Annotated in this window: 43 protein-coding genes and 2 rRNA genes (1 of these 45 only partly in view); 12 read left to right on the forward strand and 33 right to left on the reverse strand. The window is 37.8% G+C overall.

Annotation, left to right across the window (positions count from 1 at the left end):
* The 6 genes from AAHI99_RS03890 to AAHI99_RS03915 form a co-directional block, all read right to left on the reverse strand.
* Window positions 1–201, reverse strand: the 5' end (the start) of a protein-coding gene (locus AAHI99_RS03890) for an HBL/NHE enterotoxin family protein (RefSeq protein ID WP_342227000.1). Its footprint begins 714 nt before the window's first position; 201 of the gene's 915 nt are visible here — the first part of the coding sequence; its start codon is at window positions 199–201; its stop codon lies beyond the left edge, outside the window.
* A 228-nt stretch (window positions 202–429) separates the two neighbouring features.
* Window positions 430–2,172: a hypothetical protein gene (locus AAHI99_RS03895; protein WP_342227001.1), complete on the reverse strand. Its 1,743-nt coding sequence runs from the start codon at window positions 2,170–2,172 to the stop codon at window positions 430–432.
* A 159-nt stretch (window positions 2,173–2,331) separates the two neighbouring features.
* Window positions 2,332–2,931 carry a Holliday junction branch migration protein RuvA gene (gene ruvA / locus AAHI99_RS03900; RefSeq protein WP_342227002.1) on the reverse strand — a complete coding sequence of 200 codons (600 nt, stop codon included), beginning with the start codon at window positions 2,929–2,931 and terminating at the stop codon, window positions 2,332–2,334.
* On the reverse strand, window positions 2,928–3,476 hold the full coding sequence (gene ruvC / locus AAHI99_RS03905) for a crossover junction endodeoxyribonuclease RuvC (RefSeq protein WP_342227003.1): 549 nt from the start codon (window positions 3,474–3,476) through the stop codon (window positions 2,928–2,930). The genes ruvA and ruvC overlap by 4 nt, the downstream gene beginning before the upstream one ends.
* Window positions 3,476–4,192, reverse strand: coding sequence for a YebC/PmpR family DNA-binding transcriptional regulator (locus AAHI99_RS03910; RefSeq protein WP_342227004.1), 717 nt, complete (start codon window positions 4,190–4,192; stop codon window positions 3,476–3,478). The genes ruvC and AAHI99_RS03910 overlap by 1 nt, the downstream gene beginning before the upstream one ends.
* Before the next feature lie 49 nt (window positions 4,193–4,241).
* Complete coding sequence (locus AAHI99_RS03915) at window positions 4,242–5,066, reverse strand: hypothetical protein (protein WP_342227005.1); 825 nt, start codon at window positions 5,064–5,066, stop codon at window positions 4,242–4,244.
* Between the two features lie 518 nt (window positions 5,067–5,584).
* On the opposite strand from AAHI99_RS03915, the gene AAHI99_RS03920 reads away from it, so the two are divergent.
* On the forward strand, window positions 5,585–6,790 hold the full coding sequence (locus AAHI99_RS03920) for a hypothetical protein (protein ID WP_342227006.1): 1,206 nt from the start codon (window positions 5,585–5,587) through the stop codon (window positions 6,788–6,790).
* Entirely contained in the window at window positions 6,768–7,076 is a 309-nt protein-coding gene (locus AAHI99_RS03925) for a hypothetical protein (protein WP_342227007.1), read from the forward strand. Before AAHI99_RS03920 ends, AAHI99_RS03925 begins: the two co-directional genes overlap by 23 nt.
* Before the next feature lie 84 nt (window positions 7,077–7,160).
* On the opposite strand, the gene aspS is transcribed toward AAHI99_RS03925, so the two are convergent.
* From aspS to AAHI99_RS03945, 5 genes are all read right to left on the reverse strand, one after another.
* Entirely contained in the window at window positions 7,161–8,933 is a 1,773-nt protein-coding gene (gene aspS / locus AAHI99_RS03930) for an aspartate--tRNA ligase (protein ID WP_342227008.1), read from the reverse strand.
* A 136-nt stretch (window positions 8,934–9,069) separates the two neighbouring features.
* A complete protein-coding gene (locus tag AAHI99_RS03935; RefSeq protein WP_342227009.1) occupies window positions 9,070–9,423 on the reverse strand; it encodes a zinc ribbon domain-containing protein in 354 nt (117 codons plus the stop codon).
* A 508-nt stretch (window positions 9,424–9,931) separates the two neighbouring features.
* Window positions 9,932–12,595 carry a hypothetical protein gene (locus AAHI99_RS03940; RefSeq protein ID WP_342227010.1) on the reverse strand — a complete coding sequence of 888 codons (2,664 nt, stop codon included), beginning with the start codon at window positions 12,593–12,595 and terminating at the stop codon, window positions 9,932–9,934.
* 346 nt (window positions 12,596–12,941) lie between these two features.
* A complete protein-coding gene (locus AAHI99_RS07605) occupies window positions 12,942–13,043 on the reverse strand; it encodes an FmdB family zinc ribbon protein (protein ID WP_425288733.1) in 102 nt (33 codons plus the stop codon).
* A 177-nt stretch (window positions 13,044–13,220) separates the two neighbouring features.
* Window positions 13,221–13,742: a hypothetical protein gene (locus AAHI99_RS03945; RefSeq protein WP_342227011.1), complete on the reverse strand. Its 522-nt coding sequence runs from the start codon at window positions 13,740–13,742 to the stop codon at window positions 13,221–13,223.
* A 241-nt stretch (window positions 13,743–13,983) separates the two neighbouring features.
* Here AAHI99_RS03945 and AAHI99_RS03950 point away from each other — a divergent pair, with 241 nt between their 5' ends.
* The 5 genes from AAHI99_RS03950 (at window position 13,984) to rpmG (ending at window position 17,651) form a co-directional block, all read left to right on the forward strand.
* Entirely contained in the window at window positions 13,984–15,690 is a 1,707-nt protein-coding gene (locus tag AAHI99_RS03950; RefSeq protein WP_342227012.1) for a proline--tRNA ligase, read from the forward strand.
* An 86-nt stretch (window positions 15,691–15,776) separates the two neighbouring features.
* Window positions 15,777–16,226: an EVE domain-containing protein gene (locus AAHI99_RS03955; protein WP_342227013.1), complete on the forward strand. Its 450-nt coding sequence runs from the start codon at window positions 15,777–15,779 to the stop codon at window positions 16,224–16,226.
* Window positions 16,227–16,492: 266 nt separating this feature from the next.
* Complete coding sequence (gene radC / locus AAHI99_RS03960; RefSeq protein ID WP_342227014.1) at window positions 16,493–17,167, forward strand: RadC family protein; 675 nt, start codon at window positions 16,493–16,495, stop codon at window positions 17,165–17,167.
* Window positions 17,168–17,243: 76 nt separating this feature from the next.
* Window positions 17,244–17,480 carry a 50S ribosomal protein L28 gene (gene rpmB / locus AAHI99_RS03965; protein ID WP_339049489.1) on the forward strand — a complete coding sequence of 79 codons (237 nt, stop codon included), beginning with the start codon at window positions 17,244–17,246 and terminating at the stop codon, window positions 17,478–17,480.
* A gap of 18 nt (window positions 17,481–17,498) precedes the next feature.
* A complete protein-coding gene (rpmG, locus tag AAHI99_RS03970) occupies window positions 17,499–17,651 on the forward strand; it encodes a 50S ribosomal protein L33 (RefSeq protein ID WP_339049490.1) in 153 nt (50 codons plus the stop codon).
* An 84-nt stretch (window positions 17,652–17,735) separates the two neighbouring features.
* Here rpmG and lysS read toward each other — a convergent pair whose 3' ends face one another.
* The 9 genes from lysS to AAHI99_RS04015 all read right to left on the reverse strand — a co-directional run bounded on the left by lysS (window position 17,736) and on the right by AAHI99_RS04015 (window position 28,366).
* Window positions 17,736–19,250 (reverse strand): lysine--tRNA ligase, encoded by a 1,515-nt coding sequence (gene lysS, locus AAHI99_RS03975; RefSeq protein WP_342227015.1) that lies wholly within the window; start codon window positions 19,248–19,250, stop codon window positions 17,736–17,738.
* Between the two features lie 72 nt (window positions 19,251–19,322).
* A protein-coding gene (gene prfB, locus AAHI99_RS03980) for a peptide chain release factor 2 (protein WP_342227016.1) occupies window positions 19,323–20,421 on the reverse strand; the annotation gives its coding sequence in 2 pieces (ribosomal slippage) (window positions 19,323–20,345 and window positions 20,347–20,421; 1,098 coding nt in all).
* 42 nt (window positions 20,422–20,463) lie between these two features.
* Window positions 20,464–21,645, reverse strand: a complete 1,182-nt coding sequence (locus AAHI99_RS03985) for a DesA family fatty acid desaturase (RefSeq protein WP_342228352.1) — start codon at window positions 21,643–21,645, stop codon at window positions 20,464–20,466.
* A gap of 187 nt (window positions 21,646–21,832) precedes the next feature.
* Window positions 21,833–22,405 carry a BON domain-containing protein gene (locus AAHI99_RS03990; protein ID WP_342227017.1) on the reverse strand — a complete coding sequence of 191 codons (573 nt, stop codon included), beginning with the start codon at window positions 22,403–22,405 and terminating at the stop codon, window positions 21,833–21,835.
* A gap of 14 nt (window positions 22,406–22,419) precedes the next feature.
* Window positions 22,420–23,880: an NADH-quinone oxidoreductase subunit NuoN gene (nuoN, locus tag AAHI99_RS03995; protein ID WP_342227018.1), complete on the reverse strand. Its 1,461-nt coding sequence runs from the start codon at window positions 23,878–23,880 to the stop codon at window positions 22,420–22,422.
* On the reverse strand, window positions 23,877–25,412 hold the full coding sequence (locus tag AAHI99_RS04000; protein WP_342227019.1) for an NADH-quinone oxidoreductase subunit M: 1,536 nt from the start codon (window positions 25,410–25,412) through the stop codon (window positions 23,877–23,879). The genes nuoN and AAHI99_RS04000 overlap by 4 nt, the downstream gene beginning before the upstream one ends.
* A 135-nt stretch (window positions 25,413–25,547) precedes the next feature.
* Complete coding sequence (nuoL, locus tag AAHI99_RS04005; RefSeq protein ID WP_342227020.1) at window positions 25,548–27,464, reverse strand: NADH-quinone oxidoreductase subunit L; 1,917 nt, start codon at window positions 27,462–27,464, stop codon at window positions 25,548–25,550.
* 6 nt (window positions 27,465–27,470) lie between these two features.
* A complete protein-coding gene (nuoK, locus tag AAHI99_RS04010; RefSeq protein WP_342227021.1) occupies window positions 27,471–27,776 on the reverse strand; it encodes an NADH-quinone oxidoreductase subunit NuoK in 306 nt (101 codons plus the stop codon).
* The gene (locus AAHI99_RS04015; RefSeq protein ID WP_342227022.1) at window positions 27,773–28,366 is read right to left on the reverse strand and encodes an NADH-quinone oxidoreductase subunit J; all 594 of its coding nucleotides are present in this window, start codon (window positions 28,364–28,366) and stop codon (window positions 27,773–27,775) included. The genes nuoK and AAHI99_RS04015 overlap by 4 nt, the downstream gene beginning before the upstream one ends.
* A gap of 437 nt (window positions 28,367–28,803) precedes the next feature.
* On the opposite strand from AAHI99_RS04015, the gene AAHI99_RS04020 reads away from it, so the two are divergent.
* Window positions 28,804–31,512, forward strand: coding sequence for a hypothetical protein (locus tag AAHI99_RS04020; protein WP_342227023.1), 2,709 nt, complete (start codon window positions 28,804–28,806; stop codon window positions 31,510–31,512).
* A 24-nt stretch (window positions 31,513–31,536) separates the two neighbouring features.
* Here the strand turns inward: AAHI99_RS04020 and nuoI are convergent, their stop codons facing one another.
* From nuoI to AAHI99_RS04070, 10 genes are all read right to left on the reverse strand, one after another.
* Complete coding sequence (gene nuoI, locus AAHI99_RS04025; RefSeq protein ID WP_342227024.1) at window positions 31,537–32,034, reverse strand: NADH-quinone oxidoreductase subunit NuoI; 498 nt, start codon at window positions 32,032–32,034, stop codon at window positions 31,537–31,539.
* The gene (gene nuoH, locus AAHI99_RS04030) at window positions 32,031–33,059 is read right to left on the reverse strand and encodes an NADH-quinone oxidoreductase subunit NuoH (RefSeq protein WP_342227025.1); all 1,029 of its coding nucleotides are present in this window, start codon (window positions 33,057–33,059) and stop codon (window positions 32,031–32,033) included. Before nuoH ends, nuoI begins: the two co-directional genes overlap by 4 nt.
* Window positions 33,049–35,436, reverse strand: a complete 2,388-nt coding sequence (nuoG, locus tag AAHI99_RS04035) for an NADH-quinone oxidoreductase subunit NuoG (RefSeq protein WP_342227026.1) — start codon at window positions 35,434–35,436, stop codon at window positions 33,049–33,051. The genes nuoH and nuoG overlap by 11 nt, the downstream gene beginning before the upstream one ends.
* A 153-nt stretch (window positions 35,437–35,589) precedes the next feature.
* Window positions 35,590–36,870: an NADH-quinone oxidoreductase subunit NuoF gene (gene nuoF / locus AAHI99_RS04040; protein WP_342227027.1), complete on the reverse strand. Its 1,281-nt coding sequence runs from the start codon at window positions 36,868–36,870 to the stop codon at window positions 35,590–35,592.
* Entirely contained in the window at window positions 36,860–37,369 is a 510-nt protein-coding gene (nuoE, locus tag AAHI99_RS04045) for an NADH-quinone oxidoreductase subunit NuoE (protein ID WP_342227028.1), read from the reverse strand. The genes nuoF and nuoE overlap by 11 nt, the downstream gene beginning before the upstream one ends.
* The gene (locus tag AAHI99_RS04050; protein WP_342227029.1) at window positions 37,366–38,619 is read right to left on the reverse strand and encodes an NADH-quinone oxidoreductase subunit D; all 1,254 of its coding nucleotides are present in this window, start codon (window positions 38,617–38,619) and stop codon (window positions 37,366–37,368) included. Before AAHI99_RS04050 ends, nuoE begins: the two co-directional genes overlap by 4 nt.
* 7 nt (window positions 38,620–38,626) lie before the next feature.
* The gene (locus AAHI99_RS04055; protein ID WP_342227030.1) at window positions 38,627–39,319 is read right to left on the reverse strand and encodes an NADH-quinone oxidoreductase subunit C; all 693 of its coding nucleotides are present in this window, start codon (window positions 39,317–39,319) and stop codon (window positions 38,627–38,629) included.
* Between the two features lie 3 nt (window positions 39,320–39,322).
* Window positions 39,323–39,805: a NuoB/complex I 20 kDa subunit family protein gene (locus tag AAHI99_RS04060; RefSeq protein ID WP_425288703.1), complete on the reverse strand. Its 483-nt coding sequence runs from the start codon at window positions 39,803–39,805 to the stop codon at window positions 39,323–39,325.
* Window positions 39,796–40,152, reverse strand: a complete 357-nt coding sequence (locus AAHI99_RS04065; protein ID WP_339049511.1) for an NADH-quinone oxidoreductase subunit A — start codon at window positions 40,150–40,152, stop codon at window positions 39,796–39,798. Before AAHI99_RS04065 ends, AAHI99_RS04060 begins: the two co-directional genes overlap by 10 nt.
* Window positions 40,153–40,300: 148 nt before the next feature.
* Window positions 40,301–41,398: an MFS transporter gene (locus tag AAHI99_RS04070; RefSeq protein WP_342227031.1), complete on the reverse strand. Its 1,098-nt coding sequence runs from the start codon at window positions 41,396–41,398 to the stop codon at window positions 40,301–40,303.
* A 341-nt stretch (window positions 41,399–41,739) separates the two neighbouring features.
* Between AAHI99_RS04070 and AAHI99_RS04075 the strand changes: the two genes are divergently transcribed.
* Together AAHI99_RS04075 and AAHI99_RS04080 are read left to right on the forward strand one after the other, a co-directional pair.
* Window positions 41,740–42,405, forward strand: a complete 666-nt coding sequence (locus tag AAHI99_RS04075; RefSeq protein WP_342227032.1) for a hypothetical protein — start codon at window positions 41,740–41,742, stop codon at window positions 42,403–42,405.
* A gap of 106 nt (window positions 42,406–42,511) precedes the next feature.
* Window positions 42,512–43,249, forward strand: a complete 738-nt coding sequence (locus AAHI99_RS04080; RefSeq protein WP_342227033.1) for a gamma-glutamylcyclotransferase family protein — start codon at window positions 42,512–42,514, stop codon at window positions 43,247–43,249.
* A gap of 33 nt (window positions 43,250–43,282) precedes the next feature.
* On the opposite strand, the gene AAHI99_RS04085 is transcribed toward AAHI99_RS04080, so the two are convergent.
* Window positions 43,283–44,377 carry a D-alanine--D-alanine ligase family protein gene (locus AAHI99_RS04085; protein WP_342227034.1) on the reverse strand — a complete coding sequence of 365 codons (1,095 nt, stop codon included), beginning with the start codon at window positions 44,375–44,377 and terminating at the stop codon, window positions 43,283–43,285.
* A gap of 246 nt (window positions 44,378–44,623) precedes the next feature.
* Between AAHI99_RS04085 and AAHI99_RS04090 the strand changes: the two genes are divergently transcribed.
* Window positions 44,624–44,920, forward strand: a complete 297-nt coding sequence (locus AAHI99_RS04090) for a hypothetical protein (RefSeq protein ID WP_342227035.1) — start codon at window positions 44,624–44,626, stop codon at window positions 44,918–44,920.
* 190 nt (window positions 44,921–45,110) lie between these two features.
* Complete coding sequence (locus AAHI99_RS04095) at window positions 45,111–51,863, forward strand: hypothetical protein (RefSeq protein WP_342227036.1); 6,753 nt, start codon at window positions 45,111–45,113, stop codon at window positions 51,861–51,863.
* Window positions 51,864–51,920: 57 nt separating this feature from the next.
* Here AAHI99_RS04095 and rrf read toward each other — a convergent pair.
* Window positions 51,921–52,036: ribosomal RNA gene (gene rrf, locus AAHI99_RS04100) — 5S ribosomal RNA — on the reverse strand.
* Between the two features lie 320 nt (window positions 52,037–52,356).
* Window positions 52,357–55,437, reverse strand: a 23S ribosomal RNA gene (locus AAHI99_RS04105).
* Between the last annotated feature and the right edge of the window lie 350 nt (window positions 55,438–55,787).

Consider the following 55,787-nt stretch of genomic DNA (forward strand, 5'->3'; position numbering starts at 1 on the left):
ATAGCTTTTAACTTTATCTACTAGTGGTTGAATAATAACTTCTGCTTCTCCACCTTTTGAATTTGTTATCCTAGCAAGTTGTAAGATATTTTCATGAGTAATGAATACAGATGCTTTCGTTTGAATATTTTGTCTCGCTAATTTTTCATAAATTTTTGGATGGTTTTGATGCACTTTTAATTCTTTACAATCACATGACATTGTTCATTCCCTAATAAGTTTGAATCCCGAAATAACTTAAAAACTCTCAAATTAATAGTTTTTTTATCATTTATCCAATAGCAATTTTAATCAAATAAATTATATCTACAACTACATAATACGATGTAAAATCAAGTTATAAATACACGGGATAAGAACTTCGTGTTTGTTTTAGATCATTAAACTAAAAAACTAATAACTGTTTCAGTATTAGAAAATTTGTTAAGATCAAAGGCGCAGGCTTTCTTGTGTATACATAGCACTTTTGTCTAACAATGCTGTTTCTTGTTTTGGAAAAAATTTTGTAGAATGAAGAATTTGTCTACAATATTCTTTATAGCCCGATGAGACTGAGATTTGTTTTTGGAAGCGGCTTAAATCTTTCAATTTTATGTATTGTCCATTATCCACCAGGTCAATAAATCTAGGATCTGCTTTATTGTTATAGAGACTACCAAATTCATCAAACATTCGATCGGTAATTTTAGTTTTAATTTTATCCCAAATAACATCAACACATTTATCTTGTTTAATTTGATCGATTAATTGTGTAAATCTACATAGAGCTTCAACAGTGTGAGGCTTTGTTAAGCCTGATAAATAATCTACTGCCACTTCATGAACAACGACAGGCAACTTAAGTGATGCGATGGCAGGTGTTATGTGAAGAACCCTAACATCAGGATGAACGCCTTCTAATTTTTCTATTAGTTTGTTAAAAGTTCCTCCTGCACAAATGGGTTTATCAGGAATACCATTATCCAAGCCCGTCTCTGATAGATTATAACCACGTTGAATTTCATATAATCCTTCAACAAATTGTTCTCTGGCGTCTAATAAAGAGCCCACTCGCTGCCCAGCATCATGCATCGCTAAAAAAACTAATGCGACTAGTTGTTGAGTAGTTAGTCCTGAGTCGGGATCAGTAAAACTGTGATTAGCAATACTGCGAATACAGCGTTTAGCCGCTTTGTTTTTTTCTGAATTATCCGCTAATTGATCAACATAATCACGGATCATTTGTTGGGTATTTTCCAAACGATCCCTTTCTATCATTTGACCATAACGATTAAATAATTTTTTTGCCGAATCAGATACACTTTGATGGACGCTAGCATAATGCGTGCTTTGATCTCCATTTATAGCGGGAGTGTTTTGATTCCTATTTAGCAGCCGATTTACATACTGCTCTATTTGCTGCTCTGGGTTTTCTCCATGGGAAAAGACTATTAATTGTTCAAACACAACTTGTGTTAACAAATGGCCGGGTATCCTCCCCCAAATAATTTGACAGGCATGGCTTGTATATAGGAAGTTATTCTCGGTACGTAACTGAAGTAATCGATCAAAGTTCTCTGAGGTTATAAGCCTACTTTGCCTAATTACAGACAATATAGAGAACAAGGTCCACAAGCTAGTGTTCGACTTTAATGAATCAAACTTCTCTTGTGTGAATGGCCATGAAATTGGGTTTTTAGCGAGTAGATTAAATATCAGGAAAAAATCACTGCTATGTTCTGCAACACCAATAGCATCTAAGTTTTTTTGGTTTAAAAGACCCGCACGATTAAGGAATTCGATACTACAAAGAAAATTTCTAGCAGGGCCGCGTATATGTTTTCTTACTAAATCAGAGGTGTTTTGTGTTACGAGTCCAATCTGGATAAAAAAATCCAGTATTTCAGTGACTGACTTAAAATATCTAGCACGCGCATTGGGAATAGCATTTTCAGGAAGGGAATCTCCCTTAATATTACGAACTAGTGCTTGGTAGACAACGTGAGATTCCTGATGTTTTTTGGGGAAATTTTCGTGAAAACACTGATAAATTTTAAAAATATTATTTTGATCGCCCGGCTCAAGTCTTCGTAGGGCTTTTATAGATGGATGATCGCCGAAAAGATACCTCAAAAATCCTTTGCGTTGGTCATAATTTTTTAAAGCGATTTGTATCTCGATTGGCAAAGGCATATACAACTCCAATTATTAAATATTGTTGTAGAGAGTTAATGCAACAAACTATCTATAGTTTTATGATATATTGAAAAACTTAGAAATATTAAGTGTTTCAAAGAAGAAAATCATTATCAAAAAGAAGAATGTAAATTGCTAATTTACGCTTCAACAAACTTAACCGACACTATTTAAAGCGTGTCGAATTAACGATTCTAAGGATAAAGTCGTGTCTTTAATCTGCAATACCGCCCGATTTGCTTCTTGAGCCTTGTAGCCTAAGGCAACTAACGCAGAAATTGCGTCCTGCTGGACATGTTGTAATGATCGAATAATATTTTTATCGAGCTCTATAGATTGGTTATGGGATAAACTTTTTAAACGATCACGCATTTCGATGATTAAGCGTTCAGCAGTTTTTTTTCCGATACCCGGAACTGCCTGTAAAGCACTCACATTTTGTTGTTCGACACAACGAATAAATTCTGAAGTTTCTATTTTTGATAAAATTCCTAGCGCAACTTTGGGTCCTACGCCATTTACTTTTAATAATTGTGTAAATAATGCTCGCTCATCGGCTGTGCTAAATCCATACAAAAAATGGCCGTCTTCACGCACAATAAACTGTGTATATAAAAAAACTTTTTCTCCACATTCCGGCAATTGATAAAAAGTGTGCATAGAAGCTTGCACTTCATAGGTAAACGCATCGGCCACTTCAACTAATAAATACGGTGGCTGTTTTTCAATCAGTATGCCGCGCAATCGATTGATCATCGTCTTCTTCCTCGGCGAAATCCTTGTTTAAGTCCTCGCTCTCCCGTTTGCCGCACTTGCGCATGGCAAATCGCAATCGCCAACGCATCGGCAGCATCCGCTTGTGGTGAGCGATCCAGATTTAATAACAAGCGTACCATATGTTGTACCTGTTGTTTACTCGCGGCCCCATAACCCACCACCGATTGTTTGACTTGTCGCGCAGAATACTCACTGACCATTAATTTAGCCATTGCTGCTGCCGTTAACGCAGCGCCTCTGGCTTGACCTAATTTTAGTGCAGCATTCGGGTTAATATGCATAAATACTTGTTCTATGGCCACTTCATTCGGTTTATATTGAGCAACGATACTTTGCAAACCGGTATATATTTTTTCCAGTCGTTCAGAAAAAGCAATACTTGCGATTTTAATACAACCGCTATCGAGATAGTTTAATTGTGAACCTGCAATTTGAATGACGCCATAACCGGTAATACACGAACCCGGATCAATACCTAAAATAATGACGTTTTTAGCTACATTATGGCTTTGGTGATTCAGCATTAAGCTTGATTGGTATAGACATTTTGCACATCGTCTAAATCTTCTAGCATATCAATTAAGTGTTCCAGTTTTTCTTGATCCTCAGTATTCAGATCAACTTTCGTACTCGCCAACCAAGTCACTTCGCTATTCGCCAAATTTAATTTTTTTTCTTGAAAAAGTTTAGTTAAGACGGTTAATTGACTTTCTTCAACCCAAATATCAATACTATTATCAGGATAAGTGATAGCGTCTTCGGCGCCTGCCTCTAAAGCAATCTCCAAAATACGCTCTTCTTCGGAACCGGGTGGGAAAGTAATCACCCCTTTTTTACTAAATAAATAAGCAACCGATCCTGTCGTGCCTAAATTACCGCCAGATTTGCTAAATGCGTGGCGTACTTCAGCGACGGTGCGATTGCGATTATCGGTTAAGGTATCAACTAAAACAGCAACGCCTTTAGGTCCATAACCTTCATAACGAATTTCTTCCATTTGCGCACCATCTAAACCGCCAGCACCGCGCTTGGTGGCACGGTCAATGGTATCTCGGGTCATATTAGCGGATAAACCTTTATCAACCGCCAAACGCAAACGTGGATTACTATTTAAATCAGCGCCTCCCATTCTAGCAGCCACTGTGATTTCGCGGATTAGTTTGGTAAATAATTTACCGCGTTTAGCATCTTGTTTATTTTTTCGATGCTGGATATTTGCCCATTTACTATGTCCTGCCATAACAACTCTCTTCTAATTATACATCTACTTAAACTATACCCATGCGCTATTATAAATTACCTTCACAAAAAATTTGATTATATTGGATCGCCGTCACTAAGGAGGTCATTGGTAATAGCCAAATTAAACCGATTCCTAAGGTCATCAACGCTAAAAGTCCAAATACTAAACTGGTTACAATAATCAAACCAACATTTTTAAAAAAATGTTTATTTACTGACTGAAAGGCCAAACTTAAACTTTCTTTCCAGGTTAGTTTTTGATCTAAGATCAGCAACACAGTCATATAGACGAGGACCGAAAAGTAAAAATATAGAAAGAAACAGATAAAAAAAATAAGTAATAAAAAAACACTGCCGAAACCTGATCCTAGGAAAGCAATCTGTTGCTTAAATAATGTGCTATGTAAAAGAATATTCGTGCCAGAGATGATAAAGCTATTAAATAGATAGAGTAATAATGCAATAATTAACAATGGCCGCCAAGCATGACGAAATGAAAAAACCATATTTGCATGAATAGCTTGATTACGTAAATGTTGTAAAGCCATATAGGCTAACGAAGCGGTTAATAAAAAACGTAACACTTCAACGATAGCAACCACAATAAATTTAAGCCCTAGCTTTAAGTTATACAAAAAGCCTGCATTATGCGCACTTGCCAATGACAATATAAACACGTCATATAAAGCTAATACTAAGCCTAATACTAGACAAGCCGCCGCCATCACCAGTATGAAGTAAAGAAAACCTAGCCAAAAAGCGGCTTTCATTCCTTTTACCCGATACCAAGCCTCCAAAAAGATCGCTTTAATTGGAATACGGTAATCACCGCTCATCGCTTTGCTAAAATTTGCCGTAGTAGAATCTGACATAGACTTAATGATTATCCAAAAAAATATGCTGATACTCAAGAACAAACAACAATGCTATCATTGGCATTAACCAAGTAAACCCACGACAGCATGCAATAAAACTGCAATGACTTACCTAAAATAAGCCACAAAGACACCAAAGCCAAATTTTAATACACAATCGGCTTTGCGTGGATTCAATCGACACAAATGTGCTCATATTATTATTAATGGCTTTAAAAGCGCAAGCTAAACTCGCTTTAAGTGTCTAATTTTGCACTAAAACGAGTAAACTCGCCATAATAGCAACTCTTGTTAAATAGTTTGTAAAACCATATGTAAAAAAATATAGGTATCTGACAATACCCTATACAAGTCAATAGAAATTGAAAAACTTTAGGACAATGTTGGTAAATGAAAAAAACCATCATTAATTATTTGTAACTTGCAGGTTTTTTGTGACATTATAGAATTAATTTTTCGCCTGATAACTTTACAATAATAACTTTTTGGGTAGGATTACCTATGAAAAAATTGATTTGTCACGTTCAAATGTACTTGAAACTCTTCCAAACATACCAAATGCTCAAAAAGTAGTTTTTCCTACAAAACAGTCAACTAGCACCCAAATATTTCAAAAATTTTATTACATCAACAAAATTTACTCACCTTATTTGGAACTTCCACCCAAGCATATAAAAATACTTTCGCTAAATAGATTTCCAATACCCAAAGATTTACACATTATATTTAGTGAGTATGTGAAAAATATTGAATCTCCTGATGTAAACCGGAGAATTTTAGCTCAAAGCTCTTTACGCGGCAAAGATTCGGAATATTTTATGGGGCAGGGTTCTGTTTATTCAAAACAGATAATTATTAATAGAAAGGCAATGAAGCAATTATTAAATAATCATCATGGAGTTAGTATTGTTATAGCTACTGAAAGAGGTGGCGCATCCGTTCTTGACTTACTTAAAAATCTGCGTTTTCAGTCAAGCTTATCAAAAAAGGACTCTGGGAAAATCTCATCAATAAAAATTTCTAAAGTTTCTCAAAAATCGATTGATGAACATGAAATGAAAGAAGCAGTGTATGAAATTAAGAAAAATCCATGGAGTAGCCTATTTACGAACGAAGGCGCTACTATAACAACAAAGCCGTTAATGCCAGAATATAGCAGAAAAGAACATATTCAGCGCTTAGAAGAAGCTATTATATTGGCAATAAAAAATGGGCATAAAACAATAGGCCTTGTCGATACCATGGTTTCAGGAATGTCCGCTCGTATCTTGATCAAGATCGCACGAAAAATCGGGTCATTATACCGCAATGTAAAATTTAATATTTTAATACATCAACACACTTTGGAAATAGATGAACCTTATGCTCACCCGAATGCTTATAGTCTCTACTCTAGCAAAAAAACTATTAAATTATCTGCAAATAATGATTTCCTTATAGAAAAAATTATTCCACAAAAAGCAATTATTGTTAATGAAAAAGAAAAAAGTAAAACAATATGTTTTGGAAAAATAACCTTTGCTAATGGCAATGAAAAAAATGAACATAACTATAATTCTATTATAGGAGAAGATGTCGGTTTTCAGCTAAGCTACGAAGGGCCTAATACGAGTAAGCCGTTTTTTGTTTTTGATCATAATCTGAATGTGGTTGTTTTAAAACCCTCTGGGGGGGGCAACAGCCCGAGAAGCTGTGCAAATGCTAGTAACTGGAGAACTTGATCACGGATTAAACGAATGTGGAATTTTGCTTGAAGATAATTCAAACTTAATTCAGTTAAAGGGTGAATCTTCTAAGAACTTTAAAAAAGTATCGCTTGAGAAGAATACATGCAATACACAAATGTGGAAAAGACCAGCGCAGACGCAGAGTGAACCTAGTGAAATAAAAATGAGCAAAAAGCAAAAAAAATCATTGAAAAAAGCTTATCCCAAGCAAGGACAAGAGCAAGAACTCAATTCTTATACCCAACAGGTGCATTCAATAAATAAACGCAACATTTTTTAGTGGCAATTTCAGCCAATAAGTGGCACACCCGCGTTGCTTTTACAACTGCGGATGGCAATTAGACATAATAGCGCCCTAGCGTTTTTATTTTTTACGAATCTGTAGTGATAACTCTTTCAATTGTTGATCAGAAACGGGACTTGGAGCGTGCGTTAGCGGACAACTCGCTGTCTGGGTTTTTGGAAAAGCGATGACATCCCGTATGGATTTTGCTCCGGTCATCAACATCATCAAGCGATCCAAACCAAATGCCAAGCCACCATGCGGTGGACAACCAAATTTAAGTGCTTCGAGTAAAAAACCAAATTTTTCTTTTTGTTCAGTTTCATTAATATTTAATAAATCAAACACCGCCGACTGCAAATGCGTATCATGAATACGTATTGAACCGCCTCCAATTTCACAGCCATTTAATACCATATCGTAAGCTCTTGATAAGCATGATCCAGGATTGGCTTGTAATTCAGCAGCATCATTGACTTTAGGTGCTGTAAAAGGGTGATGCAAGGCTTGCCAACGTTTTTCTTGCGCATCATATTCAAATAAGGGAAAGTCCACTATCCATAAAGGTGACCATTCATCCTTAACACACTTAAGGTCGTGACCCAATTTGACACGTAAAGCACCCAAGGATTCACTGACCATTTTTGCTGTGCCAGCACCAAAGAAAATAATATCGCCACTTTCTGCCCTGACACGTTGTAAAATGGCTTCGACTGTCGCCTCTGGAATAAATTTCAAGATCGGCGACTGCAGACCTTCCAGTCCCAATGCGCGATCGATCACTTTTATATAAGCCAAACCTTTAGCGCCAAAGATAGCAACGTATTGTGTATACTCTTCAATGGCTTTACGACTTAAATCCCCGCCTTTAGGAATACGCAATGCGGTTACTCGTCCTTGTGTATCATTCGCCGGCCCCGAAAAAACTTTAAATTCGATGTCTTTAACCAAATCAGCAATGTCAACTAATTCAAACGGAATACGTAAATCAGGTTTATCACTACCATAGCGTTGCATCGCTGTTGCATACGTCATGCGCCGAAAAGGATTGGGTAAATCCACATCCAATAATTCTTTGAATAAGTGACGAATCAATGCTTCATTGAGTGTTTGGATATCCTCTTCATTACAAAAAGACATTTCCATATCCAGCTGCGTAAATTCAGGTTGTCGATCGGCGCGTAGATCTTCGTCGCGAAAACAACGTACGATTTGGTAGTATCGATCAAATCCGGACATCATCAATAATTGCTTAAATAATTGTGGTGATTGCGGCAACGCATAAAATTCACCGGGATGAACGCGACTCGGTACCAAATAATCACGAGCCCCTTCAGGTGTCGCTTTCGTTAACATGGGTGTCTCTATATCGAAAAATCCTTTTTCATCAAAAAAACGCCGTATCAATTGCACGACGTGTGTCCGCAAGCGAAAACGTTCTTGGACTTCTGGTCGTCGTAAATCCAGATAGCGATAGCGTAAAGCAACTTCTTCACTCACCGGTGTATAGGCATCGATAGAAATCGGTAAGGGTGCTGAAGTATTTAAAATACTAAGTTGGGTCGCTTGTAATTCAACCGCTCCAGATTTTAAATGGGCATTCTCGGTGCCTTTCGGGCGCAAACAGACTTTTCCACTAATTTGCACCACATATTCATTACGTAATGTTTCTGCTTGCTTAAATAGATCCGCTTGTTCTGGATTAAAAACCACTTGCAAGAGTCCAGTGCGATCGCGACAATCGATGAAAATGATGCCGCCATGATCACGACGATGATGTACCCAGCCACAAACTTGCACGGTTTCATTAACTAAGTTTTGGCTTATTTGCTGGCTATAATGTGTTCTTTGCATAATATACTCTTCGCACTTAAATTTTTGTCTGTGTTGCTGCTCAATTCGCAATCCTCATGTATAGAAAATACACTCTGGTTGCTTCATTATCGCGGCGCCTTGCCAAAAACTCAATTGCTGTGAGGATATTTTTAAGTTAAGAGGATTTTTCACCCGATTTATCCGTTTTGTTAGTTTTTTCGACAGGTTTTTCGGCAACGGTGTCTTTGTTTTTCTTTTCAGTCGTGTTACTTTCTTTATTCGTTTCCGCAGGTTTACTCGCGTCCTCAGTTTTAGCTTTTTCTGAGTTTTCCACTTTTTTAGCCGGTGGATTTTTAAAGTCCGTGACATACCATCCACTGCCCTTTAAATGAAAAGCCGCTGCTGAAACCAATTTCTTCAGTGCAGGTTCTTTACAGACTGGACAATCGGTCAAAGGCTCTTCACTAAAGCTTTGTATCGTATCAAAAGTATGCCCGCAAGCCTTACACTGATATTCATAGATAGGCATAGTGTCCTCAATTATTTTTGCATTCATTCGGATATTGTGGTCAACCCGACAGCCAGTAAAAAATACTAGACTATTGTTTACGGTGTCGCGTCATTAATCGGCATTTTAATCCAGTGTTTACAGTTTGGCCAGCAGGATCACTTATCTTTTCTGGGTAGGTATCTAATTTGAACCCTTTTTTTAAAATTCTCAATTTTATTGAGATTCTTGTTGAGTAAGGCAGTATTATCGCTCAACTTTTCATGACAGATAAAATAGTTGTATTGGCGAAGCCTAGATTCTTTTAAATGCAATATGTCTATTGACATTGTGGGTCGTCACTTTTTTTAGCAATTGTTTTTTCTCAATTGCCATACGAGCTCCGGAAATTTTTATTTTAATTGTCCGTAATAAATTTAATAAACAATGCTAACCAAGTTATTCCTGCAAAGCTAGGGTTTATTAGCAAAAGAAAACATTCCTTCGTTTTCTTTTTTTAAAATTTTTAGGAGCAAATTTTAAGTATAATTTATTTCAACTTAACTTCAATAGAAGAATCATAGGACCTATCGTTGGACACTTGACTTGCAGTATTTGCAAAAAAAGCACTTTTGTTTGTTGCTTTTTGGCCATAATCATTACATTTCGATTCAAATTCAACACGTTTATCTTTACCTCTACTCTGCTCAGTTATTTCTTTAAATAACTCTATTAACATATCCGATAAAGTAAATGATGCACCTTTAACATCGTAGATTTCTTTTGCTTTTTCGTAATTCTTAAAAAGAACTCTAGCTTGTACGGAATAATCTGAAAACAACTTTTCGCAGGCTATTGTATAGCTATCATATAAATCGTTTACGGTAGTAGAAATAGACTCAGGTAGCGTATCCTTCGGATCAATTTGCCGTTGAGTTTGCTTTTCTACCAACCATTTTATAAGTTCCTCAAGGGATGGAAATTTTTCTTCCTCGGTTACATAACGAATAAAATAATTGTATGCCGATATTTGCCCAGAAAGTGGGCCGAACTTCTCCTCAGCAGCATCTAGCCATTTGTTTTTAGAAACCGGATCAATACTGTAGGGGCGGAGAGTCAATGGACAAATTTCCGTTTTATGTTCTGTTGTATTTTCCTTATTATTATAATTTTTTTTGGAAGCAGGGATTGCTAGCTCCAGAAAATTATTGGGTATGTCTATAGCTTCTACCTTTTTAGAAGGATCTACTAGTTTTGTCAATGCCAATATTTCCCCCACTGATAAGGTATATAAAAGGTCATCCCCTTCCCTAGTAGACTGATCTTTAGCTAAAGAAAGCTCAATAGGCTTTCCTATGTTTTCGGGTGAAATTCTTATTGAATTTGGATCATGTTTAGGAGCTCCATCCAACATAATGAGCGTATTATCAGACAGTCTTAAGGAGTTCTGATATAAAGAACGAACCCAGTTATTAAATTTCTTAGGATCTTGTTTTGCTTGCTTCAACATCGAAGCGTACGTTTGGTAAAGGGCTAATTGATGCAACGTCGATCCGTCATAAGGGTAATCCAATTCATCTAAAAGATTGAGATGATGTTTTGTGCCTATCGTTCTTAAACGATTTGGCCTATTGTCAAGTTTAGGGCTCACAACGCAATACCACACAGCCATCGCTACCGGCACTTTAAGTAATGGACCGTTGCTGCTTAAACCAGATAATGTCATATAGGTACTATTATTTTTTAACTCACTCATTAAATTATTTTTAAAACTTTCTATAAAATGACCAAAATTATTTTCTGTATTTAAATGCTCAGAATTTTTTGCTATAAAATAAACAACGGCTAACCATAGTTCAGGTACACCGCATAATTTTTCCCCAAAAAACAAATCGGCTAATGCATAATGAGTCGCTCGCCGATGCGATGGTTCATTTGAAGTAGATATAAAAGAGGATATAGACTCTCGTGTGATCAGAGATGTTAACGGCTTGTTATTTTTGCAAAGTTCTACCGTCGTATTAAGTCCAACAACCTGATCCAAACGTTTTTTAATTTTAGCGACTAATTCAGAATTTTCTAAAATAGCCAAAGGGTTGCTGATTAAGTAATCTTGATATTGTTTAGAAATATCTTGGAAAACCGGTGGATATTTTTTGACTGTACTACTCGATTGCTCACCACTCTTTTGGTAAGAATTTTTGATATATAATACCGGAAGATCCTCTTCGAATGTGATGGGACATTCGAATCTCACTTCTAAGCTGGATATCTCTTCGACTTCTTCAACCGCTACTTTTTTTACTTCTGGAGCTCGAGTCAACCTATTTGCACTGAGCTGATCAAAGGAATAATCATTTTTCTTATCAAGCAGTGTAAATATTTTTTGGAAATATGCTTCTATTTGTTTTTCAGTTTCGTCAGTTGAATTTTCCAAAAAATTTTTAAGTCCGTTCATAGCAGACTTTTCATCTTTATTTTGCAATGCCAGCATTATACTATCTTGGTTATTCTTAAGCTCGCCAGATTGCTTATTTTCCACCACAACTTGTAGCAAATTTTTTTGTAACTCCACTAACTTATTTCGAAAAATCATATCTTGGTTATTTCGACCTAAATTTTGCAATGTTAATTCATTTAAGAAACTAGACGCTTGTTTAAGAAAAAACTCAGGTTTGCCCCAATATTTTTCTATTTGAGACAAGGCGGGTTTTAAAATTTGACGTGTTATCTCTTCATTAATCTTGATTTCACAATCCATCCCTCCATCCGGTATCCGTTCTGCGCGCATGAACGGCGCTGAGACTGACAGGTTCATATTGTCTTTAGGACCAATAAAAAAAACCTTGAGTTGTTTAATTTTAATAATTTTTTTTTCTAAAAGTCGATCACAACGCCCCACTTCTTTTTCTCCTACCTGACCATCGGTAAAGATACTTAAAATAATTCCCTCTTTATCTGGTACTAAATGTTGAATAAAAGTGTCTGGTTTAGTGCCTCCATAGCCCTTGCCTTGCTTAGCCTTGATTAGGGCCTGTGCTTGACTCACCACTTCAGGATTCTCTCTATCATCCCAAAAAATAAATTGTGTATCCTCAGGATTTATATTAGATATGTAATCCTCAATACTTTGCCAATATTTTTTATTTCCGTCATTCCATGAAATATTGGTAGAACCGGAATAATCAATTGCAATGACATTTTTTTTTGGCATAAAATTCTCATTTTTAATAAAAAAATCTTTTAATTTCAAAGTAGATAGTAATCCACATTTATTTAAATATCTTAGCATTGGCTAGCTCAAAAGTAATATATGCTTTTAAGTAATAAAAAATCATTACAAATAATACTTAAATAGGATATGCACTCTACAGGTAACTTATCGAGTCAACTCAAGCTTTTGAGATTTATAAAAAATTAGTGTATGGTTTTGTAGTAGGTCTATTCTATGTAAGCTTTAAACTAATAACATGATCTTTTTTAGGTTATTGTTATGCGCAGCAGTCATCTCTATTTACCCACGCTCGAAGAAGCACCGGCCGATGCCGAAATCAATTTCTTTAGCGCGGGTTCTTTACACGACAATCGGTCAAAGGTTCTTCGCTGAAACTCTGTACCGTATCAAAAGTATGCCCGCAGGCCTTACATTGATATTCAGAAATTGGTGCATAGGTACCTCAATTATTTTTTCAGCCGTGGTTGGTATTATAAAGACAGCAGATAAATACGGTTATCCCTTACACGCTGTCAGGATATCTAAGACGCATTTTAATCTAGTGTGTAGACTTTGGCCAGAGTGTAAGCTTGAGAAAAGCATCCGTGCTTTTCTTTGCTTATTTTTAAGGACTTGTAGAGAAAGCGTTTAAACCCTTTGATAAATCTTCTACTGAAGTATTTACGAGCCTAGAAGGATGAAAGAAATTAAAATGATATGGCTGCGATGGATTCGCAATATACACACCTTCACTAACAAGCGGTCCATTCATAAAAAAATCAGCTAATTTTTCGAGTAATGTATTAATCGCTTTACATAGATTATTAATAAATTGCTGATTAGAATAAGGTAACTGCATTAATTGGAGTGGTAATTTTTCTAGATGTCCTTGGAGTTCGCGAAAAATTTCTTTTTCAGCTGGAGTATAGAATTCTTTATCATTGATTAGCTGATTAAGTTCCGATTTAGTATTATTTATACTTGCAATTAATATTTGAGTTTCAACAGATAGATCATCAAAAATCTTATCAAGAGATTGATTTATATTGTCTATATCAGTAATTATTTTTTCTAAGAATTCTTTTTTATTCCGGTCCTCAAAGCTCTCATACAATGGATTTTCTACATCAACATTATCCTCAAACATAGCGACCTACCTTTTTTCTACCTAATAAGTTAAAATTTATCTTTAAAATGACTGAACTTCTCATGCACTTTATGAGTATAACAAAAAATGAAAATAAACGCTTGAAACAAATCCATTGAATGTAATTACTCGTTGGAAAAATTCACTTTATCAAGATAAAAATAACTCTGATTTTGCAGTCATACTATTCTCGTGTAAGCTTTAGCAAAAGTATGCTCATTTTTAATAAAGGCTAGATATTATGCGCAGCAGTCATCTTTATTTACCCACGCTCAAAGAAGCACCGGCCGATGCCGAAGTCAAAAGCCATCAACTGATGCTACGCGCGGGTATGATCCGTAAATTAGCTTCTGGAATTTATACCTGGCTGCCATTGGGTTTACGCGTATTACGCAAAGTCGAAAGCATCGTGCGCGAAGAAATGAATCGCATCCATGGTCAAGAGGTACTGATGCCCAATCTGCAACCGGCTGAGCTTTGGCAAGAATCGGAACGCTGGGATGCGTATGGACCGGAATTACTGCGTATTACTGACAGACATCAACGTTGGTTTTGTTTTGGCCCTACACATGAAGAAGTCATTACCAGTTTAGTACGTAACGAAGTACGTAGTTATAAACAACTCCCGCTCATTTTTTATCAAATACAAACTAAGTTTCGTGATGAAATTCGTCCACGTTTTGGAGTCATGCGCGCGCGTGAATTTATTATGAAGGACGCTTATTCGTTTCATCGCGATAAAGCTTCATTGGCTGAAACCTATCAGGTCATGCATGATAGTTATTGTCGAATTTTCACACGCTTAGGATTAAAGTTTCGTGCCGTCTTAGCCGATACCGGTAACATCGGCGGCAGTCAATCCCAAGAATTTCAAGTATTAGCGCAAACCGGCGAAGATCAAATTTTTTATAGCGATAGCAGTGATTATGCCGCAAATGCTGAACTTGCAGAAAGTTTAGTTACCGATCAACGCCCTGCTCCTAGCGCTGCACTCGAGAAAGTAAAAACTCCCGGTACAAAAACCATTGCCAAAGTGTGTGAGTTTTTAAAAATAGATCCGCAACATTGCGTCAAGTTATTAATGGTAAAAGGAAAGAAAGATCCTTTAATTGGTCTTATACTCCGCGGTGATCACGAATTAAATCCCACTAAGCTGGCGAAAATACTAGAGATCGCACATCCAATCACATTTGCTGAAGAAACAGACATCTTAACTTTAACTGGAGCCCCTGTTGGTTATTTAGGTCCAGTCGGTCTATCGATACCGTTAATTGTCGATCGATCCGCTGCTGTACTTGCCAATTTTGTCTGTGGCGCTAATGAAGAAGGTTTTCATTACACTAACGTTAATTGGGAACGTGATTGTCCACTTCCCTCAATAGCAGATTTACGCCAAGTACAAGTCGGTGATCCGAGTCCGGATGGAAAAGGACATTTAAAAATGGAACGTGGTATCGAAGTCGGCCATATTTTCCAGTTAGGTAATAAATACTCTCGCGCCATGGATGCTAACTTTACCACCGAAGATGGTAACCAACTCCCCATGGAAATGGGCTGCTATGGCATTGGTGTATCACGTATCGTCGGTGCCGCTATCGAACAAAACCATGATGAACAAGGTATCATTTGGCCCGACGCCATGGCTCCGTTTCAAGTGGTGATAGTACCAATTGCTTATCACCGATCTGGATTGGTAAAACAAGCTGCCGATGCCCTTTATCTACAGCTGAGCGAAGCAGGCATGGATGTTCTATTAGATGATCGCGCAGAGCGTCCCGGTTTGCTGTTTGCTGATAATGACCTGATTGGCATCCCGCATCGTTTGGTCATCAGTGAAAAAACTTTACAAGATAAAGTCGTTTCCTACAAAGCTCGAACTGAAAAAAATGAACAAATGCTAACCATTCACAGCATCTTAAATTTTTTGCAAAAAAAGTTAACTTTATAAAAACTCTTCAATAATATTAATCAGTAAAAACTACTCACATTTTTTTATTTAATTAAAGCGGGGAAAAGTAAGTGAACTATTGGCTAATGAAATCTGAACCCACATGTTTTAGCATACAGGATCTAGCCAAGCGTCCTCAACAAACTGAACCCTGGGATGGTGTACGAAATTATCAAGCACGAAATTTTTTGCAAGCGATGAAAAAAGGCGATCAGGCTTTTTTTTATCATTCGAGTTGTCCTACGCCAGGTATTGTTGGCATGATAAAAATAGTGAATGCCGCTTATCCAGATAAAACGGCCTTGCAGATAGATGATCATCATTATGATCCTAAAAGTTCAGTCAGTAAGCCGCGTTGGGTTAGCGTTGATGTACAATTAATACGAATTTTTAAATCGATTATTTCTTTAGAAGATTTAAAAACCCAAACTGCGCTAAAAGGAATGCGTTTATTACAAAAAGGAAACCGATTATCGGTTATGCCGCTAACACCCTTCGAATGGCAACATATTATGGCTCGAGAACATAACCTATAAATTTAAGCATTCGAGCTCTATTTAAAATCATTGCTATTTAATATAATGATCTCTACTCCAAGTACAAGTTGAGTGACAACACAACCAAAAATTCAAGTGCGAAAAATAGTTACTCATAGCAATAGGATTTTTAGCAAGGCGTCGTGATAATGAGCAATCGGAATGTATGAGTGATACATGAGGATTGCGATCTGCGCGATACACAGACAATGTCAAGTGCGAAGAGTAAAATATAAAAATAATAATTAACTTAGGGAAAAGTAAATATGTCTATTACTAATTGGCCTGCAAAGGAACGTCCACGTGAAAAATTAATCTCTCAGGGTGCCGCTTTTTTATCTGACGCTGAACTATTAGCATTATTCGTTCGTACCGGTGTCCGCGGAAAAACTGCCATAGACATTAGTCGCGATCTCCTGTTGCAATTTGGGGGCTTACGTTACATTGTTGCGGCCAGTTTGGAACAATTCTCAAAGACACTCGGTTTAGGTCTGGCAAAATACGTCCAAATTCAAGCTGCTAAAGAATTAGCAACTCGCTGTTTGCAAGAAAATCTCGAACAGCGTACTACCTTTGAAAATCCACACGATGTCTATCACTATTTAACGCACAAGCTGAGAGCTTACCCTTATGAAGTCTTTAGCTGTTTATTTTTGGATAATGCTCATCGCTTTATTCATTTTAAAGAACTTTTTCATGGTAGTATTAACGAAGCGGCCGTATACCCTCGCGAACTTGTCAGGCAGGTATATCAACATAATGCCGCAGCGGTCATTTTGGCACACAATCACCCATCTGGTATTGCAAAACCCAGTGAAGCAGATAAAAGGATTACACAAGAAATTAAATCTATTTTAGCGGCGATTGATGTACGCCTTTTAGACCATATCATTATCGGAGAAGGCTCCATAACCTCTTTTGCCACACAAGGTTTGTTGTAAATCTTTTGACAGTTTGCTGCATTTTTGGTATAAAAGCGGGCATTCTATTAAGATAATCTGCATTGGGGACTATTATATGGCTAGGGTCTGTCAGGTAACGGGTAAAAAACCCATGGTGGGACACAATGTATCTCACTCTAACCGAAAAACTAAACGTCGTTTTCAGATTAACCTACACGTTCGTCGCCTTTGGGTGGCTACAGAAAAACGCTTTGTTAAATTAAGAATAACGGCAGATGGTCTGCGTACTATTCAGAAGCAAGGCATTGATAAAGTACTGGCTACGCTACGTCAGCGTGGCGAAAAAGTTTAAACGGGAAAAAAGCACATCATGCGTGATAAAATTAAATTAAAGTCTACGGCCAGCGCTTATTACTATACAACCAGTAAAAATAAGAAAGCCACACCGAATAAATTAAAATTTAAAAAATACGATCCCATCACCCGCAAACATGAAATGTTTGAAGAAGATAAGATTAAATAGTTATCTCCATCCATTTAAGCCTACGAAAATGAATCCGTTTATTTAGCAGGCTTATTTTATATCTCATTTCCTGAAAATTAACGCTCATTCATGCTTAGTTTCCGGACGCATCAATGGAAACAAAATAACGTCTCGAATCGAAGCTGAATCGGTAAATAACATCGCTAATCGATCAATACCTATTCCCTCTCCGGCGGTGGGTGGTAGACCATATTCCAATGCTTGAATATAGTCTTCATCATAAGCCATTGCTTCTAGATCACCCGCAGATTTGGCTAAACTTTGCTGTTTGAACCGCGCTGCTTGATCTTCTGGATCATTTAACTCAGAAAATCCATTTGCCAATTCTCGACCACCGATATAGAGTTCAAAACGATCCGCTAATTGTGGATTTTCATTATTACGTCTAGCCAAAGGCGAAACATCAATAGGATACTCAGTAATAAACGTAGGTTGCTTTAATTTTTGCTCCACTGTTTCTTCAAACACAGCAAACTGCAATTGTCCGATAGAATCACTTACTGGAATCTTCAAATCAGAGGCAATTTTTTGCAAGGATGCTAATACAGTAATATCTTGCAGGTGCCACTGCGGATTATATTCAAGTATGGCTTTAATTACGCTTAAACGTTTAAACGGCTTGGACAAATCATAGGTTTCACCCTGATAAGTCAATTGTTCGGTATCCAAAATAGTTTGTGCTAACTCGCGAATTAATTGTTCAGTTAAATCCATTAAATCATGATAATCAGCATAAGCTTGGTAAAATTCCAGCATTGTAAACTCAGGATTATGTCGAGTCGAAAGACCCTCGTTACGAAAATTACGGTTTATCTCAAAAACTTTTTCCATTCCACCCACAACTAAGCGTTTTAAATGTAATTCTGGCGCTACACGCAGAAATAATTCCATATCTAAAGCGTTGTGATGGGTGATAAACGGTCTTGCCACTGCACCACCAGGTAAAACATGCATCATCGGCGTTTCTACTTCAACAAAACCCCGCTGGTTTAAAAACTGACGAATCCCGCTGATCAGTTGAGAACGAATTTGAAAGGTTTTTCGCGTTTTTTCGTTGGTAATCAAATCTAAATAACGTTGTCGATAACGTTGTTCCTTATCCGATTCTGAAAGCCCATGAAATTTATCCGGTAAAGGACGTAAAGATTTACTTAATAAATAAATTTTTTCAGTCTTAATGGAAAGTTGCTTGGTTTTAGTACGAAATAATACGCCGATAATGCCAACAATATCTCCCAAATCCAAACGTTTAACTGCTTCAAATTCTTCTAATCCAATAGCGTCTTGTTTGACATAGACTTGTATTTTGCCAGACATATCTTGAATATCGAGAAATAAACTTTTACCCATATCGCGCTTTAACATAATCCGACCTGCAAGACGCACGGTCTGATTTTTTTGCTGTAATAGTTCAGTATCAGCTTGTTCATATTGGCTATATAAATCAGCAGCTAAACTATCCCGACGAAAATGATTCGGGTAAGCCTCTTTGCTGCTGCGTAATTCGTTTAATTTTGCCAAACGTTGCGAAAATAAATCTTCAGCATTATTCGTTATCGTTACTTTTTCATGGCTCATGATGTTGTTTCCAAACTTACAGATTTTTAAGCATCCTAGTTTAGCAGATGATGGTAAGGAAAAAGCAATCCTTTACAAGCCTGCTTTTAAACTCGCCAATAAAAAAAGATTTATTCCTCCATCAAGTACCACTTGAACATTGTGTGTTTCGACACCCGTGCGTAAATCTTTAATGCGCGCATCATCTAAAACATAAGAACGTATCTGGCTGCCCCAACCGATATCTCGTTTCAAAGACTCTTGACTTTGTTTTTCTTCAGCGCGCTTGCGCATTTCCAACTCGTATAATTTAGCACGTAATTGTTTCATCGCTTGATCGCGATTTTTATGTTGCGAACGATCACTTTGTGATTGCACCACCACACCACTAGGGATATGCGTGATACGCACTGCCGAATCAGTACGATTAACATGTTGTCCGCCTGCACCACTAGCTCGATAGGTATCAACACGTAAATCGGCTGGATTAATCTGTATATCAATAGATTCATCTACTTCTGGCGATATAAACACAGCTGCAAAGGAAGTATGTCGGCGTTTATTGGAGTCGAAAGGTGATAAACGCACTAAGCGATGTACACCCGTTTCGGTACGTAACCAACCATAAGCATATTCACCTTCGAATTTAATCGTAGCACTTTTTATTCCAGCTACGTCGCCGGCAGAGACTTCTATTAAATCAACTTTAAAATGATTTTGCTCTCCCCAACGCAGGTACATACGTAATAACATTTCTGCCCAATCCTGTGCTTCAGTGCCACCAGAACCGGATTGTATTTCCAAATACGCAGAATTTTTATCTAATTCGCGCGGAAACATCCGCCTGAATTCGAGTTGTTCTAAACGCGTTTCCAGTAATTGCAATTCTTGAGGTAAGGTCGCTAAAAGATCGTGAGCATTTTCAGTTAAAGCTAACTCATAGAGATCGTTAATATCACTTAATCCTTTTTCTAATTGCTGAAAGGTATCAACTATCTGCTGCAATTGCGCACGTTCTTTGCCTAATTGTTGAGCTTTTTCAGGATGATTCCAAATGTTTGGATCCTGTAATTCATGATCTAACTCTTGGAGTTGTTCAAGTTTGGTGGGATAGTCAAAGATACCTCCGTAATTCCATACTACGGTTTTCAAGTTCTTTGACTTTTTGAATAATAGGTGCGGTTTCAAACATAAAAAAAGAGGTGAACTAAATAAAAATTATTTTGTTGGCAACTTAATTTAATCTTTTTTGTGTCGAAAACCCAGCTAAACTAATCGCAAATTTCCGTAAGGCATACACGCCGGTTGCCTCCGCTTGCTTGCACCAATCCTGTAAAGCTTCTAATAGCTCGCGTTGCGTCGCTGTCGTACGACCCCAAATCGCCTGGAGTTTAAGACGGTATTGGTATACTAAGGCTAACATATGATGATTATCCATTACTTCAGCAATCTGCTGTTTACCTTCTTCGTTTAACAAAGACTCGGTACGAATTAATGCAACCTTAGCGCGCTTTAATAACGCTTTACTGCTCGTATTCGCTTTTAATTTTTCTTCCTGTAACACGGGTAATAACACTTCGCGACTATAACGCGCCAATACTTGAAAACGATTGGTAATCAATGCCGCTAAGGTATCCGAATCAATCGATGATTTACCGGGAATATTCTCAAGTTTTGGTGATATCCGTTTAACCTTAGATAAACCTAAAAATTGTAATAAGCGAATATAAACCCAACCCAAATCAAACTCCCACCATTTGACCGAAAATTTAGCGGAGGTTGGAAAGGTATGATGATTATTATGTAATTCTTCACCCCCAATAAAGGCGCCTAATGGAATGATGTTGCGCGCCGCATCAGGGCATTCAAAGTTTCGGTAACCCCAATAGTGGCCAATACCATTCACGACACCCGCTGCAAAGAAAGGTATCCAAGCCATCTGTAAGGCCCAAATGCTAATCCCAGGAATACCAAATAAAACCAGATCAATAACAAACATTAGCGCAATACCTGCCGCACTATGTTTAGTATAAACATGTTGCTCTAACCAGTCATCGGGTGTCCCTTGACCATAACGGTCCATCGTATCCTGATTTTTCGCTTCGGCGCGATACAGTTCAGCGCCTTCAAAAAATACTTTTTTAATACCTCGGGTTTGCGGACTATGTGGATCTTCTTCCGTTTCACACTTAGCATGATGCTTACGGTGGATAGAGACCCACTTTTTGGTTTCCATCCCCGTGGTTAACCAAATCCAAAAACGGAAAAAATGACAGATGGCTGGATGCAATTCCAGCGCACGATGCGCCTGAGATCGATGTAAATACACCGTGACGCCGACAATAGTGATATGCGTCAAAATCAATAAAGCAACAACATAACCCCAGAATGATAAATTCAATACGCCGTATAGTATTTCCACAGTAACCTCTTGTATTTTAATGCTATTACTCTTCGCATTTAAATTTTTTGTCTGTGTTGCCGTTCAATTCGCAATCCTCATATATCTTGAATACATTCTGGTTGCTCACTTCACGATCCACTCTCAAAAAAATCCAATTGCTGTGAGTTTAATCAAAAAATTTCTTTATAAAATTTTATTCCTATCCTTCTTTGTATTCTATTAACTTAACCACTTTTTTCACACCTGAAGAGTCTCTCGCTATTGATACCGCTAAATCTGCTTGCTTAGCTGTTGCTATACCCAATATATACACCACTCCATCTTCAGTGACTATCTTAAAATTATTCGATTTAAGTTCTCTATTAGCAAACATCTTGGTCTTTACGGTGGAAGTGATACCCACATCCTGAGCACGTCGATACACCGTCGTAGGAATGCCTAACACAATTTCATTAAATACCCGTCGCACTTGCGGGATGCTTTTGGCATAGTGTTCTGCCCTAGCCTTTAATTCCTCATCATAGGCCTGACCAGTTAACAATATCACCTGATTGTAACTCACCGCAGCAATATGTGTTTCTGCATTGAGTACCGGATCATTCGCTAATTTTCTGTTGATCCTAAAGTTAATTTCCTCATCGGATTTAATCGTATTAATAGGACGTGGATCCGTCACTAAACCACCCGTCGTTGCGCTACCAGCCACAAAAGCACCCGCCAGACAACCTTGTAACCCCAATGATAGGATTAAAATAACAAAGATTTTTCTCATTTCGTTTCCTAGCCTCAATAAACAGGATGGTTAATAGTAAAAAAAACCGCCTTGGCCAGCCATATTAATTGACTGGGAAATAAACCTAGAACGAGAAGTAGTATAGCATTAATACTCAATGCAAGGTAGGCATCCGGCGCTACCATTAAAGGCGATATAGTGGGTTCAGGTTCCTCAAAATACATCACTTTTATCACATTAATGTAATAATACGCCCCAATAATAGCAAAAATAATCGCTAATGTGGCTATCCACAGCAGATGTACTGAAATTAGGGCTTCCAAGATACCTAATTTAGCAAAAAAGCCTATTGTAGGTGGAATTCCTGCCATAGAAAACATCGCCAGCAGCATCATCAATGCTAACCAAGGGTTTCGTGCATTCAATCCCTTTAAATCGCTAATATGTTCAACCTGACCTGATTTACTCATAACCACTAATAAACCAAATGCAGCCAAGGCCATCAGGCCATATGCCAACATATAGAAGAGGCTCATCGCATAACCCATCGCCGTACCCGCGACTAAGCCAAGCAAGCCATAGCCCATATGGGCTATGGCCGAATAAGCTAACATACGTTTTAAATTGCTTTGCGCGATAGCCACCAAATTACCCAAACTAAAGGATAAAATGGCGATAACGGCTAATAAGGGCTGCCAATAGCTAAGTAAGCTAGGCATTGTGTCGACTAACAATCGGATTGCCAGCGCTAAACCGGCTATTTTAGGAGCTGCACTAATAAACAACGTAACGGGTGTAGGCGCACCTTGATAGACATCTGGAACCCAAAGTTGGAAAGGTGCGGCCCCGATTTTAAATGCAATCCCGGCCAATATAAAAATAAGTCCTGTGCTGAGCAGTAGGTTAGATTGCCCTCCTGCGAGTAAAGCCTGATGTATCGTAGGCAAAATTAAAGAATGCGTAGCGCCATAAAATAACGAAAGACCATACAAGAATAAACCGGAAGCCAATGCACCTAAAATAAAATACTTCATCGCGGCTTCGGCGCCCTGGCTGGATTGACGTTGTAAAGCCACCATCGCATACAGTGGAAAGGATAATAGTTCCAAGCCCAGATAAAGGCTTAATAAACTATTCGCCGACGTCAACACCAACATACCTAATATAGAAAATAGACCTAATAAATAATATTCACCCGAATGGATATGCAGTCTTTTAATCGCATCACGCGCATAGATAAAAGCAAATACACTGAATACTAAAATGCATAACTTAATAAAATAGGCCACTAAATCCCAAGTAAAATGTTGATGAAACAATAATTGCGCCGGTATGCGGTGCAAATGTATAACTAAGGCCAGTGTAATAACTAGACTCATTTGCGTTGCTATATAGGTAAGCAAACTGGATTTCTGTTGAACAAATAAATCAATTAGCAGAATTACACAGGTCATCAGCAGTAAAGCGATTTCAGGAAGTGCAGGAAATTGAAGTAGTTGTGGTAATGTCATCATAATTTAGTTTGCAAACTCCAATGTAAAACCGAGTCTATCGAAGCATGCATGATCGTCAATAAAGGAGCTGGATAAATACCAATTAAAATAATGGCAAATGTTAATAAAACAAACACCAATTTTTCAAAACCATGTATATCACTACTTTTAGAAATCAAAGGATTAGTAATTTCACCAAAAAATACGCGCTTGTACATATAAAGCGTATAAGCGGCACTCAATATCATTGTGGTAGCCGCAATCGTGGTAATCCAAAAACTGGCTTGCATCGCACTCAGGATGATCATAAATTCACCGACAAAACCCGATGTACCTGGTAAACCGACGTTCGACATGGCAAATAACATGAAAAAAGACGCCAATAAAGGCATGCTGGTGGCAAGGCCACCATAATCTTTGATTTGGCGACTGCGAAATCGATAGGCCAACATCCCCACGGCTAGAAACATCGCTCCAGAGCTAAAAGCATGGGAAATCATCTGTACCATCGCCCCTTCTAAACTCATATAGGCCATTAACACATTATGACTATGTTTCATGATGGCAAATAACATAAAGCAACCCAGTACTACAAAGCCCATATGCGCGATTGAAGAATAAGCAATCAAACGTTTCATATCCACCTGTGCCAATGCCACCAAACCAATATAAACGATAGCGATCAAAGCCAGCGCTATCATAAAACCATCTAATAAACGGCTCGCATCTGGAACTATCGGCAATGTGAAACGCAGAAAACCATAACCGCCAAGTTTCAACATTAATGCGGCCAATACCACAGAACCGCCGGCGGGTGCTTCGGTATGCGCATCAGGTAACCACGTATGTAAAGGCCACATCGGAATCTTTACCGCAAACGCAATTAAAAAAGCGACAAAGATCCATATTTGCACAGGCATGCTGAGGGGTATTGGATAAAAATGCGCAATCAAAAAGTCATGCTTTGGGCTATGCACGCCGAGATACAGTAAAGCAATCAACATGAGTGCTGAACCGAAAAAGGTATATAAGAAAAATTTTATCGACGCATACGAACGATTATCACTGCCCCATACACCAATACTCAAATACATAGGAATCAATATCGCTTCCCAAAATACATAAAATAAGATCGAATCGGTTGCAGCAAACGTCCCTACCATCATGCCTTGCATGAGTAAAAAGGCTGCCATATATTGCGCAACGCGCAGATTAACACTCCGCCAAGCCGCCAAAATAACCAGCAAAGTAGTAAACACCGTTAATATAATAAGTGGTAAGGAAATACCATCGACACCTAAGCTGTAATTAATATTGTAGACAGTAATCCAAGGGATATTTTCTTGAAATTGCATACTACTTAAAGCAGGATTGAAATCCAAATACAACGGTATGCACAACAGCAAAGTAATCAGTGAAGTTATTAACGCAATAATGCGCGCACGTTGCGGATAACGATCACCATTAAATGCAATCGCCAAGACACCGCCAAGCACTGGCAACCAAATAAGTAAACTTAATAAATATTTATGTATGAATAAAGTTAAAAACATTCTTATACTACTACTAAGTTATAAGGAATATGCTCACAGCAATTAGATTTTTGGCAAGGCGTCGCGAAAATAAGCAACCGGAGTATATAAATTATACATGAGGATTGCGAATTGAGCGGCAACACCGCCAAAAATTCAAGTGCGAAGAGTATAAGCTAATAAAAAAATAATGATTCCTAATACCATAATGAATGCATACTGGTAAATATACCCAGATTGTAAACGACGCAATATATTGGAAAGCCAGCTGATACGTCTTCCTGAGCCATCAATCAATTTCTCGTCGAGTACCTTCGCATCCACATTAAAAAATAATTTCGCCAAACGTCGACCACCATTCGCAAATACCGCCTGATTAAATGCGTCAAAGCCATATTTGTTCACTAAAATTTGGTACAGCCACGAAAAATGTTTTTGCGCCCAAGCTGGAATAGCAGGAAATTGTAGATAACAAAACCATGCCAATACGATACCAATACCAGAAAAAATAGTCGCTGTACTTAACAAATGCTCAGTTGCCATCAGTTTATGGTTGGGTAGCACACTAAGACTACTCGCGAGTAAACCAGGAACATTTAAAAAAGACGGTACTAATAGAATTCCTGCGATAGCAGACGGGATAGCTAACACAATTAAACTCAATTTAACGATCGTCGTAGTTTTTTGATAATGTTTAACGGGCCTGCGTGCTTGGGTATGAAACACTAAGAAAAAAGCACGGAAAATATAAAAAGCCGTCACCATTGCACCAATTAACACACAATAATACGCATAAGAGGCTGCGGGTAAAGTGGATGCATGCACGGCATCAATAATGGCATCTTTTGAATAAAAACCTGAAAAAGGCGGTAAAGCAGCCAAGGCTAATGCACCGACTAAAAAACAAGCATACGTTATCGGCATGACTTTTGCTAAGCCACCCATTTTACGAATATCTTGCTCATGATGCATAGTTAAGATGACTGAACCTGCGGCTAAAAATAATAAAGCTTTGAAAAAAGCATGTGTCACTAAATGAAAAATACCTGCTGCATACGCTGAAGCGCCTAAGCCGACCATCATATAACCCAGTTGCGAAAGCGTAGAATAAGCGATGATGCGCTTAATATCATTCTGAACAATCGCAACAAAGCCCATAAATAAAGCAGTAGTCGCACCTAAAATTAAAATAAGATTTAACACACTCGGTGCGTATTCATATAAAGGCGAAAGCCGTGCCACTAAATAAACACCCGCTGTGACCATGGTTGCGGCATGAATTAACGCTGAAATAGGTGTGGGACCTTCCATCGATTCTGGTAACCAAACATGTAAAGGTACCTGTGCAGATTTTCCCATCGCGCCAATAAATAATAAGAAACAAATAACTGCGATCAAGGAATACGAAGTGTGTGGAAAAATACTGATAGTGGCGTTTTTAAGTGCAGGTGCGGCATGGAAAACTTGGTAATAATCTAAACTACCAAAATAATTAAATAATAAGGCAATACCTAAAAAGAAACCGAAGTCACCGACGCGATTAACCAGAAATGCTTTTAAACTTCCCACACTCGCCGCTTCGCGTTTAAACCAAAAACCAATCAACAAATACGAAACTAATCCTACTGCTTCCCAGCCAAAAAATAATTGCAGAAAATTATTTGCACTCACTAACATGAGCATTGCAAAGGTAAATGCTGACATATAGCTAAAAAAACGCTTATAACCTGGATCGCCTGCCATGTAAGTGACACTATAAATATGCACGATCAAGGAAATAAACGTTACGATGAGAAACATCACCACCGTTAATGGATCAATTAAAAAACCGATATTAAAGCGAAACTTTCCCGTTAAGTCCCATAAATAAAGATTTCCGTCATAAGCGCCACCGTGTTGAAAAAAGAGTTGATAGGCAAAATACAGCGATAAAATCAAAGAGATGGCTACACTTAAAATGGTCACCGTATGCGCTAAGCGATTACTGATACGTCGACCCCCTAAGCCAGCAATTAATGCACCTGCTAAAGGGAATAAGACTAATGCAAGGTTGATTAACTGATAATGACTCATTACCAACTACCCCTTTAAACGATTTAAAGCATCGACTTGTATGCTATGTCGGGTGCGGAATAATACAATCAATATTGCTAAACCAATCGCCGCTTCCACGGCCGCTACTGCCAACACAAAAAAGACAAACACTTGACCGGATAAATCAGCAAAAAAATGTGAAAACGCAATAAAATTCATATTCACGGCTAATAATAGTAGCTCGACACACATCAGTAAAATAATAATATTTTTCCGATTGATCATCACCCCGAGTAAACCCAAACTAAATACCGTGGAGGCGAGTATTAAGTAATAATTTAATGGAATCATTTTTTTCTCTCGGCTGGCATTTTTATAATTCGTAATCGATCCGAAGATTTAACCTTTAATTGCAATTCAGGTGCGATTGCTTTATTCAAACGTTTTTCTCGGAAACTTAATGCAATCGTGGCAATAATTCCCACCAGTAATAAAACTCCGGTAATTTCAAACGGATAAGCATATTGCGTATAGAGTACATCACCTAAGGCCTGTGCATTACTTGCTTGTGCAGACAATGCTACGCGTCCTGTTGAGCCGGAAAGTGGGTAGACCGCATAAATAAGTAATCCTAATAAAATCAGTACACTGACTACAGCAGGAAACAAATAACGCACGAATCCGTATTGTTTTTCAGCGTTATCAATATTCAAGGTCATAATGACAAATAAAAATAGCGTCATGACCGCACCGACATACACTAAAATCAAGATTAAACCTAAAAATTCTGCTTCTAATAATATCCATAAAGCGGCAGCAGAAAAAAAAGCCAATACCAAGAATAACGCGCAGCGCACTGGATTACGCGAAATGATCGTCATTAATGCAGCAGCAATAAGCAATGTAGCAAAACCAAAAAAAGCAAATTGTTGTAGAAGCATTATTACCCTATAATTTTTACATTTTATAATTTTTCAGAAACTCGTTGGTTCGGCTAATTAATCTTGTAAGCTTAACCTTTAATCTTTACCTACTAGGCTTGTCACCTACCTAAGGTAGCTCATTCAAGACTCAAAAATGGCATTTTTTAGCGCATCCTAACACAGTTAGCAATTAGCAATGCACCGAGTCAGTAATATTTCAGAAAACTTAACCCCACGAACTCGTATTTTAAATGTTAGCATTCTAAATGACCATTCTATGCATAGCAACTTCCTAATAGAAACCACAAATGTCATCAACCCTGCCGCTTTCAATATCGCGCATTTTTTTAAAACAAATGCAGAATGGGTTTACTTTTAACACCCCCCCTAAAAAACTCTTAAAAAAACCTTAAGGATTGAGAGATATACTAATTAAAAATCGAGTTGGAGCTTTTATGATTCCTAGCAAAAAAGACCCCATACTTAAGAAATATACCCATCAATTTCAGATCCTTAATCGTTTTTCCAATTTTATCGCCAATACAGGCTTAAACAGTACAACTAAAGAAAATGCCTACAAGGTTATAGATTGTCTAAAATTTATTAAGATTAATTTAGACTTTATTGGTTATGCGGTAGAACATCGGAACGATGATTCTATCTATACCTATGCACAAGACAAATCAAAAGGGGTTATCCGAGATTTCAAGGATACCGCCATGCATTTTAATAGCTATTCTTCTACCCAGCAGGTCCAATTAGGATTAAAAGATCTTGTTGAACAATTTGAACAGGCTATAGAAGCTATGGAAAAAAAAGACGAACTTGACGCTTTTGCAAAAAAATTACATTTCGATGGGGATGTTGGGTGTATAGAGGCAAGAACCGCTGCCGCATTATCCTTTGCTGCAATTCGCTTAAGTAGCGTCGTTCATTCCTTAGATGAACGAATGGAAGAATTTTATTCCCTCTCACAGGATGAAAATGATCCTAGCAGTATAGTCAATAAAGCCATGGACTTTTTTAAGCCATGGATGGGACAACAAGCTATTTGGGGAAATAATGAATATGTGATTAATTCAGCTTTAATTAAGCGGTATCTTATTGAGATACTGGTAGTTAATTTGCCCGCTGAACTTATCTTAAATGAATTAAAAGAAAAAGGAGCAAGTCCACAGCACTTAGCCCTTATCGAAGGTATTAATTCTCAAGAATTAACACAAGTATTATTAACTCCAGAATATGGACTTAAATTTTTGAAAATAGTGAGTTTAAATCATGCTTCAGAAATTATTTTAGCATTACTGCATAAAATAGACAGCGCAACCATTAAAAAATTATTTAATGCAAATTCACCTTTTTTTAAAAACAAGTTTCTAAATTTTTTGCTCAAAAATCATTCCGCTACGGTGTGTGAAACATTATTCGAAAAATTAAGTGAGCAAGGAATCAATCATTTTAACCCTCAATTCAAAGAAATTTTACTGCAACGCTTTAAAAAAGCGATTAAACCCTCATCCTTTATTATATTTGTCCTGATTAAGGATATTATAAATGAGCTAGTCGAAAATCGAGTAAAGATTGGGATTTTTTGTCTGATTGGATTGAGCTTCATTTTACTCACGGCCCTAGCAGTCATTGGCATTCCTTATATTCTACCCATCCTATCAATTCTATCTGTATTTTCTTTGGGAATTTTTCCTATTATCGGTGTTTGTGTAGCACTGCTGATGCCTTTAGTAGTAGACTTTTTCCGTATTGTCATTAATCCCCTTGAAAGCATCTATAAGTTCCATAATTTAAGACAAAATCTCCTGAATAATGTTTTAGCTTTACAATCCACTCGTTTGTTAGCATTATTTTTTTCTAATTTTTCATCACAACAACTTAAAACGCTGAATTTTCCTTTGATTGACTTACAAAAACGTTTACCTGATTTATTATTTACTTCCAACCTCTCAGTTGCTCCAGAAATAGAAGATACTTTTTACCAATATTGGTACTCAAATTCAACACTCCGATCGCTACTTATCGATAATCAACACCCATTGTTAGCGCAATGTATTGATGATTATTTTGAAGGGAAGTTAGCTAAACCGCATACAAAAATAATTCTTTTATTTGAAGAATGTTTGATTCAAAAGGCCAAAAAACAAGTTTTATCGTATAAAGAACAAGCATTTTTAGAGGATATCAAACAAGAAAACCAAGTCTTTCCTCAGAAAAGCTTAGAAGAAGTTTGGCTATCGGGTGTAGAGAATTGGAGTTATTATCGCTATTTAAGACAAAATGGTGATACATCTACACAAATCCTACTTGATCGTTTACTCTTCAAGGATAAATTATTTGGTGGAGGTTGGAGCAATGAGAGTTTCACTAAATATCTACACGATTACGGGTTAAAGCAAAAAGAGGAGCAACAAGGGCTTGAAACAGCAAAAAGCTGTATTGCAACTAATAATGGATTAGCTAAAGTGATTCAACCCAACAATTGGGGATTTTTTATGAGGCAATTAGCAAATCCAAACCACCGAGAGTCTTCATTACGTCGATCAGTGCCAGTAACCAATGAGACTAAGAAATTTGTTCATTTAACGGGTGAAGTTATTTCTTATCAAAAGGATAGACATCCAAAGCCAAAAGCAAACTATTCTCATACGAAAAAAACTTCAACAACCCTACTTTCTCCGCATTTATTAACGTTTCTATTTCGTACGGATGGAGGACTCTTGTTTGATCGGCAACAATGCCAGGTAAAAGCATTACTACTGGCCAATGCCACCACTTACGAGCATGAATGGGTAGGAGAAGAAACTAATGTTAACAACTATAAAACTTTTATACAAGGTATTAACCAAACAAATGAAGAAAGCTTTATAGCAGAAATACAAACTAATAGTACAATGAATGAAGTATTGGCAAAACTAAACAAAGAAGCATTACGCGCAATTATTATTCAAAGAAACACGCCTTCAGAACGTTTGAGCGCTATTCAGCGCCGAGATGAAATAGAATCTAAATTTTCCATCCGTTTACCCATCCTATTTTATAAGCCTGCACACAGCAGCTTAAATGTATATACTGCAAAAGAACAAGAACATGATCAACATCATCGTGAAATAGAAAACATACCACGGGGTAATCGTTTATGGATAAACCCTTAAGCTCTCTAGATAAACCGAGATAACTTACCGATAAGGAGCATCTTCTTTCCTTTCTTCTGCTATCTGCTTCTCATACTTATCACCAATAGCCAACAATTTTTCTTTGGTCATAATCTCTTCGCCACGATTTTCAAAATGATAATGTGGAATATTGGTCTCGACGATAGCATCGACTGGACAAGATTCTTCGCAAAATCCACAATAGATACATTTGAATAAATCGATCTCATATAAGGTCGTACGCCGTGAACCATCATCACGTGGCTCTGCTTCGATGGTAATCGCCAACGCCGGACAAACGGCTTCACATAATTTACAGGCGATGCAGCGTTCCTCGCCATTAGGATAACGACGTAAAGCATGTAACCCGCGAAACCGGACTGAACGGGGTGTTTCTTCTTCGGGAAATTGTATTGTGACCTTTTTCTTAAAAAAATGTCGCCCGGTCACACCCAGTCCCTTAAAAAGTTCCCAGAGTGTAAAAGTTTTAATGAGTTGTACTATTTTTCTTAACAATTTCATGCGCTAAACCAAGGGCCCCATTTAAATTGTACGGCGACAGCAACAACCGCTATCCAAACTAAAGTAACTGGAATTAGCACTTTCCAACCCAAACGCATCAATTGGTCATAGCGATATCGAGGAAAGGTCGCGCGCGACCAAATAAAAAGTCCTAAAAAACCAGCCATTTTTATAAAAAACCAAATGATACCAGGAACCCAAATCAATGCCTGGTTTAACACCGCAATACCTTGAAAAGGTGATAGCCAACCACCTAAAAATAATAAACTAGCAATCGCCGAGATTAAAATCATATTCATATATTCAGCGAGAAAGAATAAAGCAAAACTAACGCCTGAATATTCAACATGGAAACCTGCCACGATCTCGGATTCGCCTTCAGCTAAATCAAAAGGTGCGCGATTAGTTTCAGCAATTCCGGAAATCCAATAACAGACAAACAGCGGTAATAATGGTAGCCAAAACCAATGTAAAACTCCCCCTTGTTGACGCAACACAATATCATGTAGATTCATGCTACCCGCCGCTAATAAAACGCCCACAAACGAAAAACCCATGGCAATTTCATAAGAGATTGTTTGCGCGGCTGCGCGTAATGAACCTAATAAAGCGTATTTCGAATTAGTTGCCCAACCCGCGATTAAAATCCCATACACACCTAATGAAGTAATCGCAAACAAATACAACACACCCGCATTAATTTGCGTTAACGCTAGGCCTTCGCCAAACGGTATAACGGCCCAAGCGGCTAACGCTGGGGCGATGGTAATAATGGGAGCTAAAATAAATAGATAACGATTCGAAGCGGTTGGAACAATAATCTCTTTGGTAATTAACTTAACAACATCGGCAATCGGTTGTAAAAAACCTAAGGGTCCCACCCGATTCGGTCCAATTCGGGTCTGCATATAACCAATGCCTTTACGTTCAATAAAGGTTAAATACGCAACCATCAGTAATAAAGGAATAGTAATGACAATAATCTTAATCAGGATCCAAATTAATAAGAGTAAATCATTCAGCATAGAGATTAACTACTCCAAATGATTCACCTAAGGCAGTGGTTTCTTCACAACCTGCGGCAATATAAACGCAATGATCAGGAATACCCGCTTGTATCGATAAAGGTAATAAAGCCTGCCCTGCTCCTTGTTCAATACGAATAAATTGACCGGAAATAAAATTTAACTCTTTGGCTAATGCAGCATTCATGGCAACGGTGACCGGTTCGTTACTGGCTGAATGTTGTAAGGGTAAAGACCGACGTACTAAACTATCAACACTATAGATAGGCCATTCACTGATACGCGTTAGATGTTTCGCACTGGAGTGACTTTTATTTCTACCCTGTTGCCCACAGGACATACGTTTTTGTGTTACTTGTTTATCCAGCTGAACCACATTAGGAACGGCGAGATATTCTAATAATACCGGTTCTAATTCTTCACGAATAAACGCATGATCCGAGCAATTAAAATCGGCTAGTTCCAAACTATTGCCTAATGTCTGTAAGATTTCCCATGCAGAACGTGCTAAGCCTAGCGGCGGTATTGCTGCTGAAAAGGTTTGCCAACAACCCGCCGTATTGATAAAACTACCTTGAATCTCAGCAAATGTTGCCATCGGTAAAATAACGTGCGCATGATCGAGTAAGGATTGCGCTTTAAAAGTGGATAAAGCGAGTATAAAATCGGCTTGCTTTAATGCTTTACTAACACTCTGCGGATTAGCGCAATCTAAAGTAGGTTCGACATTCAATAAAATAAACGCACGTAAATCTGCATTGAGCATCTCAGCGGCGGATAAACCGGGTTCAGCGACGGATACACCGCAGGGAGCACGATGTGGTATAGCGCCGGCTAACCAAGCGCCTGCACTATTCGCACCTTCAGTCAAAGTCACACAGCGCGCCCCCGTTTGACACGCAATAAAATTAGTTAATGTTCTAATTAAACTGGCGTGTGGATGATTCTGCGCTAAGGCACCTAAAACAATCACCGCATTTTCTGAAGCTTTTAATTGTGCAGCTAAATCACTTTGACGAGTGTCGGGCGTGATTGCTACCAATGCTGCCAAAGATTGATTGTCATCCAAGGCTTTAGCAATACCCAATAAAGTTGGGACGAATTCTTCCGGACTCACGCATCGATTCTCATGCAATGTAAAAGGAACACGCATATCCACACAATTCAAACTGGCAATTTTTGTACCGGCTAAATTCGCTTTACGTAAACGCTGGGCTGCAATCGGTTGTTCACGCCGAATATTAGAGCCAACTAACCAAACGAAAGATGCTTTTTCTAATGCTGACAAAGTTAAACCAGGCGGACAGAGTGGTGCTTGCATTTGATCCGATACATCGGTTTGATGTAAGCGATGATCAATATGCTGAGTACCCAAACTACGCAATAATTTTTGGAAAAAATAAAATTCTTCGGTGGTACTCGAAGGTGAAGCTAAGCCTCCAATGGCTTGCGCACCCTGTTGTTTTAGAATTTTTTTAAATTCCAACACCACTTTCTCTAATGCGGTTTCCCAATCGACAATAAACCATTGTCCATTTTCTTTAATATGTGGTTTGGTCAAGCGTTCTTTACTATGAATACCGAGATAACTGTATCGATCCCGGTCCGATAACCAGGTTTCATTGATCGCTTCATTTTCTCGCGGTACTGCGCGCATGACTTGTTCGCGACGTGTATGTAAATAAATATTCGAACCCAAACAATCATGGGGTGCAATCGAAGCGGATTGTTGTAATTCCCAAGCACGTGCGGTAAAACGAAACGGTTTTGACGTCAGCGCACCCACGGGACAAAGATCAATAATATTTCCCGATAATTCGGATTCCAAACTGTGTTCTATGTAAGTACTAATTTGCAAATCTTCGCCGCGATTCAGTGTCCCTAATTCTTTAATTCCAGCAACCTCCTGACCAAAACGCACACAACGCGTACATTGTATGCAACGTGTCATTTCAGTGGAGATTAATGGTCCTAAATTGTCATCTTTGACAGAACGTTTACCTTCAGTAAAACGCGAAAGCGAGGAGCCATATCCTAAAGAAAGATCTTGCAGTTCGCATTCGCCACCTTGATCACAAATAGGGCAATCCAAAGGATGGTTAATCAATAAAAATTCCATCACCGAACGTTGCGCTTCTTTAGTTTTTGCTGAAGTAGTAAAAACTTTCATCCCCGCAGTAACTGGAGTCGCACAAGCGGGTAAAGGTTTTCCGGATTTTTCAACTTCGACTAAACACATACGACAATTAGCAACGATAGAAAGTTTTTTATGATAGCAAAAACGTGGAATATAAATGCCCGCTTTATCAGCCGCTTCTATTATGGTGGTATTTTGTTCGACGTGTAAGGTACGACCATCAATTTCTATGTCTATCATATTTCTTCTCGACAACTAATCGACTTCTTTCGAAACAAAGGAATTTGCTTGAGTTCGCGGCGAACGACTGGCGAGGACCGGAGTTTACTGGAGTAAATGAGGACCGAAGCCGGGTGTTCAACAATGAAATCAAGCAAATTACACAGTTTCGATCTAATCATGGGCATCACCTACTGGACACCTTTTATGTTCAATATGTTCAATAAAATCACTTCGAAAATGTTTAATAAAACTTTGCACGGGCATCGCCGCTGCATCACCTAAGGCACAAATGGTATGTCCCATAATCTTCCCTGCCACACTATCTAATAAATCCAGATCACTCATCCGCCCTAGCCCGTGTTCTATACGGTGTAACATACGCCACATCCAGCCGGTTCCTTCACGACAGGGCGTACATTGACCACAAGATTCTTCTTTATAAAAATGGGCAATACGCGTTAAAATTTTTACCATACAAGTCGTTTCATCCATGATAATCACCGCTCCTGAGCCCAACATTGAGCCCGCTTTAGCAATCGAATCATAGTCCATGGTGGTATTCCACATTGCTTCTGCCGTTAACACCGGCATAGATGATCCACCTGGAATCACAGCTTTCAAGTTTCTGCCTTCTTTCATTCCACCGGCAAGGGCTAATAATTCTTTAAATGAAATACCTAAAGGTACTTCAAAATTTCCCGGTTTATTCACATGCCCAGTCACACTAAATAATTTACAACCTCCATTGTTCGGTTTTCCTAATTCTAAAAACCACTTCCCACCTTTTTGTAAGATCACCGGGACGGAAGCTAAGGTTTCAGTATTGTTAATCGTTGTGGGTCGGCCATATAAACCATAATTCGCTGGAAAAGGTGGTTTAAAACGTGGAAAACCTTTTTTTCCTTCTAAGGATTCCATTAAAGCGGTTTCTTCACCACAAATATAAGCACCAGCGCCCAAATGGTTATACAGTTGAAAATCAAATCCAGAATCTAAAATATTTTCGCCCAAATAGCCTGCGTCAATGGCCTCTGCGATAGCGGTTTCACAACGCTCAAAAGGTTCATAATATTCACCGCGTATATAATTATAACCCACACTGGCGCCCATCACATAAGCGGCAATTGCTATGCCTTCAATCAATTGATGCGGATTAAAACGTAAAATATCTCGATCTTTGCAGGTTCCAGGTTCCCCTTCATCCGAATTACAGAGAACATATTTTTGACCCGGAGCACCACGCGTAATAAAGCTCCACTTTAAGCCGGTAGGAAACCCTGCACCACCACGCCCGCGTAAACATGAGAGTTTCAATTCAGCAATAATTTGTTCCGGTGGCGTTTTTTCCTTTAGGATCTTTTCCCAAACTTGATAACCACCCACACGCCGATAATTGGCTAGGCTCCATGGTTGGTCAAACTGTAAAGTACGGAAACAAATTTCATTCGCCATCTAAGTTATCCAAGATTTTATCTAATTTTTCGGGTGTTAAATCTTCATAATAACGTTGTCCGATATGGACTACTGGGGCGTTTGCACAGGCACCTAAACATTCAACTTCACGTAAGCTAAATTTTTCATCCGCTGTGGTTTCACCGAATTTAATTTGTAAGCGATTTTGCAAATGCGCTACGATTTTATCGCAACCGCTCAGCATACAAGAAACATTGGTGCAAACCCCAATCTTATGTCGACCTATCGGTTTAAGTTCATACATCGTATAGAACGTGGCCACTTCATAAGCAGTCACTCGTGACATTTCTAAGTAATCGGCCACAGCATCAATTAAGTCTTGGGATAAATAACCACTATTATACTCCTGTGCGAGCATCAAGGCGGGTAACACTGCCGACTGCCTACGATCCGGCGGATATTTCTTGGTCCATTTCTCAATAGCAATTTTTAAATCTTCAGATAATAGGTCGCTGTTGTTATTCGTCTCTTTTTTCATCGATCGATTTCACCAAATACGATATCAAGGCTGGACAGTATGGCGACTAAATCAGCAATCATATGTCCGGAAACCAATTCATTTAAAGCCGCCAAGTGCGGAAACCCAGCTGCGCGTATTTTAACCCGATAAGGTTTATTTGCGCCATCCGAAACCATGTAAATTCCGAATTCACCTTTAGGATGTTCTATCGCGGCATACGCTTCACCGGGCGGTACGCAATAACCTTCACTAAATAATTTAAAATGATGAATAAGTGATTCCATATCTTCTTTCATTTGCAAACGCGTCGGCGGTACCACTTTATGCTCGGTCAGTGTGACAGGACCTGGATTAGCACGTAACCAATTCACACATTGTTTTATTAATGCATTTGATTGACGCATTTCTTCGACGCGTACCAGATAACGATCATAACAATCACCTTTGCTACCTATCGGTATATCAAAATCTAATTCATCATACACTTCATACGGTTGCTTTTTACGTAGATCCCAAGCAACACCTGAAGCGCGTAAAATTGGACCGGTACACCCTAACTGTAAAGCACGTTCCGCCGTTAAAACACCAATGCCAACGGTGCGTTGTTTCCATATGCGATTATCAGTCAGCAATGTTTCATAATCGTCAATCAATTTAGGAAATCGCGTAATAAAACTTTCAATAAAGTCTAATAAACTTCCCTCTCGATTCGCATTCATCTCACGTGTTTCTTTTTCATTATGCCATTGAGAAGGTTTATACTGTGGCATTTTATCCGGCAGGTCACGATACACACCGCCCGGTCTATAATAAGTTGCGTGCATACGCGAGCCTGACACTGCCTCATAGCAGTCGATTAAATCTTCGCGTTCACGAAAGCAATATAAAAACACCGTCATTGCACCGATATCTAAGGCATGTGCACCTAACCACAATAAATGATTCAAAATACGTGTAATTTCATCAAACATAACGCGAATATATTGAGCGCGTTTCGGAGGCGTCACGCCTAACAATTTTTCTATTGCCAACACATACGCATGCTCATTACACATCATTGAAACATAATCTAAACGATCCATATAACCAATACTTTGATTATAAGGTTTAGATTCAGCTAACTTTTCGGTCGCACGATGCAATAAACCAATATGCGCATCCGCCGATTGGATAACCTCGCCATCTAATTCTAAGATCAGACGCAATACACCATGTGCAGCAGGATGTTGTGGACCAAAGTTTAACGTGTAATTACGAATTTCAGGCATGCAACATTCACTCTGGTTTTTGATGAAAACAGGTTAGGATATCTTCATTCGTGGTTTTGCGAATGGTTTTTGGCACTAAAGTACGTGGCGTTACCGTGACTGGTTGATAAATAACTCGTCCCTCGGTTGCATCGTAACGGACCTCAACATGTCCCGTTAACGGAAAATCTTTGCGAAAAGGATGGCCAACAAAACCATAATCGGTTAACAAACGTCGCAAATCTGGATGTCCATCAAAAAAAACACCATACAAATCAAACGCTTCTCGTTCATACCAATCAGCCGCTGGCCATAGTTTAATGACAGACGGCACTTGCGGTGGTTCACCCTTAGCAAAAACACGCAAACGTAAACGCTGATTATGTGTGAGAGATAAAAAATGATAGACCACTGCAAAGCGTGGTTTAGTCCAAGCAATGGGCTGCAAATCGCCGGTCGTATCAACCCCACGTTCAAAACCCGTTAGCGTGGAACGTTCAGTCGTCCATTCGCTGATGCCATACTCAGCATAGTCCACGACACAAATATCCACCAATAATTCAAACCTAAAATCCGCTTCATCACGTAATGTTAAACAAACGGCATGTAACTCCTCAGCTGCAATCTCTAAACTGATTTCACCACGCTCAACGGTTATTTCTTGAATAACAGAATCAAAGCGTTGATTGATTTTTTGAAGTTGCAGAACAGCGTCTGACATAGTTTAAGTACGCTCAATAAAGTGAGTTTTTTTTATTTTATTTTGCAATTGTATAACACCATACACTAATGCTTCTGCGGTTGGCGGACAGCCCGGCACATACACGTCCACCGGTACAATTCTATCGCAACCACGTACTACCGAATAGGAGTAATGGTAATAACCTCCACCATTTGCACAGGATCCCATCGATATCACCCATCTAGGTTCTGCCATTTGATCGTAAACCTTACGTAAAGCAGGAGCCATTTTGTTACATAAGGTCCCTGCTACAATCATTACATCAGATTGTCGTGGACTGGGTCGAAACACGACGCCAAATCTATCCAGATCATAGCGTGCAGCGGCCGAATGCATCATTTCTACTGCACAACATGCCAAACCAAACGACATCGGCCATAAGGATCCGCTACGTGCCCAGCCGAGCAGCTTATCTAAGGATGTAATGACAAACCCTTGTTGTTGTAATAATGGTTCTATTCCCATTGTAAGGCCCCTTTTTTCCACTCGTAGATAAAACCTATCAATAATAAACCCAAAAAGATCCCCATCGCTAGTAATCCAGGAAAGCCGATGCGTCTTAAAGAAACCGCCCAGGGAAATAAGAAAGCGGTCTCTAAATCAAAAATAATGAATAAAATCGCCACGAGATAATAACGAATATCGAAAGGCAAGCGCGCATCGCTAATACCTGGAAAACCGCATTCATAGGAAGATAACTTTGCTGGATCCGGACGTTGCAAGCCCGTTAAGCGCCCGATTGATAAGGCCGCCACACCAATAAATAAGCCAAAAGCAATAAAAATGAGTATGGGGAAATAATTCTGTAACATAGTTTTATCGTTACCTGAGCAATTTTGTCGCTAGTATACAACCTTCGGCGACTAAAATTCTACATGCATATTATTTCTACTCGGTAGGATCGCTATTGACATGTACTAATAGAGATGACGATCGTCATTTTCTAACGTAAGAAGATAACTAAAAATGTAACCACCTAACGGATAAACTCCCTAAAAAAGCAAATAAATTTAGGGTTGTTGCAAAGACCGCGGTAACAGTTCCCATAGGAGCTTTTGGAATTTCTATCGCTACACGATTGAGTGAATAAAGAATAACTCCCGTACTTAAGGCAAATAATAAAAGACTAGTCATCACTATCAGCAGCTGATGTGGTAGATACAATAATGTCATAAGACTGAAAAATAAAAAACCTGCCGAGAACACTAAACCATGGTGAATAATTTGATCCAAAGGAAACTTTAATAGAGAATTAATATTCACTCCAATAATAAATACCCCATAAAACAACATTTGCAACAAACCGAAGTTCAAGAGACTGAGTTTCAAATAACTAACTAAATAAAAAGGGCTGATAGTGTTCCAAGCCATGAGTGCAGCAAACAACACACTAAAAGCTAAGGTATAAATCCAAAAATAGGCACTAGTAACGATGGATCGATAATCCTGGATAATTGTTTTTATTTTCAAATTTTCGGGTTTATTTCTTTTGTCTTGTGGCATAAAAATATAGAGAAGGATCAAACTTAAACTAGCCATCACGATTAAAATAACAAATAAGCCTCGCCAATGCATCACACTCAATAACAGACTACCTAACATTGGTCCTACAGCGGGTGCCATTAATGTTATACTGCCCATCCAAGAGATCGTCTTAATAGCCGATTTTGTATCTAAAAGTTCGTGAATGATGGCATAACCTGTGACTAAAATGGTACTAGCCACGCACCCTTGCATAAACCGACACGCTAAAAACCATGTGATTGATGTGGTAGTAGCACAGACTAGAGTGGCCAATAAGAAAATTAAGCCTCCTGATAATAATACTTTTTTTCGTCCATAATGATCAGAAAGTGGCCCTAAAATGACTTGTAAGGTTGATGCGCCAAGAAACCACAAGGCAACACTTAACTGTGCCGTTGCATTTGATACGCGAAAGGAATCTTTTACTAACGGTAAGGCCGGCAAGAAAATATTATTAGCCAAGTACAAGGGTAATTCATAAAGAATTAAACTAATGGGAAATAAAATAGATATCTTTTTAGCACTTGATGACATTGGAATTATTTGCTCAAACACAAGGTTAATAATCGGTCCAAGTATATTTATAATTTTGGATATTAGTAACAGTAAGCTAACCATCGTAAAACGGCATCCATAGTATCATATTTAATGCATTTTACTATGGCACCAACCATGAAAAACCCAAACCCACAGGCGGCCCACGAGAAGTTTTGGGAATTTCGCAAAACTATAAAGACAAAAAAACACCTTATATTTAAAATTGATTTTACAGCAAACCTTAAAAATTACCCGCGAAACTCCTGTTTTTATGTGATTGCTCTGTGATTCAATAAATGCTAGAGTGCGGAGAGTTTACGTTTTATAAGGGAAATAAAATGCACCCTGAAATGGATTTTTACTATGGGGATCCTCTCATTATCCAACCCTTTCTAGAAGATTTTGATATCGAATCATTTGAAAACGCTTTAAATCTCATTACTGATGGACAGTCAAATCCTCCCCCAGAGATAATTCAAATAAAACATGCCCTTAAAAGCTATTTCGAAGAATGTAATAATGTTTTTTTAGCCAGTGAAAGTATCCGACACTTTTTACTCCTATGTATACTAACGAGCTTGCTTGTTTCGATAATTTTGCTGGCAATCACGCCTGTGAGTATTCTTACTATTAGCTTAATTTGCTTTGAATCGTTGATAGTATTTTCGGTTAACTTTTTTACATTATATAAGCAGATGGAGGGATACGAACAAAAATCCGCTAAGGACGCGCTGCAAAAATGTAACTCAGATTACCAAAAGAAATTAAATTCAAAATTTTTTACGTTAAACTTAACTAACCTACGAGGACAAATTTCTAGTCCTAACTCTACCCCCTGTCTATTTCCCGCTCGAAAAATTCCACAAAATGCTGAATTCACACAAAATACAGGTGAACATTCATTAAATAATGATGAAAATCGTTTGACTCCTATCGATGAAAACTCCTATGAAAGTTTAATTGAATATAACGATTCCAACCATTTTCTTTCTAATACTTTATAAAAAGAAAATATTTTTTATCTTATAAACATGCTCTTTACAATCAATAAAGATAGCTTAAAATAAAGTTCAATTATATTTCTCAAAAATAATCTAATTGGATAATGACATGATGCAGAAATGGATCGTTAGTCGAGGCTTGTTGGTTTTTTTATTAGTGGTATTTCAATCGGCTTTCGCCAGTGATGATTGCGCATGCCATCCTCCTGTCAATTTACATAGTCAACAGTATATAATTGCTTATGGCTCGCTCATAGAAACCACATCAAAAAATGCAACTGATCCGCATAGCGGCATCAATAAACCGGTTTGGGTAGAACATTATCAACGCGGCTGGTTCTCTAAAGGCTTATCGGATGGGTTTAGTACTACTTATCTTGGTGTGATTAAAAGTAAACAAGCTCGCTTTAATGGCACAATTTTCAATTTACCTGCAAATTCATTCAAAAATTTCGACGCGCGAGAAAAATATTATTGTCGCGTCTTGGTTACACCGCACGATATTCACCTTTTAACTGGGAAAAAATTACCCCCAGGGCAGTTTTGGATCTATGAATTGAAACCCGATTTACTCGCTCCACCCTCTGCTCGCTATCCGATCGTCGAATCTTACGTCGATATTTTTTTAGCGGGCTGTTTAGAAATTGAAGAAAAATATCATTTACGAAATTTTGCTGCCGCGTGTGTCAACACCACTAGCGATTGGTCATTGAATTGGGTGAACGATAGAATCTACCCCCGCCGTCCTAACCTATATCAACCTCGAGCCTTAAGGATCGATAAGTTGCTGCAACATCAAATACCCCAATTTTTTCAGCAAATAAAATTAGAATCTTATGCTACTTAAGCAAGTTGTAAATTGAGTATAAATTTTTAAGCATTAAATCGATCGTTTCAGTAAGGAAAGACGCTGATAACGCGCCAAAGCTAATTCGATAAGCTGCGTTAACAGTTGTTGATAGGAAAGACCGGAAGCCGCCCATAATTTAGGATACATACTAATCTTGGCGGTAAATCCGGGAATGGTATTTAGCTCATTAAAATAGATTTTTTGCGATTGTTTTTCGATGAAAAAGTCAATTCTAGCCATACTTGAACAATCTAAGCAGTTAAATATTTTTATGCCTAGACGCTTTAATTGTTGCAATTGCCCCTCTTGTAGTGTGGCCGGAATAATTAATTCTGCGCCTTTAGGATCCAAATATTTGGCTTCATAAGAATAAAATTCATGACTAGGAATAATCTCGCCGACGCCGCTCACTAAAGGTTCAGCACCCCATTGCAGATTTTCCAATACCGCCATTTCAATTTCGCGGACTTCAAATGCTCGTTCAAACAATATCTTAGTACTAAAAGTAAAAGCCAGTTCAATGGCATCTACCAAATCATCTAATTTTTTTACCTTTGTTACGCCCAAACTTGAACCTGCATTCGCCGGTTTGACAAAAAGCGGATACGCTATCTCCCGCTCAATGTTTTGTATAAGTTCATCTCTCTTCATAGACCAGAGACCCGAATTTACGCTTAAAAAAGGCACGACGGGGATCTGAGCAGCAGCGGCTAAACGTTTAGCCAACTCCTTGTCCATACCAACAGCCGAGCCTAATACATCGGCACCGACATAAGCCAAACCTAAAATTTCTAACAAACCTTGTACCGTGCCATCTTCGCCAAAGCTACCATGTAACACGGGAAAAATGACATCAGGACGATGTTGGGTCGCTTGGTTTAACTCAGCTAAGTTTTGCAAACATTGGGCATTTTTAGTCTTTAGTACTATCTCATCATTAGCATACAAATGCTGCAACTCATTGATAAAACAACGTCCTTGTTTATCAATACCGATAGGAATCACTGTAAATTTATTTTTATCTAAATTTTTAATCACTGAAGCTGCGGATAATAAGGAAACTTCATGTTCGGCCGATCGACCGCCATATAGGACTGCCACGCTAATTTTTTTAACTTCTGCCATAAAAACTGTTCTCTGAAATTTAGAAAGGGGAGGAATAAGAATTCATTTTTTATGAGTATTTACTAAACAAGATTATAAGTAGTTACTATTCTAAATAAAAGCTAATTTAAAAAAAACTAACTAAGCAGTGCTTGAACAAATCTTTTTAATGATTGATAATGCTTACGGCTGTTCTTTGAAAAAAATGCTGCTTATAAAGTCAAATTTTCAAAACAGTTATTCAAATAAAAATAATGTGGAGAAAGTATGCCATTAAATTATATTCCAATTTTCAATAACATCTTTAAAACTGGCGGTAACTTAACCAATAAACAGGACAATCCCACCCAGATTGAACTCACTTCACTTATACAAGGTGATTCACCCCCTACCAATTATGGTAGTACATCTAAAACCGATAATTATGACGATACATCTAAACTCGTCCTCAATCCAATTAAAGTAGGCACTCTTTATCGTCTTCCTCTTTCTCACCAATTATGTCTTGAAGGTAATTCTGATAAAAAAGAATTAGAAAAAAACCACGTTGTGCTCAAACAGTAAAAGTTATAGCAATAAATAAAGACGACTATTATTTAAGAAAAAAACCCGCTAATCGCGGGTTTTTTTTGAGACACGGCAGTTTGGCAATGCCCTCACCTCTTAAAAACTCAAAATTTTATATATTAGATAATTTTAAAATATTAATTATTTAATGTATTATTGTATAAAGTTTCAAATAAAAGGAATTAAAATGAAAAAAAATAACAGTTTGTCCGCTCAGCTTGTATTAAAAAATGCTTTGATACCTATCCCTTCGATTCAACCACGCAGAAAACGCGCTAATGAAAAAACCTTAGAAGAAGCCACTCGAAATAATAATTTTAACTATAAATTAAGCAATGAAGATATACTTAATATTGCTTATATAAAATATAATAATTTTCAACACAATAATGAAATTTCTTTATCTGATTTTTCAATTATAGAAAATGTTGAGCAATTGGTAACCCAGATTTATTCTTTTCAACTTAAAACCCTGATAAAACCCTGTGTTTTTCATACTTTACTGGTTAATTTGGGGATTAAGCAATGGGTCAGTATTGTATTTAGTTATCAAAATGAGCTCACCAAACTTTATTATATCGATCCTTCAGGAAATTTATTAACGGAAGATTATCTAGATTTTTTCCAAGAATTTCATCATGTTATTGATTTAAGCAGTTATATTAAACACGAATCGGTTGAGATTGAAAATTTTAGTTTACTAAGTCTAGAAAATTCAGCACTCATTAAACAAATGTTAGATAATAATGAATCCTTAGAGTGGCTTATTTCCAATTTAAAAATAAAAAAAGATACGGAATATTTTATATCATTACGTAAGTTTTGTACGCAACTTATAAAAATAAATTCTCTACGAATTAAAAAAAACCTTGTTTTAAGATCGTATGATAATAATCAACCGTCCACTTCAAAAAAAACTGAAAGTGTGTTAGATATTTCCGAACCTTTAGTCAAAAGACCAAGATTGTTTTCTGCAACGGAAGACATCAATAAATATCTAGAGGTTTTCGTACATGAATTTACCATTAATTTTGTTAAAAGATTAAGTTTGTACCATCTCACTGCTAAGGGTCAACAAATAACTCAAGAAGAGATTTTTAAAGAACTAAAAACGGGAGCAACAGGCGCTTTAGTGGGTATCGGTATTGCCCAAAGTATCATGGGATCAATACCTTCAATCATCGCTTCGGTACGCAGTTTAAGTAGTCATTATTTTACGTCAAAGACAAAAGCTCAAACGATAACGCGTATTTTTTATTCGATCGAACAGCCACCTATTGATGAAATATTATCGAAAGCTGCTATTCAAACCTTTAAAAATTATGCTTATCAATTCATGGAAATCACTGATAAGGCTGGGGATAAAATGGCAATCAGTAAATTAGCCGAAGATGCTGCGGGTCGTTGTTTAAATTTTATCGCCGAAGATAAACAATCTAACTTAATAATAAGTGAAGATTTAATAACCACTGGAGTTGTTGCTGGCCCTTCAGAGAAATTTTTTGATCCCAGTATTAAAAATAAACGTTTGCGGGTATCTGGAAGTAAGATTCAAGATCGATCAGGTAATAACATCAACACAGCCAATTTGTATGAAAAAACTGGAATACGTATCTTAAACCAACCCCCCAAAACCGACCAATTTTATCGCTTAAAAATAAATTTAGATAGTTCTACTTATGGCTACAGATTACCTTTTAATTGGGAAGTTAATTCTCAAGGTCAACTTAATGAATTGATGAATGAAAATTATTGCGAAGATCCAATTTTAGTAGAAAACGAAAATAAATTTCAATATGTTTCTAGAAGATACGAACATCAAGTCTTAGAAATTAAATTAAAAGAGACTACTGAAAATATTTTATTAAATTTAAAAAACCCTACTCAAATAATAAAAGAATCGGCTGTTAAGCTCGCAAAAAAATCTATTTTATTTAATTTAAGAAGCCCCATAAACAATTTTTTTGGTCGTCACCATGTATTACATGAGTTGCATCAATTATTATCAAAAAAAAATATAGGCGTCGTTACACAATTAACTGAAAGTTTATCTTTAGGTGCATCATCATCTAAATCGACTCAATGCTTAACTTCTATATGTGGATTAGGAGGAATAGGCAAAACCCAACTGGTATTAAAATATGCTCAAGTGTATGCGGATAGTTACGGTAATAACGTGATATGGATAAATGCTGAAACAAAAAATGCTATTTTAATTTGTTTGAAAAATCTAGCGTCAGAATTAAAAATTAAAATTAATGATGACTATGGGAATCCAAAAAATATCGAGGAATTGATTCAAGAAACTTATAAACATTTTTCAACTGAGAATAGTTTGTTTATTTTTGACAATGTTGAAAATTTTCGTCAGTTTTCAAACTTACTCCCTCATAAAATTATTGGCTCAACTCCTACGCTACTCATCACGTCTCGTTATAGTAACTGGAAGAATGTAGCGCCTACGCTATCACTTGATATTTTTACAGAAGTTGAATCAATAGATTTTATTATAAAAGAGTTATCTCTTAGCGAAGAACCCTATAATCCTATAATTAAAAGTTTAGCTTTATTATTACAGGGCTTACCTTTAGCGCTGCAACAAGCTGTGTGTTATATCAAATTACTAAAAAATGTTAATCCGCAGTTCAGTATTAATGATTATATTCAACAGTTTAAGAAAGAAAGTGAAAAAGTACTCAATTTTGATTACTACAACTACAACAATGACCCCTACATCAAAACAGTTTATGTAACTTGGCAAATTAGTCTTGAGCGCATTAAACAAGAACCTATGGGTGGAACCGCTTTAGAAGTTATTAGTATTATGTCTTATTTAGAGCCTGAGCATATTGCCAGTCAATTATTTCTACCGCTCTATGAACCGCAGAATCTAGCTTCGGCTATTGATTTATTACGCTCCTACTCAATGATTAACCAACAAAATACAGCGGATATTTCTACTATACATCGTATGGTGCAACAGATACTTCGTATTAATATTGAGAAAGATTCAGCACAATTTTTAAAAATTGCAGAATTAACACTTAAAGTGACAGAAAGTCCATTTAATAACCTTCAAAAAGAACTGCATCATATCTTTTTTTTATTGTATATGAGCCAACACAGTGAGCTGATGTTGATCTTAAATTTAGGTCAACGCCGACGTATATTTGATATTTTACTTTTTAGTCAATTTGATATAAGTTTAATCAATCTTTACGACAATGCTTATACTCTGTTTCAAGAAACTAACTTCTATTCTTTTGTCGCAGAAGCTTTTAATTATTTTATTGATAATGGTTTATTACTCTCGCTGACTGAAACGACGCATTATTTAGAAACCAAAATTAATGAAGGTATAATTACTAGAGATTCGATTCGGAATATAGCTCAAAATCGTTTTGATATCGCTCAAGGAAGCAAGTCGCATTGGTTATCCGCCGAAGAAGATGTAAGAATCAGACAGATGGATGCCCTTGCTTTATATTTTGAATTTATACGAAAGATTTTACCTGAGGGTGTAGAGTACTGTTCATCTAGAAAAAAAAGAGCAATTAAACAATTTTGTCTTTCCTCAGAAATACCCTTCACTCCCAAAAAAATCACGCACAATGAATTAATTAATCGCTTACAATTGGCAGCTAAAATTACACAATTTGCTTCTACAGGTCTCATCACTAAAGACATACTATCCGACTTACTTCAAGGAAAATTGCAAGAAGTCGGTATGAATCTTGCTTTAATAACGAGCAGCATAATATTTGATAAAATCAGTGATGAATTGCTGTTGAAAGGAAATTTATTATCTAGTACGGCATTTGCAGACCATCATATAAGTTTAAAAGGTAAATTGTCTTCTAACATACTTTTTTATGAAGGCATTGAATCAGCAAAAAAAATAAATTTTTTGAGTAATTCACTGATGGTCTCCAGTGCATTTGTAAAAAACGGTTTACCTATTTCTAGTTTACTCTATTATTTAACAAAACAAATTTATACGCTACCAAATTCTAATCACAGCAAATTATCTCTTGATTTTATAAGTAATAGCCTGATGGCAGGTTTGAACCTAGCGCAATCTAGTATTAAAGCGGGTGAGTATTTAGAAATTATTGAAGATCTTTCTGAAATCGTTGATCCGGAAATTGAAATAGCTAATTTAGCTATTTGGTTAATAAATAGTTTTGATAAATCTATCAATCGAATAAAAAACATAGAAAAATACGTTCATCTTTCTCCCTCAGAAATCGGTTGGCAAATGATCCGTTCATTAGCTAATTATCCTGTATCGGGTTATTTAGAAATTAAATCATTAAACACGCATCTGGTAAAAGAAGGCATTGGTTTTTTAAAAACCCACCCAGAGTTTGAAGCTTATTTTTTCCCTTCTGCTTATTCTTCCAAGGAATTACATCGACATAATAATATTTTTTTAAGAAAAAAAATATTATTAACCGCTTTTGCTACCATGCCCGACCCACCTCTTGAAGGAAAAATAATAGGTTTATCGGGTTTTAATGATAGCAAGCCTGGTGCACAAAATAATACTCAATATTTTCTGTGTGATAATGCCATGGGTGTTGCACGCAACCAAAAAAGTAGCAACGGCATATATGTCATTGCCTTGGGTGAAGGTAATGATAAAGCTTTGGCGCCATTGGAAAAATCCACTATTTTTTATGTTTATAATGGAACAAAAACGTTTATAGGGGGAGATCAAGATAATTTATTTATTATCGCTGATGTGGGCGTATCGGGATGTATTACAGGAGGTAAGAAAGATAACCTTTTAAAATTAGTCGATCTGCTCACAACTTCAGTTTTAGGATCTCTTATTGATAACAGCGGTATGCTCTGCTTTCAACCCTTACCTCTTTTAGTTAAGCAATGTCAAACAGGTCTCAAACTTAATAGAATCCACAAAATTTTTGGTAGACACAATCAAAGCGACACCCTCTATAGTAACGAAAATATTACGTTTATTGACAGCTTAGGCGGAAAAAATTCTTTTGAACGGGATCATATCTATATCACTCAGCATACCCTTAATAATCTTCAAATTATTTTGCGCCCCAACACGGTGATTAGTTATTTCGAATCTATATTGCTCCCAACGACAATTTTCTATAATTTAACAATTGATCAAGAAGGTGAAAGTTGGTTGCACTTAAATTTTCAAAAACATTTACTACACCAATTTTACTTAAACTTTCCTTTAGATTCATTTAAAAAAATGACTAAAGAATTTCTTAGTCTAATTTTTAAATTTTCATATCAACAAAAAAATTTTAATTTAACGTTTTCTACTTCAGTTATATCTAACTATAATCAGATTGAGTTAAATTTTTTTAAAAATACAGTCTTTGTATTTAACAATAATGTTCTAGTAAGATTTTTTAAAAAAAATTATCTCTACATTAAAGAAAATAATAATTTTACAATCAATACTCTATTAAGTATTTACGCTCCACTAGCAAAGAGATGGGGAATCAATCTAAAACTTTTTTTGCATAAAGAAGTACTCATTTTTGGGAGTGGAAATCAAGAAATTTTGTCCAATGACCCTGTATTTCCAACCGCTTTAATGGGTCAAAGCGGTGAAACTATCTATCGAATTCTAGGTCAAACGACACAATTTCCCCTTAATCCAATCAATATTTATGATCGAAGAACACTTAGCAACAAAAAAAGTATTTTAGACTTTACCGAAATTTGGAAAAACGTCAAAGAATTATGCAGCGATCAAAAAGCTTATGCTTCAATTAGTGCATTAAATGAGGATTTAATCATACGCATCGATGTAACGTATCAAGTTGATTGTATTGCAGTAAAAAATTGGACGGTAGTTAATGTTATCTTAAAAGAGGCATGTATTACTCATTGGCAACAGCATCTTAACGTTGTTTTTCAGAGAATGCCTTATATGATTGTCACACAGGAAAATGGAGGGTGGAGATTTGAAAAATATCCTTTAGTTTTTGATCATACTAAAGATATTATACTTTTAACTGAATATGATCTAAGACAAAAACAAGAAATCATTTTATTGCAACAAGCAGAAGAAATATCCATTTATTGCCATAATCAAACAGATTTAATTGTTATGAACGCCAAAAGCATTCATGACTCGCCTAGTTTAATTATTTATAGCCAATTTTACACAGACATTCCTAGTCAAGAAAATGCACTATCTTCTAAATTAAAATTTTTTAATAAAGAAATAAGTCTTAAATCCATCATCAACAACTCCAAACAAAATTGTACCGATTTTAATATTTTGATTAAAAAATTAAATCAACTATTTTTTAACCAATCAGAAGCTATAAATTCCACTTTTACCGAAATTTTTAATCGTTCCAAAAGAGCAATAGATACAAATAATGCAGATAACGATTATCAACCGCATCAATTTCATTTACAAATCTATAGAAAAAAAGAAGCAAGAACCGTTACATTTACGTTTCGCTTTTCATTAAATTCATTAATTTATGGCTCAACAGCAGCTTGTTTAAAAGAAATTTCCTTACGTTATAGGCATCGATATACATCGCTTCCAAATGTGATTGATTATATAATACAACCTACTTTATTCGCTGCTCATTCACTTAATTGGCGAAACAGCTTCCAAATCCCTCTTTATTTAGTATTAAATTATATTTTCACTCAACTTAGCATACCCATTATAAGTAAATGCAAAATTTTGAATTTTTTATTCTCTATTCTTACCCTTACTCTAGTGTTAAATCCTTCAATTTTTATGCAAGAGGATAGAGTTGAACGTTTTATTTCCGAATTTTGTAGCAACTTAATGGATGGAGTATTATTCAAAATCGGTGAATGTGGAACTCACAAGTTAGTTAGTTATTTTTTCAAACAGCGACGACCTGCTGAAGAAAATTTTACAGAGATAAATCATTATTATCCTGCTCTAACAGAATAATTCAAACAACTTAAAACAAAAAACCCGCGTATAGCGGGTTTTTTATATGTAACAGTAGCCTGGCGATGCCCTACTTTCCCATGGGGGAACCCCAAAGTATCATTGGCGCAGAATAGTTTCACGTCTGAGTTCGGAATGGGATCAGGTGGTGCCTATTCGCTAAGGTCGCCAGGCATTCATTTTGCGCTAAGTCGCTTGTCTTTTATCCGATCTCTTCGTTGGCTTAACTTTTCCGTTGCTCATGTACTTTCCAGTACACTCCGCTACTCAAAGTTAACCCGCCTTGATCTCAAATAAAATTCATCGCTCCTTATCAACAGCGCGAATCCTATTTTAGTTTCGCTAAATCTCTTTAAAACTTAGGTAAAACCTTTATTCAAGTAAATTTACTTTACTTTAACAATCAAAACAAAAAATCTGTAAAAAGTGTTTATGTGGATATGCTTTATTCAGCCTATCTAGTATTCATCTAAAGAATAACCAGTAGGATTCTCAAATCAAGCCACACGGTCAATTAGTATGGGTTAGCTCAATACATTGCTGCACTTACACACCCCACCTATCTACGTCGTCGTCTTCAACGGACCTTTAGGAGGAATAAATCCTCGGGAGATCTTATCTTGAGGGAGGCTTCCCGCTTAGATGCTTTCAGCGGTTATCCTGTCGGTACGTAGCTACCCGGCTATGCTTCTGGCGAAACAACCGGACCACCAGCGGTACCTCCACGCCGGTCCTCTCGTACTAGGCGTAGCTCCTCTCAAATCTCCAGCGCCCACGGCAGATAGGGACCGAACTGTCTCACGACGTTCTGAACCCAGCTCGCGTACCACTTTAAATGGCGAACAGCCATACCCTTGGGACCTGCTTCAGCCCCAGGATGTGATGAGCCGACATCGAGGTGCCAAACACCGCCGTCGATATGAACTCTTGGGCGGTATCAGCCTGTTATCCCCGGCGTACCTTTTATTCGTTAAGCGATGGCCCTTCCATTCGGAACCACCGGATCACTATGACCTGCTTTCGCACCTGCTCGACGTGTTTGTCTCGCAGTCAAGCACCCTTGTGCCATTACACGCAATGCGCGATGTCCGACCGCGCTGAGGGTACCTTCGTGCTCCTCCGTTACTCTTTAGGAGGAGACCGCCCCAGTCAAACTACCCACCATACACTGTCCCCAAGCCCGTTCAGGGCCCTAGGTTAGAACTTCAACTTTAACAGGGTGGTATTTCACCGGTCGGCTCCACGAATTCTAGCGAACTCGCTTCAACGCCTCCCACCTATTCTACACAGTTAAATTCAAAGTCCAGTGTAAAGCTGTAGTAAAGGTGCACGGGGTCTTTCCGTCTTGCCGCGGGTACGCTGCATCTTCACAGCGATTTCAATTTCACTGAGCCTTGGGTGGAGACAGTGTGGCTGTCGTTACGCCATTCGTGCAGGTCGGAACTTACCCGACAAGGAATTTCGCTACCTTAGGACCGTTATAGTTACGGCCGCCGTTTACCGGGGCTTCGATCCGCAGCTTCACCTGCGCTGACATGACTTTTGAACTTTCTCTTCGAATTATTCTTCTCTCTAATTCATTGTCAAAAGCCATCTCAGCGCAAGTTAACCACTTCAATTAACCTTCCGGCACCGGGCAGGCGTCACACCCTATACTTCCTCTTTCGAGTTTGCAGAGTGCTGTGTTTTTGGTAAACAGTCGCAACCACCTGATTATTTCAACCTCCCTCAGCTTATGGGGTAAACCCACTCACCAAAAAAGGTGCACCTTCTCCCGAAGTTACGGTGCCAATTTGCCTAGTTCCTTCACCCAAGTTGTCTCATCGCCTTAGTATTCTCTACCTGTCCACCTGTGTCGGTTTGCGGTACGGTTCCTATAGACCTGAAGTTTAGAGAGTTTTCCTGGAAGCAGGGCATCAATTACTTCGTCGTTAACCGAAGTTAACAACTCGTCGTCACGTCTCGAGATTAACGAACCTCCGGATTTTCCTAGAGATTCTCTCTACACGTTTAAACCGGAACTACCAGTCTCCGGCTAATCTAGCCTTCTTCGTCCTCCCATCACAGCCTATAAAAGTACAGGAATTTTAACCTGTTTCCCATCGACTACGCGTTTCCGCCTCGCCTTAGGGGCCGACTCACCCTGCGTCGATTACCGTTGCGCAGGAATCCTGGGACTTTCGGCGGGCGAGGTTTTCACTCGCCTTATCGTTACTCATGTCAGCATTCGCACTTCGGATACCTCCAGCAACCTTTACAGGTCACCTTCAACGGCTTACCGAACGCTCCTCTACCACATCATTGATTCGTAAACCAATGACATTCACTGCTTCAGTATTAGGTTTGAGCCCCGTTCATTCTTCCGCGCAGACCGATTCGACCAGTGAGCTATTACGCTTTCTTTAAAGGATGGCTGCTTCTAAGCCAACCTCCTGGCTGTTTAAACCTTTCCACTACGTTTCACACTTAACCTAACTTTTGGGACTTTAGCAGGTGATCTGGGTTGTTTCCCTTTTCACGACGGACGTTAGCACCCGCCGTGTGTCTCCCGTGCATCACGTCCTAGGTATTCGAAGTTTGCATCGGCTCAGTAAGTCGGGATGACCCCCTTACCGAAACAGTGCTCTACCCCCTAGTCGTTAACACGAGGCGCTACCTCAATAGCTTTCGAGGAGAACCAGCTATCTCCGAGCTTGTTTAGCCTTTCACTCCTAGCCACACCTCATCCCCATCTTTTGCAACAGATGTGGGTTCGGGCCTCCACTTAGTGTTACCCAAGCTTCACCCTGGACATGGCTAGCTCGCTCGGTTTCGGGTCGACTCCTAGCGACTCAAACGCCCTTATCAGACTCGGTTTCCCTTCGCCTACCCTATTCGGTTAAGCTTGCCACTAAAAGTCACTCGCTGACCCATTATACAAAAGGTACGCAGTCACTCCGCACTTTAATTACTCTGTGTACTATTAATTTTAATAGTCTTCATTATTTTTCAGTTTGATTAAACTGCTCTACAAAGTAATTTAAGTGCGGAGCTCCTACTGCTTGTACGCAGACGGTTTCAGGTTCTATTTCACTCCCCTCACCGGGGTTCTTTTCGCCTTTCCCTCACGGTACTGGTTCACTATCGGTCAGTCGAGAGTATTTAGCCTTGGAGGATGGTCCCCCCATCTTCAAACAGGATTTCTCGTGTCCCGCCCTACTTGGTTTCACGCTTAGTCTCATTAACAGATTTTCGCCGACGGGGCTATCACCCTCTATGGCAGGCCTTTCCAGACCTTTTGGCTAACCTGTTAACTAGCTCGTGAAGGCTCTTCCACGTTCGCTCGCCGCTACTTGCAGAATCTCATTTGATTTCTTTTCCTCGAGGTACTTAGATGTTTCAGTTCCCTCGGTTCGCTTTGTTAACCTATGTATTCAGTTAACAATGACCTATCTAAAATAGATCGGGTTTCCCCATTCAGATATCTCCGGATCAAAGCTTGTTTGCCAGCTCCCCGAAGCTTTTCGCAGGCTTCCACGTCTTTCTTCGCCTTCGACTGCCAAGGCATTCACCTTCTGCGCTTATTTACTTGATTTGAGAACCCAACTCGTTACTCTTATCAGTGAACAATCTTCGTCTTTTAATTTATTTCTTCGTTGGATGCTTGTTTTCCGGTACTCATGGACTTCGCAGTACATTCCGTTCCTCAACAATCATCCGCCTCGAACTAAATCAAAATACTTGATTTTCTAGTTCAGATTTAAGTTGAAAGCTTGCAAGCTTTCACTTGTTGGATTTTCTGGTTCTTTTCGCTGAATGCAACATACCCTGAAATTGTTTTTATAAAACAACTTCATTATTCATTCTTGGAAGATCATAAAAAAATTTTACTTCTTTTACATCTTCGCGCCTTCTTACAGATTTCTGTTTTGTTAATGAACTGTT

The sequence above is a fragment of the Rickettsiella endosymbiont of Rhagonycha lignosa genome, from assembly GCF_964031165.1.
In the GTDB taxonomy this organism is placed as follows: Bacteria; Pseudomonadota; Gammaproteobacteria; order Diplorickettsiales; family Diplorickettsiaceae; genus Aquirickettsiella.

Excerpts from the sequence above, each read along its gene's own strand:
- AAHI99_RS03895 (WP_342227001.1), bottom strand. The coding sequence starts at position 2,172 with ATGCCTTTGCCAATCGAGATACAAATCGCTTTAAAAAATTATGACCAA.
- ruvA (WP_342227002.1), bottom strand. The coding sequence starts at position 2,931 with ATGATCAATCGATTGCGCGGCATACTGATTGAAAAACAGCCACCGTAT.
- ruvC (WP_342227003.1), bottom strand. The coding sequence starts at position 3,476 with ATGCTGAATCACCAAAGCCATAATGTAGCTAAAAACGTCATTATTTTA.
- AAHI99_RS03910 (WP_342227004.1), bottom strand. The coding sequence starts at position 4,192 with ATGGCAGGACATAGTAAATGGGCAAATATCCAGCATCGAAAAAATAAA.
- AAHI99_RS03915 (WP_342227005.1), bottom strand. The coding sequence starts at position 5,066 with ATGTCAGATTCTACTACGGCAAATTTTAGCAAAGCGATGAGCGGTGAT.
- AAHI99_RS03925 (WP_342227007.1), top strand. The coding sequence starts at position 6,768 with ATGCTAGTAACTGGAGAACTTGATCACGGATTAAACGAATGTGGAATT.
- aspS (WP_342227008.1), bottom strand. The coding sequence starts at position 8,933 with ATGCAAAGAACACATTATAGCCAGCAAATAAGCCAAAACTTAGTTAAT.
- AAHI99_RS03935 (WP_342227009.1), bottom strand. The coding sequence starts at position 9,423 with ATGCCTATCTATGAATATCAGTGTAAGGCTTGCGGGCATACTTTTGAT.
- AAHI99_RS03940 (WP_342227010.1), bottom strand. The coding sequence starts at position 12,595 with ATGCCAAAAAAAAATGTCATTGCAATTGATTATTCCGGTTCTACCAAT.
- AAHI99_RS03945 (WP_342227011.1), bottom strand. The coding sequence starts at position 13,742 with ATGTTTGAGGATAATGTTGATGTAGAAAATCCATTGTATGAGAGCTTT.
- AAHI99_RS03950 (WP_342227012.1), top strand. The coding sequence starts at position 13,984 with ATGCGCAGCAGTCATCTTTATTTACCCACGCTCAAAGAAGCACCGGCC.
- AAHI99_RS03955 (WP_342227013.1), top strand. The coding sequence starts at position 15,777 with ATGAAATCTGAACCCACATGTTTTAGCATACAGGATCTAGCCAAGCGT.
- radC (WP_342227014.1), top strand. The coding sequence starts at position 16,493 with ATGTCTATTACTAATTGGCCTGCAAAGGAACGTCCACGTGAAAAATTA.
- rpmB (WP_339049489.1), top strand. The coding sequence starts at position 17,244 with ATGGCTAGGGTCTGTCAGGTAACGGGTAAAAAACCCATGGTGGGACAC.
- rpmG (WP_339049490.1), top strand. The coding sequence starts at position 17,499 with ATGCGTGATAAAATTAAATTAAAGTCTACGGCCAGCGCTTATTACTAT.
- lysS (WP_342227015.1), bottom strand. The coding sequence starts at position 19,250 with ATGAGCCATGAAAAAGTAACGATAACGAATAATGCTGAAGATTTATTT.
- AAHI99_RS03990 (WP_342227017.1), bottom strand. The coding sequence starts at position 22,405 with ATGAGAAAAATCTTTGTTATTTTAATCCTATCATTGGGGTTACAAGGT.
- nuoN (WP_342227018.1), bottom strand. The coding sequence starts at position 23,880 with ATGATGACATTACCACAACTACTTCAATTTCCTGCACTTCCTGAAATC.
- AAHI99_RS04000 (WP_342227019.1), bottom strand. The coding sequence starts at position 25,412 with ATGTTTTTAACTTTATTCATACATAAATATTTATTAAGTTTACTTATT.
- nuoL (WP_342227020.1), bottom strand. The coding sequence starts at position 27,464 with ATGAGTCATTATCAGTTAATCAACCTTGCATTAGTCTTATTCCCTTTA.
- nuoK (WP_342227021.1), bottom strand. The coding sequence starts at position 27,776 with ATGATTCCATTAAATTATTACTTAATACTCGCCTCCACGGTATTTAGT.
- AAHI99_RS04015 (WP_342227022.1), bottom strand. The coding sequence starts at position 28,366 with ATGCTTCTACAACAATTTGCTTTTTTTGGTTTTGCTACATTGCTTATT.
- AAHI99_RS04020 (WP_342227023.1), top strand. The coding sequence starts at position 28,804 with ATGATTCCTAGCAAAAAAGACCCCATACTTAAGAAATATACCCATCAA.
- nuoI (WP_342227024.1), bottom strand. The coding sequence starts at position 32,034 with ATGAAATTGTTAAGAAAAATAGTACAACTCATTAAAACTTTTACACTC.
- nuoH (WP_342227025.1), bottom strand. The coding sequence starts at position 33,059 with ATGCTGAATGATTTACTCTTATTAATTTGGATCCTGATTAAGATTATT.
- nuoG (WP_342227026.1), bottom strand. The coding sequence starts at position 35,436 with ATGATAGACATAGAAATTGATGGTCGTACCTTACACGTCGAACAAAAT.
- nuoF (WP_342227027.1), bottom strand. The coding sequence starts at position 36,870 with ATGGCGAATGAAATTTGTTTCCGTACTTTACAGTTTGACCAACCATGG.
- nuoE (WP_342227028.1), bottom strand. The coding sequence starts at position 37,369 with ATGAAAAAAGAGACGAATAACAACAGCGACCTATTATCTGAAGATTTA.
- AAHI99_RS04050 (WP_342227029.1), bottom strand. The coding sequence starts at position 38,619 with ATGCCTGAAATTCGTAATTACACGTTAAACTTTGGTCCACAACATCCT.
- AAHI99_RS04055 (WP_342227030.1), bottom strand. The coding sequence starts at position 39,319 with ATGTCAGACGCTGTTCTGCAACTTCAAAAAATCAATCAACGCTTTGAT.
- AAHI99_RS04060 (WP_425288703.1), bottom strand. The coding sequence starts at position 39,805 with ATGGGAATAGAACCATTATTACAACAACAAGGGTTTGTCATTACATCC.
- AAHI99_RS04065 (WP_339049511.1), bottom strand. The coding sequence starts at position 40,152 with ATGTTACAGAATTATTTCCCCATACTCATTTTTATTGCTTTTGGCTTA.
- AAHI99_RS04070 (WP_342227031.1), bottom strand. The coding sequence starts at position 41,398 with ATGTCATCAAGTGCTAAAAAGATATCTATTTTATTTCCCATTAGTTTA.
- AAHI99_RS04075 (WP_342227032.1), top strand. The coding sequence starts at position 41,740 with ATGCACCCTGAAATGGATTTTTACTATGGGGATCCTCTCATTATCCAA.
- AAHI99_RS04080 (WP_342227033.1), top strand. The coding sequence starts at position 42,512 with ATGATGCAGAAATGGATCGTTAGTCGAGGCTTGTTGGTTTTTTTATTA.
- AAHI99_RS04085 (WP_342227034.1), bottom strand. The coding sequence starts at position 44,377 with ATGGCAGAAGTTAAAAAAATTAGCGTGGCAGTCCTATATGGCGGTCGA.
- AAHI99_RS04090 (WP_342227035.1), top strand. The coding sequence starts at position 44,624 with ATGCCATTAAATTATATTCCAATTTTCAATAACATCTTTAAAACTGGC.
- AAHI99_RS04095 (WP_342227036.1), top strand. The coding sequence starts at position 45,111 with ATGAAAAAAAATAACAGTTTGTCCGCTCAGCTTGTATTAAAAAATGCT.